Below are 57,171 nucleotides of genomic sequence, written 5' to 3'. Positions count from 1 at the left end.
GGCCCGAAGCGCTGACAGAGGTGGGAGGTCCCTCATGAATCACCCATGGATGAATCAGGCTCAGCCATCGCCTGAGGAATACGCGTTTGTCAGCAAATTGGCCAGCTCCTATCTCCAGCGGTGTCCGGTCCGCTCGATGGATGAGCGTGCCTCAACCGAAACCGCCGTTGGAGACATCCCATGGTCAAGATTCTTCATCTCGATTCGAGCGCTCGCGCAGGTGGGTCCGAGCAAACGCCCCATGGCTCGCATACGCGCCGCCTGTCCTCGCGCTTCGTCGCCGGTTGGCGAGCAGCCCGTCCGGGCGACACCGTCGTCTACCGGGACGTCGGGCAGGCTCCACCCGGGCCTGTGACGGGGCGATGGATTCATTCGGCCTTCACCGCTCCCTCGAAGCGGGAACCGTGGATGACCGATGTGCTCGCCGAGAGCGACGCGCTGGTGGATGAGCTGCTCGGCGCGGACCTCATCGTCGCGGGCGTGCCCATGTACAACTTCAACGTGCCCGCGCAGTTCAAGGCATACATCGACAACATCATCCGCGTGGGTCGCACCTTCGGGTTCGACCGCTCACGGTCCGGCGATCCCTACTGGCCCCTGCTGACCGAAGCGCGCAAGAAGCTCGTCATCCTGAGTTCGCGCGGAGACTTCGGCTATGGGCGCGGCGAGCGACTCGAAGCCATGAATCATGTCGAGCCGAGCATTCGCACCGCGTTCGGCTACATGGGCATCACGGACGTGGACTCCGTGGCGATTGAGTACGACGAGTTTGGCGGTGAGCGCCTCAAGCACTCCATCGCCCATGCGGAGGGGCAGGTGGATGTCCTCGTGGCCCGACTGCTGCGCGAGTGGGCGCCACGTCAGCAACTCCCGACGCCGGAGGCCGCTTGATGCAGTCTCCGGCCACGCCAGAGGCAGGCCGTGGAGGAGAGTCGCTTTACCGAAGGACTCAGGGGCGCGAGTCCGCGCGCCCACGGGTCCCCGTCCGAAACCTTCAACCCCATCGCAAGGACGGGGCTCGTTCCGTGGCGCCTCGCATGGCGATCCATCTCAACAGCCTCTAGGATGGCGCGAGGCATTTGAGCAGTCGTGGACGGTTCCTCGTTCTATGGCTGATGTCGGGACGCTATCCGCAGCTTCGCAGCCGACAGGGTGCGTCTCGAAGCATCCAGTGAGTAGGAGACGCCGTGTCCGGGGTAGCGCCGAACGAAGACGTCGTGAAGCTGAACGCAGACCGGCTGATGCGTGCGTCGGACGTCCTCCCTCCGATGAATTCCACAGGTCAAATCATCGAGCTGCGGACCTCCGCCGGTGGGTTGTGGATGACCGGGGCAGAGGCGGGCGCCGCAAGGGCACACCTCTCCAGGGTACGAGTTCTCGCGGCCGCGCTTGCGTTCCTATGCGCCGCCTGTTCGGGCGAGCCGCCGGAACGCCCCCCAGCCGCCGTTCCAGGCCTTGCCATGGTCCAGCAGCCCGCGGTCCCGGCGCTTCCTGTGCCCGTGTCCGCGGCGCCGGCGCCCTTCGCGCCAGCGCCCACCACGCAGGTGTCTCCTTCGTCAGCTCCCGATCCTGCGCTGCTGCTCTCTGACCCCGCGGAGCTGATCCTCCTGGAGCGGCAGGGGCTGTCTTTGGGGCAGCAGTTGGGCGCACCGGATGAGGATGCCCAGAGCCTCCTCAAGTCGCCACGATATGCGTCCTTCGTCTCGGTCATCGAACGCGACGTGACCGAGTTGTCCAGTCGGGACGGCATCGCGCTCAGCCAGTTCCCGCTCGATCCCAAGCGCGTGAACTACGTCTTCGATCCGAAGTGGCTGCGCTCGCCCGGCGCGCGCTTCCAACTGGTGGGAGTGGTCGACCGGCTCGACATGCGCTTCGCGACGCCCAAGGAGTGTGGCCAGCTCCGGCTCATCTATCGCCTCTCCTTGCAGCCGAAAGGCAGACCTGTTGTCCGTCTGCCCATGACCGTCAACGTCATCCGGCCGTTGCCCATGGGGCCAGGCGGGAGTTGCAAGGCGATCGCCCAGCAGTGGCGCGGGCTGCCGGCGAATGCCCCCGAGCGCGTCGCCGCGGTAGGGCGGATGGTGACGCAACTGCCGCCCATGAGCCGCCTCGAGACGAACTTCCAGAACCTGCACGGGCCGGGAACTCCTGATGCGGACGATCATGCGGAGTACGTCCTCAGGTCCTTCGACGTGCGGTCGGATCGCCTCGTGCCGCGGCCGCTCCTCAACACGCCTCGGGCAGACCTCAGCCCGGTGGAGCAGAAGGCGCTGGCGGACTGGATCGCGAAGAACTTCATGGCCATCGATGCTGGTCGCTCCGTCATCCCGGACAGGTTCTTGGCCATGAGGGCCATCTCAGTGAGCCCCCGCGGGCTCGCCAGGCCCGCCAATCGCGTCTTCAGCTCCCTCTTCAAGACACAGCTCGACTCGGGCGCGTTCGCGGATCTCCCCTATGCCAAGGCGAAGTTGGTTCGCTCCCCGCGAGGACTCCTGCGGCGGTTGGACGGCTTCACGTGTACGGGCTGCCATCAGAGCCGGTCCGTGGCGGGCTTCCACCTCCCCGGCGAGGAGCGCGATCCGAGCCAGACGTTCAACGCCCTCGCGGTGGGCGTCTCGCCGCACCTGCATGAGGAACTCGGCTGGCGCTCACGGATGCTCGCCAGCGTGGCGGATGGGGCGGCCTTCACGGAGCCTCGACCGTTCCCTGAACGCGCTGCCTCGGCGGGCATCTACGGCTCGCATTGCGGGCTTGGGGACCCAAGCTTCGCGGACTGGACGTGCATGGCCGGGCTCGAATGTCGCGACAGCCACCACGACGAGGTTGGGTTCTGTGCGCCCACGATCCGGACTGCCGGTGACGCCTGTGAGAACGCGCGGGTGATTGCGCGCCCAGGCGCGAGCGGAGATCAGATCGTCGCGGATTCGCCCGAGGTGTGCCAAGGGCAGCCCCCGGACGCCATTCCGTGCATCGCCAATCACTACGGGTTCCCGCGCGGATTCTGCAGCGTGGCGTGTGCCCGGCCCGGCGCGCGCTGGGGTACATCGGTGTGCACAGCAATGCTCGTCTCCAGCTACGAGCAGGTCTGCTTCCCGCTGGATGAGCCGATTGAAGAATGCGTCCGGAAGCGGGGGCTCGTGGCCGCCATGGCTTCGCGCGCCTGTTCGGTCGACGAGCCCTGTCGAGACGACTATGGCTGCAGCCGGTACCCAGGAAGCGCTCCTGGGACAGGGGCATGCGTCCCGCCATACTTCCTATTCGACTTCAGGGTCGACGGGCCGAGGCCCGACCGCTACCTGGCTGCGCAGTAATTAGGACGCTTGCCATGGCATGACCTCCCGCCAAGCCTGCGTGGGTGGGGATGTGGTGGCGTGAGAAGCACGCTCCACGGCAAGCAGGTGGACTTGCCCCGTCAGCGAGGAACACGGTCAGTTGAGTGAATCCATTCGGCGATACCCGAGGGGACCTGCATCCTCAGGCCCTTGTGAGGATGGGCGTGTTGTAGGCAGCGAGCCCAGTGGCCACATGCAGGTCAGTGGGCGATGCCGCGCCGTCCGGGCGCCAGGGGACGGCATCCCGCCTGCAATGCTCGACAGTGGCGCGGTCCCGTGTGTCACGGTGGCAGCGATCCAGCGAGTGGGGCTCCTTCATGCGAACGCATTGGTTCTTCGGGGCGTGGTTTTGCGCCCTCACCGTCTTCTCCTCGTGCCGAACCTCGCCGCCCCTGCCCGAGGCGACTGCGGCTGCCGAGCCACTCCCTGAACTCTTCGGTCCCGTGACGTGGGACTCCACGGAAGCGGAGCTGCATTCCCGCTTCCCTGAAGCCTCCATCTCCCACCGTGACGCTGATCTCCAAGGAGCCCACACCGTCGGCGTTCTCCTCTTGGAGGGCGCTCGGCTGGCCCCCTTCGGCTCCGCCCGGGTGCGCGTGATGCGGCGGAGTGGGGTACCCACGGGCGTGCTCGTCATCGAGCACATCGACAACCCGGCGGAGACGTGTCCCACGGACTCGGACGCCTTCGCGGCCTGCGCGAAGCGTCTGGAGCACGAGCGGCAAGCCCTCTTCGACTCCCTCGCGGACCCGCTGCGGCGCCGCTATGGCCCAGGGCGGTTCGATCCTCACTTTGGTTCCGATGAGGTGGAGGGGCAGGACCCTCGGCAGTTCTCCCTGTCCTGGGCGCGGCCGGGGTACACGCTGGAGCTGGGCACCGGACAGGAGCCCTCGGGTCACGCCGAGTGGACCGTTCGGCTCGTGGCCATCCGCGACCCGGAGTACCCGTTCCTGTGAGCCCGCCGGGCCGGGAAATTCGCTTCAAAATGGGGTGTCACAACTCGGAAGCCCTCGGTGTCTTCAGGTCGAAGCAATCCAACGCTGACCCCAGGAGACGTGACATGTCCTCGACCAGGATTCCCCCGAAGCAGATCACCGGCCTCTACGGCGCGGTCGTGAAGATGTTCGCCCAGCGGACGTTGGGCCAGGTCCCCAAGGCCTTCGGGGTGCTGTGGCACAACCTGCCGGTGCTCAAGGCCCAGATGGGGCTCTCGCAGAAGCTCCATCAGTGGAACGCATGCGACGAGAGCCTGAAGTCTTATGCGCACATCGCGGTGGCCTCGTTGGTGGGCTGCTCGTTCTGCCTGGACCTCAACTACTTCATGGCCCGGAACAAGGGGCTGGACATGGACAAGGCGCAGCAAGTCCCGCAGTGGCGCGAGTCCAACGTGTTCACGCTCCTGGAGCAGGAGGTCTTGGAGTATGCCGAGGCGATGAGCCAGACCCCTCCGCGAGTGACCGACGAGATGGTCTCGAGCCTTCGCGTGCAGCTCGGTGAGGCGGCGCTCATCGAACTCACCACGGTGATCGGCTTCGCCCACATGACGACCCGCACCAACACGGCGCTGGGCATCGAATCCGAGGGCTTCGCTGCCTCGTGCGGGCTGAAGCCGGTGGTCCTGCCGAGCCCACGGCTGGGAGTCGCGTCCGCGTCATGACGGCTTCGATCCACCCACCGTCATCCGGAGTCGCGGCTCCTGACGATGCGCCGATTTCAACCTCCGCGCCCGATGGCACCCCTGCACCGTCGAGCGCGGAGGGCCTCTTCGCCACCCATCGCAGCCTGCTCTTCACGGTCGCGTACGAGATGCTCGGCTCCGCGGCGGATGCCGAGGACGTCGTGCAGGAGGCCTGGCTGCGATGGGCCGACATCGGCGAGGCAGGCCGAGCGGAGGTGCGCGAGCCGCGCATCTACCTGGTCCGAATCGTCACCCGGCAGGCCCTCAACCGACTGCGCACGTTGGCCCGCCGCAAGGAGGACTACGTCGGTGAATGGCTCCCCGAGCCGCTCTTGACCAGCCCCGATGTCTCCGAGGACATCGAGCTCGCGGAGAGCGTCTCGATCGCGATGCTCACCGTGCTGGAGACGCTCACTCCGGCCGAGCGGGTGGTGTTCGTGCTCAGGGAGGTCTTCGACATGCCATACGAAGAGATCGCCCCGATGCTCGACAAGACCGCCGCCGCCGTCCGGCAGATCGCCCACCGCGCGCGCGAGCATGTGGCCGCGCGGCGGCCGCGAATGCAGGTGGACCGAGCGGAGCAACAGGCCGTCCTGGAGCGGTTCCAGACCGCCGTCCATTCGGGTGACCTGCAGAGCCTGCTCGACGTGCTCGCCCCTGACGTGGTCCTGGTCGCGGATGGCGGTGGCGTGGTGGCGGCGGCCCTGCTCCCCGTGGTCGGTGGGGCTCGCGTGGCCGGAGCGCTGACTCGCTTCTCCAAGATTGTTCCTGACGCTCAGGTGTCGACCGTATGGATCAACGGTGCGCCCGCGCTTCGGGTCGACATCGCGGGTGCGTTCGACACCGCCATCAGCGTCGTGGTCGAAGGCGGTCGGATCTCCCGCATCTATGCCATGCGCAATCCGCACAAGATGGGCCGACTCACGCAGCAGGTGGCACTGAGTCGGTAGCAGCGCGCGGAAACGCCCGAGCCTCGGAGGGGCTCGGGCGTCGTTCAGGCTTCGCCCTCCACGGGTTGGCTCAAGGCCTGGTGTCCGCGAGCGAGGCGCTTCGTCAGGTCGCGCAGCGTCTGCAGGAGCACGTACAGACCCGGGATGAAGATGAAGTTCACCGCGGTGGACACGAGCATCCCGCCGAACACCGCGGTGCCCAGCGAGTTGCGCGACGCGGCGCCGGCCCCCTGCGCGGTCATCAGTGGCACCACGCCCAGGAGGAAGGCAATCGACGTCATGAGGATGGGGCGCAGCCGAACCTCCGCGGCCTCCACCACCGCGTCCACGGCATTCTTGCCGCGCGCACGCAGTTGCTCCGCGAACTCCACGATGAGGATGGCGTTCTTGCTCGCCAATCCCACCAACATGACGAGTCCCAGTTGGCAGAACACGTCATTGGCGAACCCGCGCAGCAACTGGAGCCCCAGCGCACCCAGGATGGCCAGGGGCACGGAGAGGATGATGACCAAGGGCAGGCTGAAGCTCTCGTACTGTGCCGCGAGCACCAGGAACACGAAGAGCAGGCCCAGTCCGAACATGACGCGCGTCTCCGCGCCGCTCTGCCGCTGCTCCTGGCTGATGCCCGCCCACTCGCCGACCATTCCCTGCGGAAGGCCGCGCGCCGCGAGCTCCTCCATCGCCTCCATGGCTTGTCCCGAGGACAGGCCCGGCGCGGGCTGGCCGCTCAGGTCCACCGCGCGGAAGAGGTTGTGGTGGCGAATGACCTGTGCGGAGACCGTGGGCACCACCTTCACCAGCGACTCGAGCGGAATCATGTCCCCGCTGTCGCTGCGCACATAGAAGGCGCTGATGTCCGTCGCGCTGTCGCGGAACTGCTGCTCGGCCTGGACATAGACGCGGTAGGCGCGGCTCGCGTAGTTGAAGTCATTGACGTACTGGCTGCCGAGGTAGACCTGCATCGTGCTGTAGATCTGCTCGATGGGGACACCCAGCGCCTTGGCCTTCTGCCGGTCCACCTCCACATCCAGCAGTGGCGTGTCCGCGTTGAAGCCCGTGAAGACGCCGCGAAGTCGCGGGTCCTCATTGCCCTTCGCCATCAGCTCCTGGACCGACGAGGCCAGCGCGTCCAGCGAGTAGGTGCCCGTGGTGTCCGTGACGATGAACTGGAAGCCGCCAACACCGCCGACGCCCCGGATGGCCGGAGGCTGCAAGGGGATGACGCGCGCGCCACCGATGCGGCCGAGCGGCGCCCGCAGTCGCTCGACCAGCGCGGCCACCGACTGGTCCGCTCTCGGGCGCTCCGCCCACGGCTTCAGGGGAACGAAGATGTTGGCCATGTTGGCGCCCGTACCAAAGGCGGAGAAGCCGCCGTTGGCGAAGGTGGCGCGCACCTCCGGCTGTGCTCTCAGCACTGCCTCCACCTGCTCCATCACCTTCTCTGTCTGGGACAGTGCCGTCCCCTCCGGCCCCAACACCGACACGAGCAGGTAGCCCTGGTCCTCATCGGGGATGAAGCCCTGGGGCGTCGCGCGGATGAGCGCGACCATGGCGCCGATGCACAGGAGGAACGCCACCAGGATGATGGCGGGGCGCTTCAGCAGCCAGCGCAGGCTCCGACCGTACGTGGCCCGTATCCCATCGAGCACGCGGTCCACCTGGCGGAAGAACCCCCACTTCTCGCCGGGCGCATGCGCGAGCATCCGCGCGCTCAGGGCGGGCGTCAGGGTGAAGGCACAGAAGGTGGAGATGGCCACGGACGCGGCGATGGTCAGCGCGAACTGGCGATAGATGGCGCCCGTGGTGCCCGGAAAGAGCGCCACCGGAACGAACACCGCGACCAGCACGATGGAGATGGCAAGGATTGCGCCGGCCACTTCGTGAATGCCCTCGCGAGCGGCCCGGTCGGCGGGCAGCTTCCGCTCCACCATGATGCGCTCGATGTTCTCGATGACCACGATGGCATCGTCCACCACGAGCCCCGTGGCCAGCGTCAGTCCGAAGAGCGTGAGCGTGTTGATGGAGAATCCCATCCACCGCACGAAGGCGAAGGTGCCCACCAAGGAGACGGGGAGGGTGAGCGCCGTGATGAGCACGCTGCGCCAGCCGTGCAGGAACAGGAAGATGACGAGGATGACGAGGAGGATGGCCTCGACCAGCGTCTGCAGCACCTCGTGGACGGTCGCGCGGACGGCCAGGGTGGTGTCCGTTCCCGTCTGGAACTGCAGGCCGGGTGGGAACTGCTTGGACAGCCGCTCCAGCTCCGCGAAGACGGCGTCACGCACGTCCAGGGCATTGGCCGTGGGCAACTGGAAGACGGCCATGCCCACCGCCTGCTTTCCGCTGAAGCGCAGCAGCGTGCTGTAGTTCTCCGCGCCCATCTCCACGCGCGCGATGTCCTTCACGCGCACGCTCTGCCCATCCGACTGGCGCATGACGACGATGTCCCCGAACTCGTCGGGCTCCACCAAGCGGCCCCGGGCACGCACCGCGAGCTGATAGGGCTGCGCCTCCGCGGAGGGCGGTTGCCCCACCTGTCCCGCCGCGACCTGGAGGTTCTGCTCCTGGAGGGCGCGCGTGACGTCTTGTGGGGTGAGCTTGCGCCGAGCCAGCTCCGTGGGGTCCAACCACAGTCGCATGGAGAACTTGCGCTCACCGAAGATGCGCACGTCTCCCACGCCGCGCACGCGCTTGATGGCGTCCTTCAGGTTCACGTCCGCGTAGTTGCTGAGAAACTTTGTGTCATAGCGGTCGTCCGCGCTGAAGATCGCCACGGACAAGAGAATCTGGTTGGACGCCTTGCTGACGACGACTCCGGTCTGGTTCACCTGAGAGGGCAGGCGCGAGGATGCTCGGCTGACGCGGTTCTGCACGTCGATGGTGGCCACTTCGATGTCGCGCGTGGGCTCGAAGGTGAGGGTGATCTGGCTGCTCCCGTCATTGCCGCTGGTGGAGGAGATGGTGCGCATGCCCTCCACGCCATTGAGTTCCTGCTCCAGGGGAATCGTGACGGCGCTCTCCACCACCTCCGCGCTGGCGCCCACATAGTTGGCGATGACCGTCACCTGAGGTGGGGCCAGGTCTGGGTATTGGGCGATGGGGAGGGTGGTGAGGGCGATGGCGCCTCCCAGCGTCAGCAAGATGGAGCAGACGCTGGCGAAGACGGGCCGGCGGATGAAGAAGTCGATGAACATGGCGCGCTTGCTCTCCTGGGCTCAGTGCCGGCTTCCGGCCAAGGCGCTGTCTTGCGTGGGGGCCGGCCTCCGCGCCTCGGCGCGAGGCGCGGATGGTGGGGTCTTCAGCGTCACGTCCATGCCATCGCGCAGGGCATACAGGGACGAGACGGCCACGAGGTCTCCCGCGTCGAGTCCCCCCTCTACGACGTACGTCTGGTCTCCCAGTGGTCCGAGGGTGATGGGGCGGCGCGCCACCACGGTCTTGTCCCCGGTCTCCCGGACCACCAGCACGAAGGGCTGGCCGCTCTGGCGCACCACCGCGAGGGCCGGGACCTGCAAGGCATTGCGGACGGAATAGACCATGCGAGCACGCACCAGCTCACCGGGGCGCAGCCCCAGGGTGTTGCTGAAGGCCGCCTTCACCTCCACCAGTTGCGTGCGAGGGTCGGCCTGGGGCGCGATGAAGAACACCGTGCTGGTGAGCAGCACCTTGCCCCGCGCATCGAGCACTTCCAGTGTCGTGTCTGGTTTCATCGCACGCGCGCGGTGCGATGGCACGGCGACGCTCACCTCCAGCAGGTCCGCCTGGGCCACGCTGGTCAGCGGTGTCGAGGCGCTGACGAAGTCACCCACGCGCACCAGCACGTCTCCCACGGTGCCGGCAAAAGGCGCGCGCACCCCACGGAGTTGGAGCTGAACCTGTCGCTGCGCCACCTGTGCGGCGGAGGCGCGTGAGGCGGCCTCGGCGGCCTCCACCTGGGCCTTGGCGCTCTCCAACTCCTGCTTGCTCGCGAGTCCCTCCGCGTGGAGCGCCTCGGTCCGAGTCAGCGTGCGACGGGTCAGCTCCAGGTTCACCTGCGAGGCGCTGTGCTGCGCTTGCGCGCTCTCGAGTGTGGCGACCTCTTCTCGTGCGTCGACCTCTACCAGCAGCGCGCCTTCGGTCACCCGTTCGCCGGGGCGCACGTGGATGCGGCGCACGTACCCCGCCACCTGGGGCAGCACCGTGACGCTCTGCCGCGATATCAATGCGCCCAGGTACTCTCCGGTGTCCCGCACCGGCTGCGGGACGATGGAGACCACCTCGACCTCACGTGGCGGCCCCTTCGCCGGGGGCGCGGGTGTCCCCGAGCAACCGGCCAGCGCGACACACACCACCCCAATCCATATCGACTTCATCCGCGCCTCACGGGAACGCATCCACATCACCAATCGCACCGGGCCTCCGTCAGGAATGCGGCCAGGCGTGCCTGGACGCGCTCGAAATCACGCAGCACCAGGCTCAGCTCCGCCTGGCGAAGGGCCGCTCCGCTCTGCACCAGCTCGAGGCTCCCGCCCCGGCCCATCTCAAAGGCACGGCGAGTCAGCGCGTCGGTCCGGCTCGCGAGGTCACGCGACTCCACTGCCGTCTGGGTGAGTGCCTCGGCGACCTCCACCGCGCGCCGGGCCTGGGCCACCTCCACCGCCGCGTCGCGACGCGCACGCTCCAGCACCGCCGCCGCCTGGGTCTCCACGCCCGCCCGCTCGCGCACCAGCCCGTCGCGTCCTCCGCCCTCCCAGAGGGGCACCGACAGCACGGCCGCGACGTTCCAGGTGGAGAACCGGCCGAAGCCTGGGTCGGTGGTGAGCCCGAAGAGGGTGCTGGAGATGCCCAGCGTGGGCAGATACCCCGCGGACGCCTGACGCCGGCTGTCGCTCGCGGACTCCACCTGCGCGCGCGCTGCCACCAGGTCGGCCCGCGCGTCCAGTTGCTCCAGTGGCGCACAGTCTTGCCGGGTCTGCTCCACCAAGCCCTGGAGGTTGAACGTCGGGGCGACGCCCACGGCGTGGTCGAGGCCCAGCGTGAGGCCCAGCGCTTCGCGGGCCCGACGCAGTTGCTCGTCACCGGCGATGAGCGTGCCGCGCGCGACCGCGACGTCTTGACTCACACGCACCACGTCCAACGCGTTGCCGGTGCCAAGCTCGAAGATGCGGCGCGTGAGGACCTCTCGCTCCAGGGCCTGCTGAAGACCCACGCGGTTGATCTCCGCGGCGCGCTCGGCGGCCACGGTGGCGACCAGGGCTTGAGCCAGCCCCAACGTGAGGCGACGTTGGATGTCGCGGAGACTTGCGGTCGCGCCCACTTCCGTGGCCCGTGCCGACGACAGCCCTCGCCACGCCCCCACGTCCACCACGGTCTGCGTCAACGTCGCGGTGACGGTGCCCAGCGGCGACGTGGGCGTGCGCGTGCTCGCGCCCGTGTTCGCACTGACGGGTGTGTCAGGGTTGAGCACGTCCATGGCCACGCTGGCTTGGACGCGCGCGTTGGGCAGCAGAACCGACAGGGCTTGTCGCCACCGGCCTCTGGCGCGCTCCACCTCGGCCTCCACCCTCCGGAGGTCCGTGGAGCGCTGACGCAAGAGCGTCACTGCCTCATCCCACGTCGTCACCGAATGGGACGCGGGGGGCACGGGCGTGAGCATCGCGTCCTCCACTGTGCGCTGGGCGAGGTCCGGTGGATGCTCGGCTGAAGCATTCGCGGAGGAGGCGGGCTCGGAGGGCATCGACGTGGCGACGAGCGCGAGGAGAAGGACGGTAGGAGTGGCCATGCGCCAGAAGTGGAGAGAGGGCAGGCGCCACGGAAGGGCCGAGTGGCTTGCGCGACATGGCGACCTCCGAGTGCGGCTGAGACAGGAGGCACAGTGCCCGCGCGCGCGTCGCGTGAGCGGAGTGTTCAGCCAGTGGGGCGGGGCGCGCGGTGAACCGGCCCCAGCGTGCGGCGAACGGGCCAGGGGGGCGCACCCGCCACGGCGTCCGCGACGCGTGGGCTGAACGGCGCATCCCGTCTCGTGGTGGATGGACCCTGAGTCCCCACCGAGAGCATCAGCTGAGGTCGGGTGACGTGCCGCGCACCGCGCGACTCAGCGCAGGTTCTGGAACTTCTCTCGGTGACTGCGCGCCACGCGCAGCTCCATTCCACCGGTGAGCACCACCACGAGGTCTCTGCGTCCCTCGTTGCGCAGCTCGCGGATGCGCCGCGAGTTGACGATGGCCGAGCGGTGGATGCGCATGAAGCGCTCCGGATCCAGGCGCGACTCCAGGCTCTGCATGGTCTCGCGGTGGAGGTACGCCTTCCCGCCCGCGTGAATCTGCACGTAGTAGTCGGCGGCCTCGATGTATTCGATTTCGTCCACGTCGAGGAACACCACGCGCCCTGTGTCTCGAATGGCGAGCCGACGCACATAGGCATCGACGGGGGCGGGAGGAGCGACTGGCGCGGGAGTGTTCTCGCGCTCGCCATAGGTGGAGAGCACGGACATCAGGCGGTGGCCGAGGTCGGACATCCGCGCGAGGCGAATCTGAGCCTTGGCGCGGCCGATGGCGTCGTGGAAGCGATCGTCGCGAAACGGCTTGAGGAGATAGTCGAGCGCGTGGATGTCGAAGGCGCGCAGGGCATAGCGGTCGTATGCGGTGACGAAGATGACGGCCGGCACCTCACCCGGGTCGAGCCGGGCCAGTACCTCGAAGCCGTTGAACTCCGGCATCTGCACGTCCAGCAGGACGAGGTCCGGCCGCTGCTCGCGGATGAGGCGCACGGCCTCCTGTCCATTCCCCGCTTCGCCCACCACCGTGACGTCGGGATCCACGGCCAGCAAGAGCCGCAGGCCCTCGCGAGCCAGCGGCTCGTCATCCACCACGAGCGTCCGAATGGCGGCGGCCACGTTCATGCGCCGCGCTCCTCGGGGGACGCGGTGACGAAGGGCAGCTCCATGCGAGCCCGCACACCACCCCCCACGCGGTTCTCCATCGTGAAGGTGTGCCGCTCGCCGTGGAGCTGGAGCAGACGGGCCCGCACGTTGGCGACTCCGATGCAGCCCTCCTTGTGCTCCCAGTTCGGAGCCAGTCCGGGGCCGTCATCGAGCACCTCCAGGATCAGCCAGGCGCCTTCGCGCGAGGCGCGCAGCTCCACCCGGCCTGCTCCGGAGCGCGGGGCAAGGCCGTGCTTGATGGCGTTCTCCACCAGGGGCTGGAGGATGAGGCTGGGCACGAGCGCGCCGAGCGTCACGGGGTCGATGGCGCGGACCACCTGGAGCCGGTCCTGGAAGCGGGTCTGCTCGATGTCGAGGTAGCGCTCCAGGAAGTCGAGGTCCTCGTGAAAGGGGACGTGCTGTCGCCCCGTCGTATTGAGGGCCATGCGCAGCAACTCGCTGACGCCGGTGAGCATGCGGATGGAGCCCGCGGTGTCCTGCTTGCGCACGAGGACGGAGATGGCGTTGAGCGTGTTGAAGAGGAAGTGCGGATGGAGCTGGGCGCGCAGGGTGTCGAGCTGCGCGTGCACCAGGCGCGTCTCCAGTTGGGCCTGGGCCAGCTCTCCCTCCCGGTAGCGGCGGTGGTACTCGACCGCGTGCCCGATGGAGAGGATGCCGCCGTAGATGAGCAGGCTGATGATGCAGTACTTGGCCATCATCATCGGCAGCAGCTGGCTCAGGGAGTTCTCGAGGTACCACTTCTCGCCCGCGGCGCGAGAGGCGGTGTAGACGAGCGAGACGTAGGGGACCAGAAGGACGCCGAGGGTGCACAGGTGGACCGCGAGGCTCCGAGGCCAGACGCCGCGCTCCACGTGGAAGCGCCGCCCGAGCGCGAGGATCAGCGGTGTGGCGAGGGCCCAGAACTGCCAGGGCGGCACCTGCATCAGCAGGGCCCGCGCGAACGTATAGCTGGGGTCCTTGGCTTGGGCGAACGCCCAGGCGTGCGTCGTGGAGATGAGTCCGGGCACCGCGAAGATGAGCATCATCAGCGGCAGGCGGCGCAGCTGGGAGAGCAGCGCGGACGCGGCCGATGTGCCGGACTCCGACGGGAGGTTCGCGGCGGAGGTCAGCGGGACGGAGCGCACGGTGGGAGAGATGGATTCCACGACCCGCGGATTCTAGCCCTGAACTGGAGCCGCGCCTGGCTTCGGTGCAGCCAAGGGGCTCCAGGGTGCAGCGAACGGGTCAGCTTGCCTCCCCCATGAGGGAGCAGGCTGCGGCGAGCGCGTGCGTCACGCGCGGCGTCACAGCGGCATGTTGACCGCGACGCCCTCGCGGCCGGTTGCCCAATCGCGAATGTACGCGTTGAGCGCCCCGAAGAAGGTGATCGACACCAGGTCGGCCGCCGCGAACAGCTCGCCGAGCAGGGGGGCGACATGATTGTTATGTGTTTCGGCCGCGTCCGCGTCGACGTACTCCTCGATGATCGAATAGTGACCCGGCTTCTGCGTGACGAACCAATCGTAGCGCAGCGTCCCCGGCTCGGTCTTGACGGCGGCGGCCAGGGCTCGCGCCACCCGCACGAACTCTGCCTCGCTGTTGGTCCGTGCTTTGAACTCACAAATCACCGTCAGGCTCATCCGGGTCTCCTGCGCAGGCCGCGCATTGAGGGGCAGCGCGAGTGGTAACACCCGGCAGGTATGAAGTCGCTGGAGAATGCACGCCAGTGCTAGCGTCCGCGCATGACCCGAATCGAGAGCGCGGATCATCAGCATGGACTCGAGGCCCTCGGCCTGCGGATGGCGGCACGGGGGCTCACCTTCATGCCTCGGGCCCTCTTCGCCGAAAATGGGATCATCGTCGCGCTTCCGGGAAAGGCGCCTCATCCCGCTGCGCCCGCGCCGCGAGGCGCCGCTCCAGTTCCTCCACCGCTCGACTACAGCTCGGCCGACATCCAGGTGCTCACGCACCGGATCGCGCTCTATCACTCGGGGACGAGCTGGGAGGCGCGGAGCACGGTCCACGGTGGCCCGCACTGGATTCGAAGGGCCGGGAGTATCGAGGAGCTGGAGGTCATCGCGGACGAAGCGCTTCGCACACCGGAAGGGCATTGTCCGAACGAGCACTGGCGTGTCGCCGAGGAGTGGGCCGACGTCACGCGAGGGCCGCTGCGCCGTCCCTGAGCGTGCTCGTCGCGCGCAGCCGCGCTGATTGCGCGCGCAAGATTCCGTGGCTGGACGTGGGTGCGGGCGCTGGTGAAGCTCGTGGAATGCCCATCGACCGCCTCATGCGCATCCACAGTGCCGAGTCCCTCGAGAGAGGGGAGCGGGTCTTCAGCCCCGAGTTCAAGGCGATGAGCGAGCGGGTGCTGCGGGCCACCGAGCTGACGTCGCGCCTCAACGTCCTGCCTTTCGAGGACGACGCGGCCAAGGCCGAGCTGTTCGAGAAGATCCTGGGCAGACCGCTCCCGAAGCGGGTCACCATCTATCCGCCGTTCTACACGGACCACGGCCTGCGTCTGGAGCTGGCCGAGCGGGTGTTCATCAACCAGGGCTGCACGTTCCTCGACTACGCCGGCATTCGCCTGGGCGAGGGCGTGATGATTGGCCCGAAGGCCACGTTCATCACCGTGAGCCATCCTGTCGACCCGGGGGACCGGCGGCTGTACCTCACGGGCGCGCCCATCGAGGTCGAGGAGAACGTGTGGATTGGCGCGGGAGCGACCATCCTGCCCGGGGTCAGAATCGGACGGGACGCCGTGGTCGCGGCCGGAGCGGTCGTCGCCGACGACGTGCCTGCCGCGAGCCTGGTGACCGGCACCAAGGCCACCGTGCGCCGACGCTGGTGAGGCGCCAGCGCTTCGGGTGAGCCCTGGACTCGGAGGACGCCACCCGAAGCAGCTGTCTGGCATTGCCATGGCCCCGGTGACGATGCTGTCACCGGGGGCCCACCGCCGGCTACTTGTTCAGGACCCGAAGCTCCTTGCCGGAGCCGACCGCCGGATCTCCGAAGACATTGTCGGAGGCGGTGACGGTCCCGGTCATCCCTCCCACGACGTTCCAGCTCGAGTTGATTCCGAAGGCCACCGTCACGGGTTCATTGCCCACGTTGTACGACTGGCCCTCGTTGCAGACCTTGGTGAAGTCCTGCGAGACCTTGTACGCCGTGCGGTTGGGATAGCCGACCTGCCGGTAGTAGCCCTTGTTCGTGGTGCCCGACCCCGGGTTGCCGAACGTGGCCTGATTGAACGTGATGGAGCCCGTCACACCCGGGAGGAAGCGGAAGTGGCCATTCGCGCCATACGCCACGTCGCAGGGCCCCGGCAGGTTGAAGGTCGTGCCGTCCCCGATGCCCGAGTTGAAGGTGGCGATGTCGTATCCACCCGGCAGGTCCATGGGCACATTGACGGGCGCATACGCCTGCGGTCCCTGATCCCAGCTCGTGACGACGAACATGAAGCGCGTGGGCAGCGATTGCTCGTAGAGCAGGGTGTTGTCCGCGGACGTGGTGCCGGCGAGCATGTCCAGGTTCGGCGTGTCGATGGTCGAGGAGATCTCCCCGTTCGCCTTCGCGTTGCGGAGGGATTGGATGTACCAATCCCGCGCGATGGCCGGGAAGTACTTCAGCTCGAGCGCCCACAGATACGCTTCCTTGAGGATGTACAGCCGCGCGGACATCGTCTGCGTCGGTGCCAGCGTATTCAGATAGGTGTAGACCCCCACGCCCTGCGAGGTGTTGGTCGTCGAGTCGTTCTTGTATGAGAACGAGAAGTCGAGCGTTCCCCCCACGTAGGTCTCGCCCGAGACCCCGATGCCCAGGACCGAGGTGTCCGTGGACTTGACGAAGCCCGCATAGGCGCTGATCTCCAGGTGGACTCCGAAGCCCGAGGTCTCGCTGTTCGACACCCGGTACTGGCCGTCGCAGACCGAGCTGCCGCTCATGGCGAACTTGAGGTACTTCTGGCCGTCCATGTTGGTGTCCGTGCCGTACTTCGCGATGACCGCCGCGACGTAGTTCTTGCCCGTGTAGAACGTGCTGAGGTCCGTCCCGTCCGGAGCCGTGAAGATCTGCTGGATCTGCGCCTGGGTCATGCCGGAGGCCAGGAGCCTGTTCACGCACTCGTTGTACAGGGCGAACATCCGGGCGTTGATGGCCACCTCGGTATAGGAGTCGACCACGCCGGGGGTGCAGGCATAGCTGAAGAAGTCACCCGCCGCGGTCTCATCGGAGTCCTTCGAGGCGACGGGCCAGTGCGCCACGATCAACGGCGCCGGCTTGTAGGTGGTGTCCTGGTTGAAGGCGAGGTTCGCCGCCGTTCCGTACTGGGAGCGCAGCCAGAACAGCGACCGTCCGAAGTAGCACCCGTAGGGGCGGACCAGGTAGGGAGACCCGTCATCGAGGGGGAAGTAGGGGTGACGGTACGCCTTCGTCTGCACCTTGATGCTCTGGGCCGTGAACTTGCTGTCCTGCCAGGCGAAGTGCCCGGACGCACCGACCTTCACCGAGCCGCCGGCCCTGCCGCCCGACTTGGTTCCCCCGATGCCGGCCTGGGCCTCGACGGAGACCTGGGCGCCAATGCTCCCGGAGAAGTTGATCTCATTCAAGACCACGTCTTCCTGGGTGGTGTTCATCTCGTAATCGAACATGTTCCAGTCGGCCATGCCATCCGGGCTGGCATTGCCCCAGACCTCCGACGCGGGGAGGGGCATGGGGAACGGGTCGCAGACCGCGGTGAGCAGACGACTGCCCGTGTTCTGCTGCTTCGGCGGATGCAGGGCGGTCTGCAGGACGAAGTCGCCATACTGCAGCGAGGACATCTGGATGGGCGAGCCCGGCGAACTCGAAGAACGGACCCATGCCATCCCCAGGATGATGGGCAGGGTGGTTGAGTTTTGCGCCTTCGCCTGGGGGGTGATTCCCATCGAGAAGCACATCGAGAGCGGCCCCGTCGTGTCCTCCGCGGCGCTCGTGAAGATCTTTCCGTACTCCTTCCACGTGGGCGCGGCGACCGAGGGGCTGAGCTGCCGCAGGGGCCGGATGTCTTGAATCACGGCGAAGGAGATCGCATTGTTGTGGGTGTTGTCCGCGAACAGCGCGACGAGTCTCCCCGCGGGGTCCACGGCCAGGCTCGTGCCCAGGGCCTTGCGGCTCTTGAGTGCATTGGGCCACGGGAGGAGCATCGGGGCTGGCGCGGAGGTGGCGCTGGCGTGGCAGTCGGCATCCAACGTCCAGGAGAAGGTCGTCGTGGTGTTGTTGGACTTGTCCCACAGCGCCGCGATGAGGCAATTGACGCGAGGGCCGGTGGTGGTGGCGGTGCTGTCTCCCGGCTGGGTCAGGAGGATGGTGCGGATATCGAGGTTGGCTGCGTTGTTGGAGGTCTGGGCCGGGCTGGTGACGGGAATCTTCACGGACCAGCGCGGAACCTGGCAAACCCAGTCATTGGCGAGGGAGTTGTAGCCCAGGGTGTCCATGACCAGGTGGTAGACCACCGCTGAGTTGCTGGAGGTGTCCCAGCTTGTGTAGTTGAGGATGATCTCCGTCTCACGCAGGCCTGCGCAGGCCGACACACCATTGGAGAAGACCTTCACCGGGTTCGTGGGGCCTCCCGTCGTGGTCGCTGGCAGGGAAACCAGACACCAGTCCGTCGCGGTATGCGTGGCCCCAGGGGCGACCCGGGTCGCGCACAGGTTGCTGCCCGTGCTGTCGATCCAGAAGATGTAGACAAAGCCGCCTCGCGCGACCACGCCAATGCGCTTCGAGGTCTCGAAGTCGATATCGGACTGCGACGAGTCTTTCTGGATGGTGAAGCCGGTCCAGGGATCCAGCCGCTTCGGATTTCCCTTGGGGCGGCTGAGGTACGCGGCGGTCGAGTCGCTGAAGTATCCCTGGAGCATGTCGTCGTCGTTGACGCCGACCAGCACCATGGAGGAGCCGGTTTGGATGAGGCGGAACTCGCCGGAGTCGCCATTGACGTCGAGTGGGTCGGCGGCGGGGATGCCGATGATGCTGGTGGGGGAGGGCGGCGGCGGAGGGGTGGGGGTGGTCACGGACGGTCCCTTCTGAGGTGGAGGTGACGACAGCGCGCTGGCGTTGATGCCCAAGCTCCCGCGCGTGACGCCGTCAGAGAGACGGGTCCCACGGAGGTGTCTGGGATTGACGTCAGCCGAGACAGCGGGCGGAGAGGGAATGCGGGTGCTGGTGACTGCGGCGAACCCCTGGAGTCACTCCAGGGGAAGTCGGTATCAACCTGCTCGCGACCCATCCCGCGCGGGGACGCGACGTTTTCGTCGGATGGAGTGGAGTGGACGCCGGAGGTCGTCTGGGAACTCGAACGCGATGCAGGTGTTCATCGCGCGACTGCATTAGCAATCACAGGGCCAGCGGCGGATCCGAGCCTCGCTCAAGGGACTGCCTGGAGGTTCACACTCGCGGTCATGGGCGGCCGCGTCCCGCGAGGACGCAGGTGCGTTCCTCCGCGGTCGCGGGGCTCCACCGGCGCTCGGCCGGATGTCTGCACTCTCGTGTCTCAGCCGGGTGGCGAGGAGGATGACGGGCGGCGCGCACATGCAACAGCCTCGGGGTCTCCCATCCAACCTCTGGGGTTGTTTCGCTGCGGCCGACTTGAAGGTCAGCCGATGGGTACGCCGGGCATGTCGCGGACGACCTTCTCGAGTTCCGCGCGCGTCACCGACTCGGGCGTCCAGGCCAGCAGCGCGTTGCGGAGGCCGCGCGCGAGCGGGCTCTCCCACTGGGCGATCCGCCCCATCGACCAGGAGCGGCCGAGGATCCGCTCCGCGCGCGGGCGGCGGAGGCTCTCGTAGCGAGCCAGCGCCGCATCCGTGGGGCCCATCGTCATCAGGAGCTGCGCGAGCGCGGCGGCGTCCTCGATGGCGAGCCCCGCGCCCTGTCCCAGGTTGGGCGTCACCGCATGGGCCGCGTCACCCAGGAGCACGACACCGGTCCTCCACCATCGCGGCGCGGAGCAGTCCTCGATGTCGTTGTGGAGCATCCCCTCCAGCCGATGGACCGCGGCCAGCGCGGCGCGGGCTGGGGGACCCGAGAACTCGGCGTACGCGGCGCGGAACCCCGCGAGGTCCTTCCACGGCGGAGGCGCGCGGCGCGCCGCATTGAGCGTGGCATAGACATAGGTCCGCCCCTCGCCCAGCGGCACCACGCCCAGGCGCCTGCCCCGGCCCCACATCTCGACCACGGACTCCCCGAAGTGGCCGTCCACCACCACGCGCCAGCACGTGTAGCCGGAGTAGCGGGGGAGCACCTCCTCGCCGCAGATGAAGGTCCGCACCGTGGAGTGGATGCCATCCGCGCCGACCACGAGGTCGTAGCGGCCCGTCGCTCCATCGGAGAACTCCACGTCCACGCCGTCGGCCACGCCGAGCAGCTTCAAGACCGACACGCCGAATCTTGGCGCGGGCGAGGCGGAGCCCAGGACCCGCATGAGGTGCTGACGGTGCAGGGCGGTGGCTGGCAATGGCAGTCCTGACACCGCGTAGGCGGTCTCCTGCAGCACGCGCCCGTGGGCATCCGTGATGCGCGCGGTGTCCACGGGATGCCCGGCCGCGAGGATGTCTTCATGCAACGCGAGGCCCTTCATCACAGCCATCACGTTGGGCCCGAGCACGATGCCCGCCCCCTCGTCAGCCGGCTGGGGCTTCCGCTCGATGATATCGGCCGTCACCCCTCGGCGAGCCAGGGCGGCTCCCAGCGCGAGCCCGCCAATCCCTCCACCCACGATCAGCACCTTCACGATGATCTCCTCGAACCCAGTCCCATCAACAGGGCTGACAGCCCCAATCGGAGGCCCTCGCGAGCCTCGGCCAGCGTCGCGTTCGTCAGGGGGGAGAGCAGGCGGAGGACGGCCGAGTGATACAGGGCAAAGACCAGCTCCGCCGCCAGCGCTCGCTCCAGCGTCGCGCGCAGCTCGCCCTTCGCCTTCGCCTCATCCACCAGTTGCGCCAGCGCCCCCAGGAGCCGCGCCAGCGCGGGACGCTGGGCCTCCTCGGCGGCTCCCGTGAGCCACGGCAGCTCCTTCACCACCACCCGCGCCAGGTCGGGCTGCGAGGCGTAGTGAGACAGCAGCGGCGTGAACAGGTGCATGCACCGAGTCACGAACGGCCCCGCGCGCAACGAGGACACCGCCTCCTCCACCAGGGGCATCGCCTCCGTGCGCCACACCTCGTGCAGCAGCGCCTCCTTCGTCTCGCCGTAGACCAACACCGTGCCCGTCGCGACGCCGGCCTCCTCCGCGATGGCGCGGACCGTCGTCCCTTCGTAACCGCGCTCCGCGAACAGCCGCTTCGCCGCGGCGCGGATGCGCTCCCACTTCTCGTTCTTGGCCTGTTCTCGTCGGGACATATTGAACGCGTTCAAAATTGAACGTGTTCATAATTCTCGGACGGGTCCGCGTCAATCCCATCGCCCACCGCGCGGCATGGAGCGGGCAGGCGCCTCATGGCGCCCGTCCTCCTCCCTCGTGCCGGGGGCGCGGACAGCTCGCGGTGCCGGTCTCGGTGGGTTGGGAAGCGCCCCGGCCCTGGCTTGCCTGGGCGCTCCTCTCGGGGCGCGGCCGCGGGCTTCGGGCGCCTATCCCTCGTCTTGTCCTACGTGGCGCGGGGCCTGAGACAGGGCCCGCGCTCGAGTCCGTCGCGCCATCACTTCCCCACGCCTGAGCGAAGGCCCGCGAGAGTTCCTGCTTGGCTTCTACTCAGAGAAGGCAAACCGAATGGGGTCACCCGACAACTTGGACTTTATCTGCCTGCATGCCCTTCTGGCCTTGAACCGCCTCGAACGTCACACGCTGCCCCTCCTTCAGGCTCTTGAAGCCAGTCCCCTCGATGGCTCTGAAATGGACGAAGAGGTCCGAGCCGCTCTCGGGCGTGATGAAGCCGTAGCCCTTCTCCTCATTGAACCACTTCACCGTTCCGTTCTGTCGCTCAGCCATGCGCCTTCCTGTTCACCGGATTGTCCGTGTTCGTCACCCTCGGGAAGCCGTGGCCTCCCGAGGCACGGACTGTGGCGGGACGCAGGAGAAGTTTCACGGACCGGGTAGCGCTGGAGCGGCAAACTGTTTCATTGCGGAGGCACCTGACGCGAAGAGCTGCCCGCTGCGATTGAGAATCGGACAGGACCTGTCGCGCCAGGTGGGTGGGAGTCAATCGTTCAGGACTGCTCTCGCTCGCTGGCTTCGGCTGAGTCAACTCGGCTGCGCGCCTCCCTCACGAAAAGGAAGGCGCGCATCAGGACCCGTGGAATCAGTACACGACGACGGAGGCGTAGACGCTGGTGCCGTTCGTATAGGCCACCAAGGCGCCGCCGTTCGACGGGAGCGCTGCGACCGCTGGCGAGGCGCCGGGCCCCACCGTCCTGGCATCCGTGGCGAGGATCATCGTGGCCCCCACGAGCATCCGATCCAACTGGATATCGCCCGTCCCCCGCTGGGACGCGATGTAGCCATTGCCGAGCGCATCCGCGTCAATGGTCCGGAGCGGCCCGGGCCCGATGTCCGTGGGCAACCCCGGAACCTGGGTGCTTGTCCCCGGCGCGGACATCGGGATGACGTCCACGTTGTCGTCCCCAAAGGTGCCCGTGACGTAGATGAAGCCATTGGAGCCCGTCCAGTCCGAGTAGTACGCCTGTCCCGGTGGGGAACTCTCCGCGCCGAAGGTGGTCCCCTGGTCGCTGCTGCGGTGGATACGGAAGGAGGGGTCGTCGCTCACCGAGAAGACGTCTCCGCTGATCTTGTCCACGAGGACGTCGAAGAAGGCATTGTTCTGGGTGACGTCCGTCACGCTGAAGTCGCTCGCGCCTCGCGTGAAGTTCCGCAGAATGCGCACCCCCGTGGTGTTTCCTCGAGAGACCGCGATGTAGAGGGCGTCGCCTCTGGAATCCAGGCTGACGGTGGGGTTGGCCGCCGTGCTGAGGACTCGCGGCGCCTCCCAGGTCGCCCCCGCGTCGACGGTCCGGGTGAATAGGACCGAGCCTGCGCTCGTGGCCGCGACGTAGGCGATTCCCGTGGGGCCGCCTTCAATCGCGACCTCCGCGGCATTGGTGATGCCCAGGGGCGTGGGCCCCACCCAGGTGTGTCCGCGGTCCACGCTCACGCTGGCATAGACCGCGCCACCGCACTTCATGACGACGTAGAAGCGCCCCAGTGCATCCACGGCTGTCTTGCGCCCCGTGTTCGTGGTGGCGGTGGTGCAGTTCAGCGCCCCGCTGACGAGGGTGGGGGGCACATTCGAGAAGGCGTCCAGCTGGCACGTCGCGTCGCAGCCATCTCCAGGGGTCGTGCCGCCATCGTCGCATTGCTCGCCCTTCACGCTGTCGACCAGGCCGTCGCCGCACACCTCCACGCCCTGGCAGTCCGCTCGGCAGCCATCGCCCGCGACGCGGTTGCCGTCGTCACACACCTCACCTGGATCGAGGTAGCTGTCACCGCAGGCAGGCGGCCCCCGGACGGTGATGCTGACCGTGGCGGTATTGGAGGTCAGCGCGCCGTCATTGGCGGTGAAGGTGAACTGGTCCGCCCCATGGAAGTCCGCAGCCGGTGTGTAGAGCAATTGGGCGCCGGTTCCGGACAGGGTTCCGTGCGCGGGCGTCGTTGCCGTGAACGTGAGCGCAGCTCCCTCCACATCCGTGGCCACCAACGTGATGGGCGTCGACGTGTTGTAGCTCACCGTCACCGAGGCCGAGGCCGCCACGGGAGCGTCGTTGACGGGGCTCACCGTGACCGAGACGGTGGCCGTTGCCTGCTTCTTTCCGTCGGAGACCGTGACTTGGAATGAGTCCTCTCCGGCGAAGTTCGCGTTTGGGGTGTACGTCACCGTTGCTGCCGTGCCCGAGAGCGTGAGCGTGCCATGGCCGGGCGTGGCGTAGGAGTAGGTGAGGGCGTCGCCATCCGGGTCCGAAGCGGAGAGCGTGATGTTCACCGGCGTGTCCTCGGGGGTGGTCACGTGGACGTTCGCGATCGTCGGCGCTGAGTTGTTGTCGCAAACGCTCGGAGAGCCCGTGCAGGTGTAGCCCGGCTCCACCTGACAGACGCTGTTGCAGCCATCCCCAGAGGCCTGATTGGCGTCATCACAGGTCTCGAGCCCGCCCAGCAGTCCATCCCCACAGAAGGGCCGTAGCGAGGTCTCCACCGCATCCACCAGGTAGAGCGCGAGCACCGAGCCTCTCAGTCGCACGTAGCGATACGGCCCGTTCCCCGGGTAGGTCGCCACCGCGACGTGGGTCCCCAGGCCCAGCTCCACCAGGTGCAACGGACTGGAGCAGAGGAGGGTTCCATCCGCCTTCAGGAAGTCCACCGTGGCCACCAGCGCCAACGACAGTCCCTGGTAGTAGACGCGGAGGTTGCCGGTGCCTTCCTCCCCTTGGCCCAGGTCCAGCACCAGCGCCGTGTTGAGCAATCCCAGCAGCGTCGCTGCCTGACCGTCCGGCGCGCCCAGCGCCGCGTTCGCGTTGAGCACCGTCGCCGTGGTGCCCGACGACACCGCGTCCGCGTAGGGGTCCCAGGTCAGCGCGACCTGCGGACGCTCCTGCGTCAAGGCCTGGTCGTCTTGTCGCGAGACTCCATCCCGCGGAGGTCGCGCCTTCTCCGCCGGAGACTCCACACCACACGCGGCCATCGACAACGCCAGCATCACGCCCAGCCCCCACGACCACGGCACACCAGGACGGCTTCGCATTGAGTGTCTTCCCCCCGAGGCGCAGGACGGTGTCCGGGATGGACCGTCCCCCTCGCGGAATGAGTGACACCTTTCCTTGTTCCCGACGGCTTGGGGCGCAACTCGCGGATGGCCAGCGTCGTTTGGTCGCTAGACGACAGGCCTTCGAGTCCGATGGACCCTCGTCGAGGGCTCTCGTCCTTCCCGGGTTGCTCAATCCGTGACGTTTGCCACGCGTGGCGCGTAATGCCGCACGACGAGCCGAGGGAGCGCGTCGGGGGCCTTCCAGAACGCCTGGTCCAACGCATACATCCGGTCCCGCTCGGCGTCTGTCACCATTCCCGGCAGTTCGGACAGCGATACCATCTCCTCTGTCTCACCATAGGGGGCAATGACACTCAGCATGTCTTGGAGGCACTGGCGGGTGGCCTGGGCGCCAATCCTGCCCAGCGCCTCGATGGCGAGGTGGCAGGTCGCTTCGCCCCAGTTGCAGAAGAACTGCATGAAGCCTCCGTTGTTGATGTCGGCCTCCATTCGCCACAGCGCGACCAGCTCGCGTTCGTCGGGTGGCAGGGCCTCGAGGTCGCGGTGGGCGTGCTGCAGTTGCGCGAGGGCGTGCTCGTAGAGCGCGTCCTGTTCGATGGCCCAGAGGCTGAGCATGCCGTCGGGGGCGGGAGTCCAGAGCGCTGGCCAGTTCACGCCCCGGCCATCTTCGGTGAGGACCCATTCGCGCCGCTGCTCGGGCGTGGCCTTGTCGACGCGAATGAGGGCGCTGAGCGGGGTGGCTCGCACTCGGCCATCCGCCAGATGCAGCAGGATGTGTTTCTCGTCGAAGCGCACGTCGATGATGCGGTTGTCGTCCGGCGCCATCCGGTGGGGGCTCATGTCGGAACTCCCTATACGCCGGACTGCGCCCCGTCGCGGTGGCCCTCTGGCCGGAGAAAAGAATGGGTCCCTGAATCCTTTGGGGCGCGACGTGACTTCTCCTGGGGCAAGGAGGACGTCATGAAGCGAAATGTCGGGAATGTGGAGCGGCTGTTCAGGGCCCTGGGCGGGCTGGCGCTGGTAACGTGTGCGGTCATGACACCGCTACCGCTGGCAGTCCGGCTCGTGGCCTTCGGAGGGATGGGGGCGTACCTGCTCTTCACGTCCCTGGCGGGGAGCTGCCTCGGTTACGCGCTGATGGGCCGCTCCACGTGCCCCATCGAGCCAGGGCGCTGATGGGGACCGGGCACGGAGCATTGCTCGCCGCGGCGGCCAGGGGGGATGACGAGGCCCTGGCCGTGCTGGTGCGCACGTACCACGACCGGGTGTACCGGTTTGGCCTGCGTGTGTGCCGGGATGGCGATGACGCGGACGATGCGGTGCAGGAGGCCTTCACGAAGCTCGCGAAGCGCCCCGAGGTGCAGCGCGATGCCGGCGTCCTCTCCTGGCTGATGAGCGTGGTGCGCCATGCGTGTCTGCGCATGGTCCGCCCCTTCGTCCGGGGCCGCCCGTCGCTGGGCGCGCGGCTCGAGGAGGTCGCGGGCCTGGAGCCCCATGCGCCCGATGCACAGCAGGCGCTGGAGCGATGGGAGCTGATCCAGTCCGTCCACGCGGCCATCGCGAGCCTCGCGCCCGCCTATCGCGAGGTCCTCATCCTGCGAGACCTCGAGGGGCTGTCGGGCGAAGAGGTCTGTCGTGCCTTGGGGCTGGAGCTGGCCGCCATGAAGACCCGGCTGCACCGTGCACGGGCCCAGCTGCGCGAGGAGTTGCTTCGCCGCGGAGCCTGGCGTGAGCACGGCGCGCCGATGAATTGATGTCCGCGAACAGGCGCCGCCGAAGGTGAGCAGGTGAGGGGCTTACTCGAGCCGGAGGCTCCCCACGCACTTCCACTGCGCGGCGTCCGACTCCATCATGTGCTCCAGCATTCGGGGGCTGCTGCGAGTGTGTCCATCCATGGGGATGACGGGCTGCCCACCGCCTTCAAGCTTCGCCGCTTCGCCGTAGCTCCGGAGGACGAGCTGCGAGCAGAAGAAGTCCTTCTTGTCCTGTTCGCTGTAGGCCTTCTGGTCGCCGTTCCAGAACTTGTCGGTGTCGGACTTTCCCTGCCCCTTGAGGACGGAGAGCGCGGCGCCTGCCGTCGCGTAGTCGCCGTAGCCTTCCACGATGCCGTTCTGGCGCATGGCCGTGTGATGCTCGGCCATGTGCACGGCGTTCTGGGCGACCGTCTCGTTGTTGAAGCGGTAGACGTGCCAGGTGCAGCCCTTCTCCACTTCTGCCTTGGACAGGCCCGTGCCCGTTGCTTCCAGCAGGTGGCCATCTCCCTTGTAGATGGCGGCGTGCACGGTCTCGCTGTTCCCCTTCGAGCCGCTCGTCCCCTGGAGTGACTGTCCGAACTTGATGACCTTGTGCGTGCTGCTCTGCACGCCGACCTTGAGCAGCACGTCGCCGGGCTTCAGGTCCGCGAGCGTCAAGGCGGGGCGGCTCGAGGAGACCTCCGCGGCGCTCGTCGTCGCGGCGACGGTGGTCTGGGGGGACGCCGGCCGGGAGTAACCCAGGGAATTGTGCCGGGTGGGAATGGTCACATGCGGCTGCGGCGGGGTTGTGCTGGGAGGCGGCGTGGTCGTCGAGAACCCGGAGGTCTGGTGCGAGTTCCCCGGAGGGCCTCCCTGTACCGGGGTCTGCGGCTGCACCGGATGCGTTTCCTGCACTTGGGGGGTGGCCGAATGCTGTGGCGTGACGTGGGTCGTCGTCTGCGGCCTGGGCCCGCCAATTCGAGGTCCATTTCCCATGAGGTCTCTCCCGTGCGGTCTGGGGGGGCGCAATCTCCCGGGCGACGCGTCAGCCATCCGAGGGTCACTCCAACAAGCGCCCCGTCACGTTCGGACCCTAGGGCAACAGGCTCGACTTGGGCAATTGGCGTCGCGGACGAAGCCGGCCTTGAAGCCGGCTCCGTCCGCACGAGGCACTAGCGACCGGCACGCCGGGTGGCTGGATTGCGAGCGAGGAAGTCGCGGATGAGCTCGGCCATCTGCGGACCGTGCGTCTCGAGCGCGAAGTGGCCCGTGTCCAGCATGTGGATCTCGGCCTTGGGGTTGTCACGCAGGTAAGGGGCGGCACCCGCTGCGACGAAGATTTCGTCGTTCTTGCCCCACATCACGAGCGTGGGCGGGCGCTGGCTGCGGAAGTACTCCTGCCACTGCGGGTACAGGGGGATGTTGGTGCGGTAGTCGTAGAAGAGATCCAACTGGATGTCGGCGTTGCCCGGTCGATCCAACAGCGCCTGGTCGTGTGTCCACGCGTCAGGGCTCAGCAGGGACGTGTCGGGCACTCCGTTGGTGTACTGCCACTTCGTGGCCTTCGAGGACGTGAGCCAGCGCAGCGCCTCGCGGTTGGCCGTGCTCGGGTCGCCCCAGAACTTCCGGAGGGGATCCCAGAACCCGGTGAGGCCTTCGTCGTAGGCGTTGCCGTTCTGCACGACGAGCGCGGTGACTCGCTCGGGGTGGCGGGTCGCGAGGCGGAAGCCGACGGGCGCGCCGTAGTCCATGACGTAGAGCGCGTAGCGCTGCAAGCCGAGCTGCTCCGTCATCTTCCCCACGATGTCCGCGTAGCGGTCGAAGGTGTAGGCGAAGGTTCCGCGCTCTGGCGCCGCGCTCTGTCCGAAGCCCGGGTAGTCCGGCGCCACGACGTGGTAGCGGTCGGCGAGGGCCGGGATGAGGTTGCGGAACATGTGGCTGGACGTGGGGAAGCCATGGAGCAGCAGCAGCACGGGCGCATTCTTCGGCCCCGCCTCCCGGTAGAACACCTCCACTCCGTCGATGCTCACGGTGCGGTAGCGCACCTGCGAATCCGCCCGTTGCTTCTCGGCGGTGTTCTGGGGGGCGGCGGCCTGCGCGGGGGAGAAGGGCGCGAGTGCGAGCACGGCTGCGGCCAGCAGGCCGAAGGCGCGATGCGTGGGAAGAACATTCTGCGTGGGTGACATGTTCAGCTCCGAGGTGCAGCGGGTTGTACCGAGCGTTCGGTACATAATGGGGCCATTTTCGCGCCGCAATTCGTCGTGCTCGGCGCCGCTTGAGGGCCGGGAGCCGGGGCGTTAACCTGTACCGAAAGGTACAGAGAGGTCACCCATGCCAGCTCCACTCATGTCCCGTGAGGAGATCGTCGCGCGGCTGCTCGAGATCTTCCGAGAGCGCGGGTACGACGGCGCGAGCCTGACGGACGTGTCGGCCGCGACCGGCCTCGGCAAGTCGAGCCTGTACCACTACTTCCCGGGCGGAAAGCACGACATGGGCGCGGCCGTGCTCGAGCAGGCGGGGGCGTGGCTCGAGCGCGACATCGTGAACGCGCTGACCGCGGAGCGGCCTCCCCTCCGTCGTCTCGATGCGATGTTCGCGGCCCTGCGCTCCTTCTACGGTGGCGGCACGCGGCCCTGCATCCTCGCGGCGCTCGTGACAGGGAGCGCGCGCAAGGCGTTCCAGACCGAGCTGACCCAGTCCTTCCGACGGTGGATGCAGGCGCTTGCCGCCATGTTGACGGAGGCCGGCGTCGGCGCGGCCACCGCGCGCGAACTCTCCGAAGACCTCGTGGTTTCAGTGCAGGGCGCGCTCATCGTTTCGCGTGGCACCGACAACCCGGACCTCTTCGGCGACACGATGCGGCGCCAACATGCACGTCTGAAGGCAGCCCTGGAGGCCGCGCAGCGCTGAGCCGCTGATTCGAGTGCACCGCTGGCATTGTGGGCCTCGTCCAGGGCAGCCAGGCGACCCGATTCCAATCGTCGGGGAGTAGAGTCTGCGGCCCTATGGTGCAAAGCCCCGCTGGACTCCCTGCTGCACGTGCCTCGTCGCTTCGGTTGACCCGGGCGACCGCCACCGCCTTGTCGGCGATCCTTTTTGTCCTGGGCTGCGCCATGCCCGCCCTCGTTCTGTTCAACACCGGGACGGGGAAGGAGGACTCGATGTGGGGCGCGACCTTGCTCCTCCTCGGCTGGATGGGCGCGTTCGTGATGCTGTGGGGTTGGTTCGCGAATCCCCTGCTGCTTCTCACGCTCATCTTGCTGCTGCTGGGCAAGTACCGCGGGGCCTTCTGGGTCGGCGTCGTGGCGGTGCTCGTCGGCCTCTCCAGCTTGTCCTGGTACCTGCACTCCATCCCCGCGGACGAGGCCGGTAGCGCGGACCGGCAATTGGAGTTGCTGTATCCGACGCTCGGCTTCTTCTTCTGGATGGGCAGTCTGTTGGTGGGACCCGTCAGTGCGCCCATCCTCGCGAAGAGAGAGGCCGACGCGAAAACCGTAGGCCTTCAAGAATCGCAGGCAGAGACTCAGTCTGCGTGACAGGGGGCCCCGCATCATGGTTGCAGTGTGTCTGATGCAGGGCGCGGGGAAGCCGGTTGCAAGGCTTCAGCCGGTGCTGCCTGCATCTGCCTGGGTTCCGGCGTCTACGGGTGTACAGCTTGCGTCGCCAGCGTCAGGGTTTGCTTGGTGCGTGCCCGCGTCCGTCACATCGCAGTCCGGCGGCAGCTCGTAGCAACGGTGCGTCCCATCCTCGCAAGGCATTCCGTAGCAGGCCATGAGCGTGAGGGCCGCTGCGCTCGCGCCCGCGATCGTCCAGAGGGATGCCACCCATGACTTCGACATGCGTGCAGGGGCACTCTCGAGCGGGTGCTGGCAGTGCAGACATGCGGTGGCGGAGGGCGGGTTGAAGCCTTGGCACGACGGGCAGTCGGACAGGTTGGGCATGTGGCCATCCTTCTCGGAGGGGGACGCGGAGTGGGGCGCCACACAGCAATCCCTGTGCCGGCGGCAAGTGCCTGGAGTCCCATGTCTCGCTGCTCACCGCGATGTGCACCCGATTGCGGGGCAGGACGCAGATGTCACAGCTGCCGGTATCCCGGACGCTTCCGATAGGCTGCTGTCCATGTCGAACCGGCGCATGGACGTGAGTTCAACGGACTACCACCCGGCCTATGTGGTCTGGGAGCTGACGCTCGCGTGTGATCAGCCCTGTACGCACTGCGGCTCTCGGGCCGGTACCGCTCGCGCTGGGGAGCTGAGCACGCAGGAAGCCCTCGGAGTGGTGGCGCAGCTTGCGGCCATGCGCGCCCGCGAGGTGGTGCTCATTGGGGGCGAGGCGTACCTGCATCCAGGGTTCCTCGACATCATCCAGGCCCTGAAGGCCGCGGGGATCCGGCCCGGCCTGACGACAGGCGGCCGGAGCGTGACGGCGGAGCTTGCCTTGGAGATGGCTCGCGCGGGGCTCTATGCGGCGTCGGTGAGCGTGGATGGGTTGGAGCCCACCCACGACATCATGCGTGCGGCGAGGGGGAGCTTCGCCTCCGCCACGGACGCACTGGGGTATCTGAAGGCTGCCGGGGTGCGCACTGCCGCCAACACCAATCTCAACCGCCTCAACCAGGGCGACCTGGAGGGGCTGTACGAGCACCTGAAGACGCAAGGCATTGGCGCGTGGCAGGTCCAGATTACGGCGCCGCTCGGGCGCGCGGCGGATCGTCCGGACTTGTTGTTGCAGCCGTGGGACCTGATGGACTTGATGCCACGCATCGCACGGCTGAAGGAGCGGGCGCGCCAGGACCGCATCACGGTGATGCCAGGGAACAACCTGGGCTATTTCGGCCCGGAGGAGGCGCTCCTGCGCTCGTTGCACGCAGGCGGGCGAGACCACTGGCGGGGCTGTCAGGCGGGCCGGTACGTGATGGGCATCGAGTCCAATGGCGCCGTGAAGGGGTGCCCCTCCCTGCAGACGGCTCACTACGTGGGAGGCAACCTGCGCGAGCAATCGCTCGAGCGCATCTGGAACGACACGCCCGAACTCGCATTCTCGCGGATGCGGACGGTGGATGACCTCTGGGGCTTCTGCCGCACCTGTCCCTTCGCGGAGAGCTGCATGGCTGGGTGCAGCTTCACGGCCCATGCCCTGTTCGGGCGGCCGGGAAACAACCCCTACTGCCATTATCGCGCGAAGGCACAGGCGACGGCGGGCAAGCGCGAGCGGCTCGTCCCCAAGGCGCCAGCCCCAGGCAGGCCGTTTGACCATGGCCTGTATGAAATCATCGAGGAGCCCATCGACGCGCCGGATCCCAAGCCAGAACTCAAGCGCGAGTACGTGAAGACGAAGCGGTGGCCGAAGCCCGCCTGACTCACTTCGCGAGGGCGGGCTTCCGCCAACGAGTCAGCGCTCGATGTGGATATGGGGACCGCCCCAGACCTGCTGGCCCGCCGGGCGCGTCCGCTCGTCGCGCACGGTGTAGCCCTGCGCCCGAGCGTCGGCCATGAAGGCATCGAGGCGCGCTTGAGACACGCCGCGGGAGCGCACGTCGATGGCTCGCCCCTGGTAGTGCTTCGAGTGGGTGTTGTGCCGTCCGCCCGTGGTCGAAGTGACGGTGAGCCCGTGCTGCTCCGCCAGACGGGCCATGGCCTGGTACGGCCGGCCCGTTGTGGAAGCCGTGCTCACGGAGGGCGTCTTGTTCTTCGTGAAGCTCGAGACGCCGTTGAGGGCGTCGAAGGTCTTTCGCCCTGCCACGCCATCCACCGGAAGTCCCGCGGCGCGCTGGTAGCTGCGAAGCGCCTTCTCCGTCGCGGGACCGAACTTGCCGTCCGTCTTGCCAGGATTGAAGCCCGAGGAGCGCAGGCGATCCTGCAGCGACCGGACCGACGCCTCGTTCGTCGCGCCCTTGCGGAGCGAGCCGCTCGTGTAGCCGAGGACGCTCGCGCGATCAGCGGCTCGCGCCGCGGCCATGGTGTTCTTCGACGAAAAGCTGCTCTCGGCGGAGTAGCCCTTCACGCTCGCCCGGTCCGCCGCGCGAGCCGCGGCCATGGAGCCCGACTTCGTGCTGGCTTTCGAGGTCCTGCTGTCGGCGGAGTAGCCCTTTACGCTCGCCCGGTCCGCCGCGCGACCGGCTGCCATGCTCCCGCTCTTGCTGGCCGATGAGCCCGTGCGTCCTTTGCCGGCGGAAGAACCCGTGCTGCCTCTGCTGCTCGACGAACCCGCGCCACCAACGGCCATGAAGTGCTCCGGGGGAATGAGGGCGTCCGGGGAAGGGGGAGAGCATCCCGTCCGTAAGTTGGATTCTCTGAATGGCGAGGAAAATGTTTCCTCTCATTATTTCCAGTCCGACCTGCGGACGAGGGCACTGGGCGGTGTCCCGGGTGAGTCACCTGGGTGTGGCCTGCCGCGCAGCGCTGGGCCAGACGGTGCTGCCTTCAGGCGCGAAGTGTGTCGAGGCGTGAACAGAATGCGCCCGGCATGGGGCGCGGTGACACGCCCGCTCGAACCAGCGCGAAGGCTTTGCTCCGGCTCAGAACGCGGCGCCGACCGCGATCTTCGGGTAGAGGCCGAACAGCACATGCCCGGATGGATGTTCGACGCCAGCCTGAACGAGGAACTGCCTCATGGCATCGTATTGCGACACGACGACACCTTCCACACCCATGCCAAGCGACAAGGCAGCATGGTTCCAGAAGAGAAAGGAGTAGCCCACGTCGACGTTCGAGAGCAGCGAGAGGAATGTCTTCTTGTCCCTGTTCATCGAGCCATCGTCCCGCCTCAGGAGCGCGGCCGTCACACCCATCTGTGCTCCGACGTAGAGGCCCGCAGGTGCGTTTTGGTGGGGATGGTAGCGGACTCCCACCTGCAGCCCTGGGCTGATTCTCTTCACCGAGCCAGCCCAAGCCCAGTCATCCGAGCCCGCCGGAGCTATTGGCTCCGAGCCAGCCGAAAGTGATGGTGTGACAGTGAGCATCCATGCTGGGGAGAGCGCCTGTGCATACTCGAACTGAACGGCCGCACCGAAAGCGAGAGACAGCAGATTCGTCGTCAGCAGCCGGTCCGCGTTGTTCGGCGGAGACGACCCGTTGGCCTCAGGCCCCTTCGCCGTGATGGAGGCAAAGCTCGCCGGTACCAGGGACTCCTCCTCGATGAGGAGTGATTGCTCGGCCTGGACGTTGAACTCGAGAGCGACCGGGCCGTCCGGGACCTTGCGGATCAGGACATAGCGTCCTGGGCGGAGCGCGACCTTCACCTCCCGCTCCCCCGCGGGCAGCTCGAGCACGCTCAGGCCCTCTGATGCCTGCACCACCTGCAGCGGCCCCCGACGCTGGCGCAACACCACGACGCTTCCACCCGTCGCCACGCGGGTGAGCGACAGGTCGTCGCGGCCCCGCAGGTTCAGGTCGAAGCTCGGGTGCTGCGGCTGGTCCGCGAACACCGCCGTGTCTCGAATCGTGAGCTGCTTCGCATAGGTGAAGGCCTCGAGCATCGACACCTCCCCATCTCCGGCGACGTCGGCGGCACCTCGCAGTCCCGCGACGAAGTGGTGGGTGAAGAACGAACCCTCCACGGCCGCCGCCTCATGGGCATTCTCCAAGCCGGAGCTGGAGGCGATGAGCACCGAGCCCTCGCTCTGGACGTGGAGCGGATCCGCGAGTTCGAACGGCGCGTCCGCGTGGAGGCCCTTCGTCTGCGTCCAGCCACCGCCACGACACGCGTCAATGATGCCCAGGCGCACCGTGGCGTCGGGGCTCTCGATGCGCTGCTTCAGCGCGGCCAGCTCGAGGGGTTCTCCGTGGGGGTACAGGGCCTGCTGGTCCGCATGGCCTGAATAGTAGAAGAGCAGCAGCGTCGGCCCGGGCGTCGCGCGCAGGCGCCGAAGCTTCTGGTCGAGCGCGGCCAGGATGGCCTCGGGCGCCGGGTCGAGCAACAGCTCGACATCTCCGGGTTGGAACTCGCCCACCTGGATGAGGACGTCCGCCATCTGCCGAGCGTCCACGTGCGCATAGCGCAGGGCGGTCCGGCCGAGCACCGCTGAGTTGGAGCCCACCACCACCGCCATCCGCTTCGGCGCGGGCGGAATGACAGACGCCGGCTGGGCCCAGGCGAGGGCGGCGCCCAGCCACGAGACCAGGAGGAGGACACGACACATGCTCGTCAGTCCATTCATCGAAGGGTGCTCTTTCGGAAGCGAAGCTCGGTGGTCCAGAGCGTCGCGGTCGTGGACGCCTCCGAGAGATGTTCAACGGCCTGAGGCTCGGGCAACGCCTCTTCGCTGAAGAGGAGGCGAATGCGCTCCTCGCCCTCGGTGGCGTCCACTCGCAAGCTCATGGGCACGGCCATTTCCTGACCAGGCGAGACGGGACCCTCATAGAGCACAGTCCATGCTTCAGGTCCTTCCGGCGCCTGCACCGCCACGGTGATGTGATGGTGCTCCCCCGCGACGACCTGGAGCTGGAGTCGGTCATCCGGCGCCAGGGGGGCCTGGCCATCCCAGAGGAAGACCTGCTCGCCACGCTTGATGTAGACGGCGACAGCGGGGGCGCCCTTGGTCGCCACGAAGGTCGGTGCCGCTTCGCTCAAGTGGCCTGGGATGATCACGTACAGCCCCGCAACCAGCGCGGCGGTGGCAAGCAGGGGCCACGCCCAGCGGGTCCACGCGACCCGCTCGTCCGCCCTGCGGTCGGTGTCGAGCGCTCGTGCCCACGCGGGCACGGGCTCTGATTGTTTCACCCGGCTCAGATAGGCGCGGCACCCGGTGCAGGTCTCGAGGTGCTGTTCCAGAGAAGGGCTCCGCAGTCCAAGCGCCGCGCGATCCAGCTCGAGAAAGGAGGGATGTCCGGGGGGGGCGGTCATGTTCAGAGGGTCCTCCTCAACTGCTCTACCTGTTCGTCGAGTCTCTGGAGGAGCCGCCGCACCGTTCGCTCGGACACCTGGAGCACGTCGGCAATCTCCTGTTGGGTCAGGCCATCCAGTCGGTTCATCAACGCCACCTCCAGCACATCAGGGGGCAGGTGCATTGCCAGTGATTGGAGCTCCTGGCGCTGCTGGAGCATGGCTTCCGTGGAGCGCCTGTCGGGGACTTCTGTCAGGGATGCGGACTCGCGCATGGGCGCGCTCCGGCGCTGGCGGAGCCTGTCCACCGCGAGGTTCGTGCTGGTCCGGTAGATCCACGCGGTCGCCTGGCGCGGGTCATGGGTCTGAAGCCTCGATTTCCACAACCGGATGAAGGTCTCTTGCGCCACGTCCTGTGCCTCGTCGGAGTCGCCCAGCATCCGGCGGCACTTCTCCCGGATGAACGGGAAGTAGCGCAGGTAGGCGCTCTGAATGTCGGTGGCCACGGCTCGGGGGTGCTCCAGATGGATGCGCGGGAAGGAAACGACTGGGCCCCAGAAAAGCGGACAGGAAATCGTGCGAGGGCAATCTGGCCGAGACCGTGGCCGGATGCGAGGCCTCACACCGTTCCCCCTTCCGACCTGCCGGGAGCGTCCCCGCCAATCCCGGGGGCCCCGCCGTCCATTTCGCTTCGCGCCGGGAACAGGGGAGTGCATGTCTCGACTGTCGTCTCACCCGACTGGGAAACTGGTCGCGCTCTGGATATTCCTGGCGGCAGCGCCCGCCCTGGCGCAAGGCGCGCCCCCCGAGGAGCTTCGGGTCCTTGAACTCGACGTCCAGTCCGCTGACGGGGGACTGCGTGTCCAGGGCGCTGTCCCTGCGCGCGGGTTCACCGGCGATGGGGACAGCTCCGAACTCGTTCCGCCCACGCGGCTCACCGACTCCCCGGCCACCGTTCCCAAGGGACTCGAGAACACGACGGCCGTCGTCACCCTCGAGCTGCTGATCGACGAGCAGGGCGGGGTGTCCGAAGTGAAGGTGGCGGAGAGCGCGGACTCGCGCTTCACGGACGCGGCCGTCCAGGCCGCCTGGGGGTTGCGCTTCACTCCTGCGACCTTGCGCGATGCGCCCGTGGCGGCGCGGATCCGCTTCGCCTACGTCTTCACGCCTCCGGCCGTGGAGGAGCATGCGACGACGCAGGTCTCGGGCTTCGTCAGGGCCAAGGGCACGCGTCGCCCCCTCGCGGACGCAGCTCTCACCGTCGACGGGCAGACGCAAGCCATCTTCCCCGATGCCGAAGGCCACTTCGTGCTGTCCCTCCCGGCTGGCTCCCATTCCATCCAGGTGCACGCCCCTGGCTACGAACCCGCCACCTTCGAGGAGTCCCTCACCGAGGGGCAGCAGCTCCAGGTCATCTATCGCCTCGAGCCCCTGCGGGTGAACCCTTACGAGACGGTCGTGAGAGACGAACGCCCTCGCGCCGAGGTGACGCGCATCAGCCTCCATGAGCAGGAGATTCGCGAGGTGCCTGGGACGCAAGGCGATCCCTTCCGCGTCGTCATGCTGATGCCAGGGGTTGGAAGTCTCGCGTCGGGCCTCGGCTATCCCGTCGTTCGAGGAGGTCAGCCCGCGTCCACCGGCTTCTACGTCGATGGGGTCCGCATCCCCATGCTGTATCACCTGCTGCTGGGGCCAGCCGTCATCCAGCCCGAGTTCATCGAGACCCTCGACTTCTTTCCGGGCGCGCCGCCCGTTCAGTACGGCCGCCTGCTCGGAAGTGTCGTCGAGGGCCGCATCTCCCGGCCGCGCGAGGACAGGATCCACGCAGCGGTCACCCTGGATGTCATCAACAGTGGCGTCTTCCTGGAGGTTCCTCTTCCCTCCACGGGAACCTCCGTCAGCGTGGCGGGCCGGATGAGCTACTCCGGGCTGCTCGGCTCGCTCGTGGTCAACGCCCTGTCGACCGATGACGCGCCGCGGATCCGCTCGGAGTTCTGGGACTATCAGGCCCGCATCGACCAGAAGGTGGGAAAGGGCACGCTGCGCCTGCTGGCACTCGGCAGCTCCGATGCCCTGGCGGAGCACTCCCCCGAAGCGTTGTTCGAGAGCCCAGATGGCCTGCTTCGAGGGGTGGCTTCGAACGGCGTGAGCCTCGTCACCCGCTTCCACCGGGTGGATCTTCGTGGCACCCACCCGCTCGCGGAGGGAAACCTGGAGCTGGGCCTCACCGCGGGCGTGGACGACCAGGGTTTTGGCACCGAGCGAGGGCCTCCGCGCGTCGTGCTGGGGGAGTTCCGGCTCCAGGAGAAGAGCCTCTCGGGACGGCTCCGTTGGACTCGCGCCTGGGGCCAGACGCTTCAGCTCACCGTGGGCGGTGACCTGGAGCACCGCCGGGCGACCGTTGTCGCCACCGGCGATGGCGCACCCGCTGGCTCCCAGTACTTCTCCGATGACGATCCCCTCACGCGTCCCAGCTCAAAGGCAAACATGGGCGGAGCCTTCGTCGAGCTGCAATGGCGCCCCTCGCCTCGTTGGCTCGTCGTCGCCGGGGGCCGTGCGGATTCCTATCACCTGTTCCAGGTCAGTACCCACACGACACTCGAGCCCCGGTTGACGGTGCGTCACGCCTTGACCCAGACGCTCGTGGTCAAGGGCGGGGCGGGCCTCTTCCACCAAGCGCCCACCGTCCTCCTTCAACTCCCGGCGATGGACACGAATGGCCTTCGCTATGGCTTGCAGGAGGGAATCCAGCTTGACGTGGGCGCCGAGTGGAAACCCCATGAAGCCTGGGATCTGAGCGCCGACGCCTTCTACAATCCCTTGCTCCGAACGGTGGAGTTCGACATCCAGCAACTCCTCGAGGGGCGCCGCCGAGGCGGCCTCGCTGGCTCTGACCCAGCCGCGTCAGGCGAAGCCTACGGTCTGGAATTGCAGGTCCGCCACCCGCTCGGCAACGACTGGTTTGGCTGGGCGTCCTACAGCTTCCTCCAGAGCCGACGACGGCTGCGCATCCAGCGCTTCGATGACCAGAATCAACGCGCGGACACGGTCCTGGCGACCGTGCCCTTCGCCTTCGAGCAGGAGCACGTCTTCAACGCGGCCGTCAGTCGCAAGCTCGGCCATGGCTTCACGGTCGGGGCGGTCTTGCACTTCAACACCGGCCGGCCCGAAACGGGCGACCTCACCCCTCCGCCCATGCGCCCCTCCGAGGATTCGAGGGGCAATCCCAGATGGGTGCGCCAGGACAGGGACCAGGCCGCGCGCCTTCCTTCCTTCTGGCGCGTGGACCTGCGCGCATCCAAGGCCTGGGCCATGGATGACTTCATGCTCGAGCTCTCGCTGGATCTGCTCAATGCCTCCGTCCAGAAGGAGGTCGTCTTCTTCGAGTACTCCACCACATCCTCCGCGCTTCGCCGAACGGGGCAGGGGGTGCCCGTCGTTCTTCCCATGCTCGGCCTGAAAGGGACTTACTGACATGCGCACCTTCCTTTGGCCTGGGCTCGTCCTGACAGCCCTGTGCAGCACAGGCTGTGAGCCTTTCGAGGACTCGCCACTCTTCCTCTACAGCATGGCCCTCCGGGGAGACGGCTCGCCCTTCAGTCAGACAGACCTCGTGTTGGAGGGCGGGCTGAGCGTCGATCCGCAGGGCCGCTTCCGGGACGTGATGAACTACACGCCCTATGGAGCCGTGACCACGCAAGCCAATGGGGCCTTCGCGCTGGAGATCCTCGCGGGCGACCTCGTGCAGCACATGGACACAAGGTACCTCAGCCCCCGTCCGACGTATCGCGAGCGCTTCCGGGTCGCGACACCGCTCGAGAACGACCGGGGGGCCTTCCTCTCGTTCACGTCGAGCAACGGGGGCGACACCGAGCTTCCTGTGATGCGCATCTGGGACGCGCAGCTTGCGATGGAAGAGGGGCCCACCGGCCCCATGCTGACCTTTGCCCCGCCCCCACCCACACCGCAGGTGCCCATGGGCGTGGTGGCGAACGACGAGCCGGAACCACCACAATCTGGAGCCCCCAGTCGCGACCGACAGTCTCCGCTGATTCCCGTCTCCACGTGGCAGCTCCACGGGGGAGGGGGACTGCTCTGGGACGAGCCCGAGGTCACTTCTCCTCGGGTCTTGTTCCCGTGGCTCATCGAGGACGAGGCCTCTCCGCAGGCGCAGGTGCGGATGGTGAGCGCGGGCGCCTGGCGGCGGGCGCCACTGGTGAGCCACGAAGCCTGGCTCGTCTTCCGGCTCGAGTGGCGCAGCGAGCGGCTCTCCCTTCCGGCAGGAACGCTGCGGCCCCTGAGCCGGGGCGCCCGGTGCTATCCGACGCTCGACGGGCCGTGTCCCTTCACGGATGGAGTGTTTCTGCGACGGGAGGTCTCCGAGCTGTGGCCTGACAACGATCCCGCGACCCATCCCCTGAAGCTCGGCGTCGACCTCGGCGCGCCCGCGCTCATCTCACGCGTGGTCATCCGCAATCTGGAGACTTTCGGGACGAAGCTCGTCGTCGAGGGCAGCGAGGACGGATTGCAGTGGGACGAACTCGCTCAACGGACTCTCGCCTTCCAGCACGGAATGCAGGGGAATGGCCGCACTTTTCGGACCGCGAGCGACGCAGACAATCCCTGGGACCCGCCCATCCAGAGATACGGCCAGAACTTCCTCGACATTCCTCTGTCTGGACCCCGCTCGGTCCGCTTCGTCCGACTGGCGCTGCAGGGAGGGAATGGAAAAGGGGCGGCGCCCACTTCACTCGCGGAACTCTCGCTCTTCGAGTGATACCGCGCGCCGCTGGGGTGTCGTGACACCAGGCTCGTTGAGTCGTCGCGACTTCGCAAATCAATCCGCGGTGCGACAACTCTTCAGCGCACCCTAGCGCCGCGCGAGCCGTGCTTCGAAGCCGTCGAGACACACGCGCAGGCCCAGCTCGAACAGCTCATCGAAGTCCAGGTCGAAGCCCGTTCGCAGGTCGATGAGCACCTTCGCGAAGTGCGGGAAGCGCCCCGATGTCGCGAAGCGGAGATAGCTGGGCTCGGTCCGCCGCATGAACTCCTCGTCGTTCATGCCCGTCTGGGCAAGGGCGTCGGCCTCGGACTCGAGGTTGACCGCGATGCCCTGCACGAACGCGTGGAGCAGCACATGGATGCGCACCATCTCCTGCGCCGGGAGTCGCGTCTCCAGGAGCGCGCGCATCACCCAGTCCGCGAAGGCGAGCGCCCCCGGTTGTGGCTGGGGGCGCGTGAGGCTCACCACGCGCGCAAGCCAGGGGTGGCGCTTGAAGATCCGCCACTCCAACCGGGCCGCCAGTTCCAGCTGCGCGCGCCAGCCCGGCGGAGGCTCCCGTGGCAACGGCTCCTCCGAGAACGCCGCCTCCGCCATCATCACGAGCAGCACGTCCTTGCTGGCGACGTATCGGTAGAGGGACATCACCGGCAGGCCCAGCTTCGACGCGACCCCACGAATCGAAAGGGCTGGCAGGCCTTCGTCATCCGCCATGGCGATCGCCGCGCGCACGATTCGCTCGCGCGTGGACTCCGCCGTGCCACGCGCCGCACCCTGCCGCGAGGAGCCGCCCGCGACAACAGTGCCCACACGCGGCATAGCCCTCACGATGCCCTCCTGCGCGAGCACCCTCATGGCATGTGCCGCCGTCGCGAGCGCAACCTTCCACTGCCGAGCAAGTTCCCGGGTGGACGGCAACCGGTCGCCAGGCTGGAGTGCGCCGGTGCGGAGCTGCCTCTTCACGTCTTCGACGATGCGTCGGTAGGGGGCCATTCCCATGAGATGTGTACTAGTACAGTTCGCGGAAGCGCCGCACGTCCCGGAGGGCGTGCCCGCCTGAGCTAGGACACCGGGCAACATCGCCGTGGGCTTTATTGTGGTGACGGGGGCGCGCGTGCACCGTACGCATCATGGCACGACCCGATGTCCTCATCGTTGGAGCAGGAATCGCAGGCCCGTCACTCGCGGGGTGGCTCGCGAGCCAGGGCTGGCGGATCACCGGCGTCGAACGCGCCCACTCGCTGCGCACCGGCGGTCAGGCCGTGGACTTCCGAGGCCCCGTGCACCGGAGCGTCCTCGAGCGCATGGGGCTGTGGGAGGCGATCCATGAACGGCGAACAAGGTTGGGGGCGCAGGCCCTCATCGATGGCAATGGCCGGACGTTGGTGGAGCTGCCCGCGATGCTGATGAGCGGAGACGTCGAGATTCAGCGTGGAGACCTCTGCCAGCTGCTCTTCGAGCGCACGCGAGCGGTGGTGGAGTATCGCTTCGGGGACGCACCCACCGCGCTGCGCGAGATACCCGGCGGAGTGGAGGTGGAGTTCGAGCAGCACGCCTCGCAACGCTTCGACCTGGTGGTCGGCGCGGATGGGCTTCGCTCGACTGTGCGCTCGTTGCGCTTCGGTGCGGCCCATGACTGTCTGATGCATCATGGCTACCGCATCGTGGGCTGTACCCTGCCGAACGCGCTGGGGCTGAGGCAGCGCGGCGTCGTCTACAGCGAGCCGGGACGCGGGGTCAGTGTCACCAGTGCGCAGGATGTGGAGCAGGTCCGCGCGCTGTTTGTCTTCACGGGTGCTCCCCTCGGCCCCCATGCGCGTTCCCCGGCCGTGGCGCGCGAAGCGGTCTCCACGGCCTTCGCGGGCGCGGGGTGGAAGACGCGGCAGCTCGTGGACGGGCTCCGTGACGCGGAGGACGTCTACTTCGACGCCCTCGGCTCCGTGCGGCTTGCGCGGTACTCCCAGGGCCGCGTGGTCCTGCTCGGAGACGCGGCCTGGGGCGGCACGCTCGGAGGGCAGGGCACGCCTCTCGCGATGGTGGGCGCGTATGTGCTCGCGGGTGAGCTGCTCGCGAGCCCGGATGCCCACGCCGACGCCTTCTCGCGCTTCGAGGCCCGGCTGCGGCCCTATGCGACACCGGCTCAAGGCGGCGCGAGGCGCGTGGGTGGCTTCTTCGCCCCGCGCACTCGGTCCGGGCTGTTCCTGCGGAACCAGTTCTACCGATTGCTCACCTCGAAGCCGCTCGAGCACGTGTTCGAAAAGCTCGTCACCCATGCGGCCAATGCGTTCGCGCTCCCCGAGTATGGCGGGGCTTTCGCCGCCCCTTCGAACCCATGAGGGGAGACGGGCACCCGTCCACCTCCTCGGGACGCCTGCGCGGTGGCCCTCGCTGGCGCAGGTCCGTCCTCATCATCAGGGGCCCGAGGAATCCAAGCCGATCATCAGCGCTCGCGCCGGGCCGGCGGCTCAGCGAAGGCGCCGTTCGCTCTCCGCGATGGGCAGGTCATTGGCACTCATGTCGCGGCGACGCATGAGTCCTTCGTCGTTGAACTCCCAATGCTCGTTGCCGTGCGTGCGGAACCACTGTCCCGTCGCGTCGTGCCATTCGTACTCGAAGCGCACGGAGATGCGGTTCCCGGTGAAGGCCCACAGCTCCTTCATCAAGCGGTAGTCCAGCTCTCGCTCCCACTTGCGGCGCAGGAAGTTTCGGATGGCCTCTCGTCCCCGGAAGAACTCCGTGCGGTTCCGCCACTCGGAATCTTCCGAGTAGGCGAGTGCCACCCGGTCCGGGTCTCGACTGTTCCAGGCATCCTCGGCGGCCTGGACCTTGGCGCGCGCGGTCTCCTGCGTGAACGGAGGACGAAGTGTAACGGACATGTCCTGCTCCTGTGGATTCGGGAAGGCGTGCTTCCGGGTTCGTCGGGTGGGTTTGCACAGGCCGTGCCCTGCGGAGCTTGAGCGCTGTCCCTCTGGGGGACGGTGTCCTCCATCTCCGCGTCACCACGAGTTCTCGTGGTCAATCGTCGCCAGATTGAGTAGGGGTGCGCCATGTTCGCTGACGCGCTTCAGTCCATCTCCCTGGCCATGGCTCAGGTCCGTTCGGTGGACGTGCTGCTCGCGCGCATCGCGCATGGGTTGGCGGCGCAGCCGGACGTGGCGCTCTCGCGCATCTGGCTCATCGCCCCCGGCGACATCTGCGGCACCTGTCCCATGCGCGCCGAATGTCCGGACACCTCCCGATGCTTGCACCTGGCCGCCAGCGCGGGCGGCTCTCGGAAGCGTGCGGAGGAGTGGACGGGCCTCGACGGAGCTTTCCGGCGGTTCCCTCTCGGCGTCCGCAAGGTGGGGCAGGTGGGGGCGACGGGAGAGCCCGTGCTCCTCCAGTGGACGGGGAAGGATGAGGGCTGGCTCGTGCGCCGCGATTGGGCGGAGCGCGAGGGCATCCTCAGCTTCGCGGCCCAGCCGCTCATCTTCCGAGGCGAGGTGCTGGGGGTCCTGGCGGTGTTCAGCCGGCGCAAGCTGGGCCGCGCGGAGTTCTCCTGGCTGCGCGCTTTCGCCGACCATGCCGCGGTGGCGCTCACCAACGCGCGCGCGTTCGAGGAAGTGGCGAGCTTGCGTGCCCAGCTCGAGTTGGAGCGGGACTACCTGCGCGAAGAGGTGAAGGAAGCGCTCTCGTTCGGCGAAATCGTCGGCCGGAGCGAGGCGCTTCGGCGCGTGCTCCTGCAGCTCCAACCCGTGGCGGCGACCACCGCCAGCGTGCTGGTGCTCGGAGAGTCGGGGGTGGGCAAGGAACTCATCGCCCGGGCCCTTCATGAGCAGAGCCCTCGGCGCGAGCGTCCGCTGATTCGCGTCAACTGCGCCTCCATCCCTCGCGAACTCTTCGAGAGTGAGTTCTTCGGCCACGTGCGAGGCGCCTTCACCGGAGCCCTCAAGGACCGCGCGGGCCGCTTCCAGGCCGCGGACGGTGGGACGCTTTTCCTGGACGAAGTGGGTGAGATTCCCCTCGATGTCCAGAGCAAGCTGCTCCGCGTCCTCCAGGAAGGGACCTTCGAGCGCGTGGGCGAGGACGTCACCCGCAAGGTGGACGTGCGCATCGTCGCGGCCACCCACCGCGACTTGAAGACCGAGGTGGCCCGGGGCCGCTTCCGCGAGGACCTCTTCTACCGGCTCAGCGTCTTCCCCATCGAGGTCCCGCCCCTGCGTGATCGGCTCGAGGATGTTCCGCTGCTCGCGGAGCATCTGCTCGGACGCGTCTGCGCGAAGCTCAACCTCGCGCCGCCCAAGATGACCCAGGCCCAGATGCAGGCACTCCAGCGCTACGACTGGCCGGGCAATGTCCGCGAGCTGGAGAACGTCCTGTCTCGCGCCGTCATCCTCTCCCGAGGCGGGCGGTTGCGGTTGGATCTCGCCTTGCCGGACGCCCGTGGGACCTCGTCGCGAGACGTTCGGCCCCGAGATTCCGGTGCCACCTCCTCGTTCATCACCGAGAAGGAATGGCGCCGCAGGGAGAAGGAGAACCTGAAGGCCGCCCTGGCCGCCGCGGGAGGCAAGGTGTACGGGCCGGGTGGCGCCGCCGAGCTTCTGGGGCTGGCGCCGACGACGCTCGCCTCCCGGCTCAAGGCCCTGGGCATCCAGGTTCGTTGAGGCTCCGGCGCACGGTCAATGTCATGACAACGGATTTTCGTGGCCAACGAGTTCTCGTGATGAGGTGCCATGCCCCAGCGGGAGACGGGCATCGTCACACCCCGGCCCCATGAAGGCGGAAACATCTCACCCAATTGCGGCGTGGTGATTGACCGAGCCTCCAAGCTGCGAGCCCTGCATCGAAGGGGCGTCGCACACGGAGAGCGACGGCAGCCAATCAGGGGCCGACGAGTCCAGGCAGGTCACGGTCTTCGTGTCAGTGTTACAAACACGGCCGATGCCCGATGCCGACCCATCCCTCGTTGCTCTGTTCGCGCAAGCCTTCGCCAATCCCGGGCTGGTGAGGCAGCACGGCCGGCGCCTCCTGCGACCGCTCGATATGCCCTGGGAGGTCTTCGAGGCCACGCTCACACGCTTCGTCGAGGTCACCGTCGCCGAGGACCCGAGCGAGGAGACGCGACGTCGCCTCCGAAGCCTGCTTGCGGAACTTCACGTGCGCCCCTCGCTTCTCTCGCAGGCGCTCATGCATGGCCTCGGTGTTCACGACAGGCGTGCGTCGGTCCTGCGCTGCATCCACGAGGCTTTTCCCCCCACCCCGCTCGTGGGGCGCCCCTTGGGTGAGGCGGTGCTGGAGGACGAGCGGGCCTTTCGGGTGGTGCTCGAGGCTGAAGTCGAGGCCGCGAGAGCGAGCGCGGAGACTCGCGACTGGAGGAAGCTCCCGGATGGCGAGCTCGAGCGCGCGTTCGAGAAGAACTCGGTCTATCTCTGGCTCGATGCCAGCGCGTGGTCGTTCTACGTGCCAGCCTTCCTCTCGCATGCGCTCCACCACCCGGCGGGACAGTGCGAGTTCTTCACGCTGCTGACGTTCCTGGAGCTCTCGCCAACCGATGCGATGAGTCGATGGACCCACGACCAACGACACGCCATCGCCCGGTTCCTCGCATTCGTATCCGATGACCAGCCCTGGAGCCGCTTGCTCCTTGAGCACCGGGACTCCCTCGTCGCCTGGCGAACGCTCCTGTCATGACGCCTGTGTCGGGCGGCTATCCGTGCGTCGCCCGGGAAGTGGCGAAGAGCGTCTTGACGAAGTCGAGGAACACTCGGACCCGGGAGGGGAGATGCCGGCTGGGTGGGTGCAGCAGGTGGATGGGGCGCTCCTCACAGACGTAGGGGTCGAGCACGGTGACGAGCGCACCGGTAGCCAGCTCGCGCGTCACCATGAAGTCCATCATCCACGTGATGCCAAGCCCCATCACCGCGGCGTCGCGCAGGGTGGCTCCCTGGCTGACATGGAACGCTCCGCGCGGCACGACGCGCGTGATGCCCTCGGCGCCCTTGAAGCGCCACTCACCCACGACGCCCTGGCGCAGGAAGCCGAGACACTGGTGGCGCGACAGGTCCTCGGGTGTGGCCGGTGTCCCGTGCTGCTTCAGGTAGGCCGGCGCTGCCACGGCCACCAGCCGGGTCGTGGCCAGGCCGCGCGCCACCAGCCGCGAATCTGTCAGCGGTCCCATGCGGATGAGCACGTCGGCACCCTCGGTGATGGGGTCCACCACCTCGTCCCGCATCGTCAGATGAACCTCGACACCCGGATAGGCCTGAAGGAAGCGAGGCAGGGCCGGGGTGAGCACGAGCTGCCCGATGACCTGCGGTACCTCCACGCGTACGAGCCCCGTGGGGCGGTTGCGGGAGCGGGCGAGTGACTCCTTGGCTTCACCCAACTCCGCCAGGATGCGCTGGCAGCGCGCATAGAAGTCGCGCCCGTCATCCGTGATGCGGAGCACACGTGTCGTTCGTTGGAAGAGGCGCACCCCCAGCTCTTCCTCCAAGCGGGCGATGCGGCGGCTGACGGCGGAGGCGGTGATGCGGAGCCTTCGCGCCGCTTGCGTGAAGTCTCCGTCCTCCACGGCTCGGACGAAGGCGTCGATGTTGGAGAGTGAGGGCAGTGACATACGAGGTCGGATTGATGCGTGGGCCGCATCGATGATGTGTTCGAGGCTCACTCGCACTCTACCCGCGCACGCGGCACATCTCTCCCCGTGGTTCATGTGAGCCCACGAAAGTGAGCTCGTTTCGAGAGAGGCGTGCGTCATGACAAGGCTGCAGTCGATGGACTCAGGAGGCGTGAGCGATTCCGTGAAGGCCTCGCTCGCGACGTTGCTGTTGACGAGCGCTCACCACGCCTACGGTGGTCTCCTTTACGGAACGCCATGGCGGCTGCATGTGGTGGGGATCGCCGCCGTCACCGCCGGAGTTCTGCTCGCCTCGCAGAGGGGGCTGCGAGTGCGTCGAGCGGAAAGGCGCGGCGAGCTGGCCTTCGCCGTTCTTGCGCTGACCACGCTCGCGGTTCCGGTTGGGATGATTGGCGCGTTCGAGGGGCTCTACAACCACGTGCTGAAGAATGTCCTCTACTTCGGCGGCGCGCCCACGGCCTTGCTGTCGCAACTCTTCCCGCCCCCCACCTACGAACTGCCGAACGACTTCCTCTTCGAGCTGAGCGGAGTGCTCCAGGCCGTGCCCGCGGGGTTCGCGCTCCTGGCGCTCGTTCGCGGTTTCCGTGAGCGATGGACGAGCGGCCCAGGGCGGGCGAACCGCAACGTGGCAGAGGTGCCGTGACATGGTCGCGCGCAAGGGTGCCATCGTCATCATGGGGGCTACGGCCAGGTAGGGCAGGCGAATCGCGGGACGCGCCCAGGCTCGAGCCGCGGTTCTTGCCACCTCGCTGGGCCACGGCGTCCGGGGGCATCGCTTCGACGCGGATACGGAGTCTCCCGCGTCGCTCCTCGCGGACACCGTCGTGGTGGTGATGTGTGTGGATGCGAAGGACGCCTGCTTTGCCGAGTGCTGTCTCCGAGCAGGCGTGGCCTTCGTGGACGTGAGCGCGAAGCAAGCTCTGCTCGATGCATTCGAGGGATTCGACGCGCTGGCACGAGCTTCGGGCAGCACCGCGATGCTCGGCGTGGGCGTGGCGCCAGGAATGACGAACCTGCTGGGTGTCTGGGCCGCGTCGGGGAGGGAGTCGACCGCGGCGCGCGTATCGATGGTCTCTGCAAGACGCGAACAGGGCCGCACGAGTACGGGGGCTTATCCGACATCCATCTGTCCTCTTCACGTCGCGGCCCATTATTCTCCGGGAGGATTGATTCGCTGGCACTGATTGCCCCGCGGTTTCTCGCGCTCGCGGAGCGCGAAAGCCCGCGGGTATGAGAAGGCGTCCCCGGTTCGTACTTCTCCTCCAGCCCCTGCTGATGCGTACACCGCCCCTTCAATCTCCACATGGGCGCGGTGACCGGAAATCCACGACGATTGCTGGCCCCGTCCTGGAGTGGCTGTCTGGGCTGCAATATTCGTCAGGGCGCGGATGGGCTCCCTGCCTGCCGCGTCACGTGGCTTGCTTGAAGGTGCGACCGCACGGAACGACCCTGAAGGTGGATGTTTGCGATTGGCTGTTCGCTTGCCCTCGACCACGCCTTGCGGTTCGCGTGTCGCATGCGCAATTCCGCCTCCCCAAGTGGATGACTGGGGAGGGAAAATGAATCGATTTCTTGTGTTGGGATTGATGGTGTCGAGCACTGCCCTGGCGGCGCCGGTAGACCTGTATCGGCTGTACAGCGGGGGCGCGTCAGACCATTTCTACACGACGAACATGGACGAGGCGTTCTATGCGGCGTCTCATCTGGGCTATGTGTATGAGGGGGTGGCTGGGAAATGCCTCTCGACGCAGGAGCCGGGGACGACGCCTCTGTATCGTCTGTATCAAGGGGGGGTGGGCGACCATTTCTATACGACCTCCTGGCAGGAGCGGGATATGGCGGTCGTAAGGCTTGGGTACGGCTACGAGGGAATCGAATGCTATGTCTTCGCCGGTCAATCCTCGGGCACGTGTCCCTTGTACCGACTCTGGAGCGGCAGCGATCACTTCTACACGCTGTCGTGGGGGGAGGCGCTCAACAGCGGTTACTCCTATGAAGGCGTCGCGGGGTATCTCTACGCCCCGGCCTTTGGGGCGTGTCCAGGGTAGCGGGCGGCATCGGCCGCAGTGCCTCCACCGTCATGGCGTATCTGCCGACACCCGTCGCGTGCTTTCGACTCGATGGGTGCATTGCGGGGAGGGGATTGAGCCGCTCACGCGGACAGGCTGACGGCGCTGCTGCCCATTCGAACTTGGCTGGCGCAACGTAGCTGCTTGCCGGGTGCACGCACTGCTGGAAGTCGAAGACTTTGATGTCGTCGAAGCGCTTCACCTTCGCGTCATCAACGCTCTCAAAGGACTCTCCCAGTTTCCCTTCGCGCGTGCTGAACCCACTCTCCATGGCCGAGTCAGGGGAGGGGAGGGCCGCGATTCCCCTCCGCCCCAGATTCTGCGCTGCCTACTTCGCCGTGCCGCCGGATTGGCGGACGACTGCGCTCGAGCCCGGCACACGCCCTTCCGTCGGCAGTGGCTCCAATCGGCCCCCGAGGTGTCGCGCCAGGAAGGCCTCCACGCGCGCGTGGTAGTCCAGGTTGTTCTCAGGCTGATAGAAGCCGTGGCCTTCGTTGGGATAGAGCACGTACGTCACGTCACGCCCGGCCTTCTCCAGCGCGGACACCATCTGCTCGGACTCCGCCTGCTTCACCCGCGGGTCGTTCGCTCCCTGCGCCACGAACATGGGGATGCGAATCTGGTCCACGGAGAAGACGGGCGAGGTGGCGCGCAGCCGCTCCTGCTCGGCCGGGTCGTCCACGTCGCCCACGCGCTGGGCGTACGAGCCTCGGATGACCTGCCACTGCGGCGGGAAGGACTTCAGGAACGTGAAGAGGTTGGAGATGCCAAAGGCATCCACCGCGCAGCGGTACAGCGTGGGGCTGAACGCCGCGCCCGCGAGCGCCGCGTAGCCTCCGTAGGAGCTGCCCATGATGGCGACCCGCGAGGCATCCACCTGGCCCTCCTTCACCGCCCACGCCACCGCGTCCTCCAGGTCGTCGTTCATCGCGCGGCCCCACTGGCGGTTGCCCGCGTTGAGGAAGGCCTTTCCCAGCCCCGCGGAAGCGCGGAAGTTGACCTGGAGCACTGCGTAGCCCCGGTTCGCCAGCCACTGCACCTCCGGGCTGAAGCGCCACGTGTCCCGCGTCCACGGGCCGCCGTGCACCAGCAGCACCGTGGGCAGCGGGCCCTGCGGCGCATCCACCGGCCGAGTCAGGTAGCCCGTCAGCGTCAGGCCGTCGCGGGACTTCAGCTGGAAGGGTTTCATCCGCGCCAGCGGCGTCTGTTCCAGCGAGGGCTGGTTGGAGAAGAGCAGCTCGGCGCGGTGGGTGGACCGGTCGTAGGTGTAGTAGCGCAAGGGCGCGGCGTCCTGCTCGAAGGCCACCACCCACCGGCGGTCCGCGCGGTCGCGGCTGACCAGGGAGAAGTCTCCGTCGGCCATGCGGCCCAGCACCTCGAAGTCCTCGCGCAGGCTTGGGTCCAGCACCTTCCACCGCACGTGTCCGTCGGTGTTGAAGGCCACGGCTTGGACCACCTTGCGCTCGGGGTGGAAGAGGACGTCGAACACGTCCGAGCCCGCGTCCTCCGCGAGCACCTTCTCCGCGCCCGTGCGCAGCACCTTCTCCACCACCCGCGAGGTGTTGGAGCCGTGCGGACTCTTCAGGTACACCTTCGCGCCGTCGCGCGAGAAGCCGACGAACCCCATGTACTGCGGGAAGACGTTCTCGCGCAGGGGCACCTCCAGCAGCGTCCGCCACGGGGTGCGCGCGGAGTCCCGGACGCGCAGCACCGTGGTGCCGTCCGGCTTCTGCGCCAGCGCTCCGCGCACGTTCAGCTGCGAGTCCGCCGTCCAGTTCATCACGTCGCCCGGGTCCTGCGTGTCGAGCGTGATGGCGCCAGTGTCGAGCGACACGCGGTAGATGTCCGAGCCCGTGCGCTCCCGGAGGTTCATCGTCACCAGGAGCTCTCGCGGCGCGGTGGGCGAGGATTCCAGCATCCGGGCGCGGATGCCCTGGAAGGGCGTCAGGTCGCGCACCACGCCCGTCGACAGGTCGGCGGCGTAGACATGCGTGTTCTCGTCGCCGTCGGAGTCCTGCGGGTAGAGGAGGGTGCGCGAGTCCTGCGACCACTCGTAATACCGGACGCCTCGCTTCGGCTCCTTCGTGACGGCGCGGGTGTCGTCCTGGCCTTGCAGCGTTCGCACCCAGACCTGCATGACGCCCTTCGCATCGGGCGCGACCCAGGCCAGCTTCTCTCCGTCTGGAGACAGCGCGGGCGCATCCCGGACGCGGTTGCCGAACAACAGCGTCCGGGGAATCACGGGCGGCGGTTCCGCTAGCGCGGGCACGGCCCACAGCATCAACACCATCACTCCACGGCGCAGCAACATCGGATCTCCCAGTGGCGTCGTCCCTCGGGACGAGAAAGCAGCGACACGCCCCGTGAACACCCGTAGGGGCTGCTTATTTCTCACTCCCTGCTACACCCGGATGACGCGCTTCGGGCCATACACCTCACGCATCTCGGGCGCGTCTTTCCCGCCACACCCTCGTAGCCCCGCGCTTCTTGAAGGGCGTCTCCCGGGGAGCGCACCCCTGCGTGGCGGACTCGCCAGCCGCGACTGGCTCGGGACTCCGCGCGTCAAGAGCGCTCGTTCGAAGCCTTCATCCACATCGCGATGACGGGCCTCATGCTGCGTCGCCTCGCGCAGCCGTACAATGAGGGCCTCATTCGCCGCCGAGACCTGAGCGCCAATGACATTCAAATCGCGGGGAGTGAGCGCCGCCTTCGCTGTTCCGCCCGAGGGACCCCGGGGTTGAGTCCCTCCTCCTCGCGGATTGACCCCGCATCAGCTGCCTTCATAAGGTTCGCGCTCACCTCTGGAAGGATCATCGGGATGCATCACCCGTTTGTTGCCGCGCTCCTGTGTGTGCTCGTCGCCGTTCCGGCTGTCGCACCGGCTGCTGATGCGGAGCTGACCACCCGCCTCGATGCCCAAATGGAGCGTAACCGCGCTCGCTACGGTATCGCCGGACAGGCCGTGCTGATCCGCCACAACGGCGAACTCGTCTATCAGGGAGCCGGCGGCGAGCGGGACATCGCCCGTCACACGCCGGTCTCCGCCGAGACCGTGTTCGACGCCTATTCGTTGGCCAAGCTGCTGGCGGGCACCTTGGTGCTGCAGCTCGTCGAGCAGGGACACGTCGAGCTGGATGCACCGGCCAGCCGCTACCTGCCGAACCTGCCCGAGGCGTGGCGGGCAATCAGCGTGCGCCACTTCTTCAATCACAGCTCCGGTGTTCCGGAGTACTTCGAGAATCACGCGGGCGCCGTGGTGTCGAAGGGCCACGTCGGTTTCCCGCCCACGCTGGACGCCGTGTTCGCGAGCCTGTCCGACACCCCGATGCAGTTCGCCACCGGCAGCAGCAACCGTTACACGCAGACCAACTTCCTGGTGCTGACCGCACTGCTGCAAGCGCATTACCGCCAGCCCTACGCGGCCATCGTGCGCCAGCGCATCCTGCAGCCCCTGCGTCTGCGAAGTACCTGGCTGGGGCCATCTGGTATTCCGGCCGCACGTCTGGCCCCTGCTTACATTGGGAAGGACGGCGCCCTGCAACGGGAAGACGATATCGCCTGGCCTGCCTATGCGCAGGGCCACGCGGGCCTGCACACCACCGTCGGCGATCTCGATCGCTTCCTGCAAGCGCTGGTCGCCGGCAAGCTGGTGCGCCGCGCGACGCTCCAGACACTGCTACAGCCGCAGCCGCTCAGCACGGGACGCGACAGTGGGTTTGTCAGTGGGTGGGAGATGGGGCAAAGCGGCGCCTACCGACAGATAAGCCACGATGGAGGCACTCGCGTTCGCGCGCGCCTGTTGTTCAAGGAGACGCTGGCCGGGGATGTCTGGACGTTTGTCTATTTCACCAACGGCAGCGCGCGCAATATCTGGTCGCGCACGCTGGTGGACAGCACCATGGCGCAGGTCGCGCCGCAGTTGTTTCCGCGCGAGACGCTGTCCGAACGCTTGATCACCCATGCCCTCGCCGACGATGGCAGCGACGATACGGCGCTGAGGACTTGGCTGCGCGACAGCAGTGGAATCGCGGAGGCGGACCTGGAGCGAGAGATCAACGGTGCCGGCTATGCCATCCGTGAGAATCTCGGCAATCGCCCGGCGCTGCGAGTGTTCACCCTCAATACCCAGCTCCATCCGCAATCGGCCAATGCCTGGGACAGCTTGGCTGAGTGTCACGCCGCGCTGGGCGATGCGGAAACCGCAGCCGCGCTGTACGCGAAGTCGCGGCAACTGGCCGCTGAGCCTTCCCGGGTTCCAAGGACACCTGAGAAGAGGTGACCGCAGGATGCCCACGACGATGCCGAGACGCGAGCGCAGGAAGTCCACGCCGGAGTTCAAAGCCCGGGCGGTGAACTCCGTCTGCATCCGCCCGAGGACCGATGCGTGAGGCTCAGGTGCCCGTGAGTCCCCATTCGTGTCGGCTCCAGGGCGAGAACAGGGCACGCGGGAAGCTGTGCCTGGAAGGCTTCACCTCCGGCGTTCGGGCATTCGCCAGGATATCGAATGCGAACTTGCGCACCCGGGGCGACGGGAGCACACCCTGCTCGCGTCCCTCGTCGCGCGCCAGGTGGAACTCCAGGCTCTCATCCACGAGATAGTGCATTTGGAAGAAGGTGTAGCTCGAGTAGCGGCTTGCGTCGTTGAACGTCTCCAGCACGGCAACAGAGGCGTTCATCAACAAGGAGAGGTCCTCGGGCGTGCCGCGCTTCGCGAGGGCGTGGAGGGCTTCTGCCGCCGCGAGCGGCACATCGCCCCAGGCGCTCTCGTCCGTGAGGGCCTGCTCTACGCACGGCTGACCGGCTTCGCGGTCCACTTCGCACAGCCAGCGCAGGGCCTCGGCGCGAAGCCATGCTTCGGGAGCCCCCCGGGCCAGCCGCACGAGCTCGGGCAGTTGCTCGCGTCTTCCTGCGCGGATTAGGGCCGCTGCGGCGCGAACGCGCAGGCCCGGATGCGTCGACCGCGTCAGTGCCTCCACTCGCTCTCGGGCTTCGTCGCCCACGCCTCCGAGCCCAAGCAGCGCTTCGAGCGCGAAGCACGCGGCGACGTCGTCGGTTCCTTGCAGGACCTCGAGGAAGAAGGGGCGCTCTTCGGGCCTGGGAGCCAGCGCCACCTCCTGGAGCAGTTCGAGCACGAGCGCTGGAAGCTCCGCCGCGCCCAGTGACTCCCACGCCCACTGAATGGCGGCCGGCCGGTCCACCAGGAAGAGCGCCGCGAGCAAGGCGCGGCGGGGATGGTCGGCCATGTTCGGATGGCGGAGCAGGCGGAGGAGCAGGGGCCTCTCCTCGGTCCACTCGGCCAGCAGTCTGGCGGCGAACGGGAAGGTCGTGTCGCGCTTCACCGCGATGTTGCCGCGGAGGGAGGTGAAGAGCTGCTGGTGCACCGCCGCGTGGCTCAGGCGCTCGCGCAGGTCGTCCGCGTGGAAGTGGGCGCGCAGTTCGGGCAGCGGCAGGCGCAGGGCCTCCGCCGCCTGCTGGTACAGCTCGGGGCGCAGCCGCGCCCATCGGACGAAGGCTTCGGAGGGAAGGCCGTTGCGCAGGTTGTACAGCAGCTCCTGGGAGACCTCCTCGTGGGCGAGGCGCGCAAGGACGTCCCAGGATCCCGGTTGCTCCCAGGTGGCCACGGCCGCGTAGCGCTCGAGGTACGAGTCCGGGTCCTCGCGTCGAATCGCCTCCCGATCCTCGGCGAGCCAGCGCGCGTACAGGAGGTCGCGGAGTCGTGTGTGCAGGGGGATTGTGCGCGAGTGGGCGAGCACCTCGACGCGCTGTCTCGCCGTGGCGCGCGCGAGGGCCTGCTCGGCGATGATGCAGGACTCCTCCGTGCGAGCCAGGCAGAGGAGCCTGTCCAGGTCCGGAGGGCTTCCCCAGTCGCGCTTGGCGAGGGCCTCGTCGAGAAGTCCCGCGAACTCGCGCGGGGACAGCTCAATCCCCACGGAAAGCGCCCCCTGCAGGGAGTGGCTCCTGGCGACGATTCCCTCCCGGTCATCGAGGAGGAGGTCGCGCAAGGCGTCACGCTGCCCCGGGCCCGCGAAGCGCGCCAGCAGGTCGATGCAGCGCTCCCGCGTCGGGTCTCTCCCGGGCTTCTGGTGATGCGCTCGGAGGTACAGCGCCCACTTCAGGTAGTGCTCGTTGGCGGAAGTGCTCTCGTGGGGATGCGGTCCTTCGAGTGGAATCGACTGGAGGACCGACAGCAACTGCGCGCAGAGACTCTCGCGCGAGGACCACTTCAGCTTCAGGTACGGGAACAAAGCGGACGCCGAGTTGGGATCGGCTGGCGAGACCGACTGCGAGGATGCAGCTTGGGTCAGACGTTATCCGAGGCGCGATGCCAGCTCAATCCAGCTGTCGCTCCTGCCAGGGCTGGCCGTTCCAGGTCCGCGGGACGTGATGGGTGACGCTCCCAGCGCGCGCGTCCCTGTCGAGGACGGGACTGTCCCTCTCGTTCAGGTTCTTTCAGCCCTGGCCATTCGTCGCGTGCCGACGCCGCGACCTCCACCGGTCTGGCGCACCGTCGAAGCGATTCCTCCCAAGTTCGTTCTCGCGCGACCCCTCCAGCACGGGGGCACGCCGATGCCTCACGGTAAGCGCACGCCGCGGTCGTCCATGTGCGCCCTCCATCGTGTGAGCAAGCTCGCCGGGCGGACGTCGCTCAAGTCATCGAGGAACTCGGCGTCGAGGATGCGGTCGGTCCGGAAATGGCGAAAGCGCTTGCGCTGCTCGCACCACGCCGCGATCAGACGCACCGCATCCGTGTAGCCGATCATCACCGGCCAGATCGTGCGGCGCGTCTGCTTCCCGGCCTCGTCCTCGTACCGGATGCGGAGCTTACGTCCGGCGCGGATCCAACGCCGGACCTGCGCGACGTCGATCCCATCAGGACGCTGGGCGAGCGGGACCGGTGCACCGACGGTTGGCTCGGTGACGAAGACGCGGAGGTGCGCGGGGACGGACGCCGAAATCTTCGCCAGCAGGTCGCGCGCGGCCGCGGCCAGCGCTCGATCTCCCCGCTCGGCGACCCATTGCGCGCCGAGGACCGCCGCTTCGAGCTCGTCGGGGGTGAGCATGAGGGGCGGCATGTCGAACTCGCGGTCGATGATGTAGCCGACCCCAGCTTCGCCCCGGATCGGTACGTGCTGCGCCACCAACGCGGCGATGTCGCGATAGATAGACCGCTTGGTGACCTCGAACTCGTCGGCGAGCTTCGTGGCGGTGACGGGCCCCCGCGAGCGCCGCAGCGTCTGGATGATTCGGAACAGCCGGTCGGCGCGTCGCATGCTGACATCATGCTGTCAGCAGCCCCTGTGTACAACGCTCGGCATGAACCTCTACTCCGTTCGACTCATCGTTCGCGACATCAAGAAGCTCGTGGCCTTCTACGAGGCCGTCACGGCGTTGCCGGCGAGGTGGCTCAACGACGACTTCGCCGAGATCCCCACCCCCGCGTGCACGCTCGCCATCGGCAGCGAGCGCACCGTGAAGCTGTTCGCCGAAGGCGCCGCGAGGGCGGCCGACAACCATACGGCGATCATCGAGTTCCTCGTCGAAGACGTCGACGCAGCGTTCGCCAGGCTCGGCGGAGTCGTCACCGAACTCGTGCAGTCGCCGACGACCATGCCGTGGGGCAATCGCTCTCTGCTCATTCGCGATCCCGAAGGGAACCTCATCAACCTCTTCGCTCCGGTCACCGACGCGGCGAAGCAGCGGTTCCGCCGACCCTGAATCCGCCGCCTTCCCGGCGACTTCAGTCCCTCGAGCTTGCGGTTCGGCGCAAAGCTGGGCCTGCTCATCCGAACAACTCCAGCGTACTCACCTGAGAGCAACGGGATGGCGGAGTCCTTCGTGAAGAGCTTCAAGCGCGCCTACATCCACCTGACTCGCCTGGACAGTGCGGAGGCCGTCCTTCGACAGTTGCCCACGTGGTTCGACGACTACAATCACGTGCACCCTCACAAGGGCCTGAGGACGCGTTCCCCCATCGAGTACCGACGAGCAGCCCCACCCCTCTGACCGTGTCCGATTTGACGGGGGCAACTCCAAGCGCTCTCTACTCTGCGAGGGAGACTCCTTTGTAACTCAGAGACTTGCGCACGAAGGCCCCGCGATTTTCATCGCGAGGCCTGTGTTGAAAAGAAGGTCCTGCGACGTTGCATAGACTTTCAATCGGCTCCCCGAGAGAAACTCTGCGCGAACTCGTTCTCGGTGCCTCTCTAAAGAGTGCGACGGAAAACATGAGAGACATCTTGGGGTTAGACGAAGTCAGGAAATTTCGGGGTCCGACTGGGTGACCGCGAACTTCCATACGGTTGGCTACTTCACTTGGCTCCTGCTGGGCGGAGGCAGTTGGGACCGTCGCCAGGCCTCGCCGCTCGTCGCGGGAACTTCGGCGCCAATGTCCCATCCAGCGCTGCGCCGGCCATGCCGGCGGCATCCAGCCGTCTGAACTGTCCGAAGCCCTGCCTATCCTTCAGCGATAGGCAGGGCCTTGCCGTCGGGTCAAAACCGCTGTGTCGACGTACCCTCTGACCTACTCCCCCTGTGTCAGGGAAGTTGTCGCCTCGGCTGAGGTGCC

General features: G+C 67.4%; 48 protein-coding genes (1 of these 48 only partly in view). 23 read left to right on the top strand and 25 right to left on the bottom strand.

Annotated elements, in window-relative coordinates; genetic code table 11:
- A protein-coding gene (gene gcvA / locus JGU66_00240) for a transcriptional regulator GcvA (protein ID MBJ6759167.1) crosses the window boundary here: on the bottom strand, window positions 1-36 show its 5' end (the start). Its footprint begins 915 nt before the window's first position; only the first 36 of its 951 coding nucleotides appear in the window; its start codon is at window positions 34-36; its stop codon lies off the left edge, out of view.
- 144 nt (window positions 37-180) lie between these two features.
- On the opposite strand from gcvA, the gene JGU66_00235 reads away from it, so the two are divergent.
- The 5 genes from JGU66_00235 to JGU66_00215 all read left to right on the top strand — a co-directional run bounded on the left by JGU66_00235 (window position 181) and on the right by JGU66_00215 (window position 5,960).
- Complete coding sequence (locus JGU66_00235; protein ID MBJ6759166.1) at window positions 181-891, top strand: NAD(P)H-dependent oxidoreductase; 711 nt, start codon at window positions 181-183, stop codon at window positions 889-891.
- A gap of 569 nt (window positions 892-1,460) precedes the next feature.
- Window positions 1,461-3,311 (top strand): hypothetical protein, encoded by a 1,851-nt coding sequence (locus JGU66_00230; GenBank protein ID MBJ6759165.1) that lies wholly within the window; start codon window positions 1,461-1,463, stop codon window positions 3,309-3,311.
- Window positions 3,312-3,649: 338 nt separating this feature from the next.
- A complete protein-coding gene (locus JGU66_00225; protein MBJ6759164.1) occupies window positions 3,650-4,288 on the top strand; it encodes a hypothetical protein in 639 nt (212 codons plus the stop codon).
- Between the two features lie 104 nt (window positions 4,289-4,392).
- Window positions 4,393-4,989, top strand: a complete 597-nt coding sequence (locus JGU66_00220) for a carboxymuconolactone decarboxylase family protein (protein MBJ6759163.1) — start codon at window positions 4,393-4,395, stop codon at window positions 4,987-4,989.
- Window positions 4,986-5,960, top strand: coding sequence for an RNA polymerase sigma-70 factor (locus tag JGU66_00215; protein MBJ6759162.1), 975 nt, complete (start codon window positions 4,986-4,988; stop codon window positions 5,958-5,960). Before JGU66_00220 ends, JGU66_00215 begins: the two co-directional genes overlap by 4 nt.
- A gap of 44 nt (window positions 5,961-6,004) precedes the next feature.
- On the opposite strand, the gene JGU66_00210 is transcribed toward JGU66_00215, so the two are convergent.
- The 6 genes from JGU66_00210 to JGU66_00185 form a co-directional block, all read right to left on the bottom strand.
- Window positions 6,005-9,154, bottom strand: a complete 3,150-nt coding sequence (locus JGU66_00210) for a multidrug efflux RND transporter permease subunit (GenBank protein ID MBJ6759161.1) — start codon at window positions 9,152-9,154, stop codon at window positions 6,005-6,007.
- 21 nt (window positions 9,155-9,175) lie between these two features.
- A complete protein-coding gene (locus JGU66_00205) occupies window positions 9,176-10,312 on the bottom strand; it encodes an efflux RND transporter periplasmic adaptor subunit (GenBank protein ID MBJ6759160.1) in 1,137 nt (378 codons plus the stop codon).
- A 26-nt stretch (window positions 10,313-10,338) separates the two neighbouring features.
- Entirely contained in the window at window positions 10,339-11,721 is a 1,383-nt protein-coding gene (locus JGU66_00200) for a TolC family protein (protein ID MBJ6759159.1), read from the bottom strand.
- 312 nt (window positions 11,722-12,033) lie between these two features.
- Window positions 12,034-12,840, bottom strand: a complete 807-nt coding sequence (locus JGU66_00195) for a response regulator transcription factor (GenBank protein ID MBJ6759158.1) — start codon at window positions 12,838-12,840, stop codon at window positions 12,034-12,036.
- A complete protein-coding gene (locus tag JGU66_00190; protein MBJ6759157.1) occupies window positions 12,837-14,027 on the bottom strand; it encodes a histidine kinase in 1,191 nt (396 codons plus the stop codon). Before JGU66_00190 ends, JGU66_00195 begins: the two co-directional genes overlap by 4 nt.
- Window positions 14,028-14,165: 138 nt before the next feature.
- Window positions 14,166-14,501: an antibiotic biosynthesis monooxygenase gene (locus tag JGU66_00185; protein ID MBJ6759156.1), complete on the bottom strand. Its 336-nt coding sequence runs from the start codon at window positions 14,499-14,501 to the stop codon at window positions 14,166-14,168.
- A gap of 102 nt (window positions 14,502-14,603) precedes the next feature.
- Here JGU66_00185 and JGU66_00180 point away from each other — a divergent pair, with 102 nt between their 5' ends.
- The gene (locus JGU66_00180) at window positions 14,604-15,044 is read left to right on the top strand and encodes a hypothetical protein (GenBank protein ID MBJ6759155.1); all 441 of its coding nucleotides are present in this window, start codon (window positions 14,604-14,606) and stop codon (window positions 15,042-15,044) included.
- A gap of 86 nt (window positions 15,045-15,130) precedes the next feature.
- Window positions 15,131-15,709: a sugar O-acetyltransferase gene (locus JGU66_00175; GenBank protein MBJ6759154.1), complete on the top strand. Its 579-nt coding sequence runs from the start codon at window positions 15,131-15,133 to the stop codon at window positions 15,707-15,709.
- Window positions 15,710-15,818: 109 nt separating this feature from the next.
- Here the strand turns inward: JGU66_00175 and JGU66_00170 are convergent, their stop codons facing one another.
- The 6 genes from JGU66_00170 to JGU66_00145 form a co-directional block, all read right to left on the bottom strand.
- Window positions 15,819-18,908, bottom strand: coding sequence for a hypothetical protein (locus JGU66_00170; GenBank protein MBJ6759153.1), 3,090 nt, complete (start codon window positions 18,906-18,908; stop codon window positions 15,819-15,821).
- Window positions 18,909-19,489: 581 nt separating this feature from the next.
- Window positions 19,490-20,626, bottom strand: coding sequence for an FAD-dependent monooxygenase (locus tag JGU66_00165; protein ID MBJ6759152.1), 1,137 nt, complete (start codon window positions 20,624-20,626; stop codon window positions 19,490-19,492).
- Window positions 20,623-21,234, bottom strand: a complete 612-nt coding sequence (locus JGU66_00160; protein MBJ6759151.1) for a TetR/AcrR family transcriptional regulator — start codon at window positions 21,232-21,234, stop codon at window positions 20,623-20,625. The genes JGU66_00165 and JGU66_00160 overlap by 4 nt, the downstream gene beginning before the upstream one ends.
- Before the next feature lie 373 nt (window positions 21,235-21,607).
- Window positions 21,608-21,820: a cold-shock protein gene (locus tag JGU66_00155; protein MBJ6759150.1), complete on the bottom strand. Its 213-nt coding sequence runs from the start codon at window positions 21,818-21,820 to the stop codon at window positions 21,608-21,610.
- A 310-nt stretch (window positions 21,821-22,130) separates the two neighbouring features.
- Complete coding sequence (locus JGU66_00150; GenBank protein ID MBJ6759149.1) at window positions 22,131-24,560, bottom strand: tandem-95 repeat protein; 2,430 nt, start codon at window positions 24,558-24,560, stop codon at window positions 22,131-22,133.
- A 192-nt stretch (window positions 24,561-24,752) separates the two neighbouring features.
- On the bottom strand, window positions 24,753-25,409 hold the full coding sequence (locus tag JGU66_00145) for a DUF4375 domain-containing protein (GenBank protein MBJ6759148.1): 657 nt from the start codon (window positions 25,407-25,409) through the stop codon (window positions 24,753-24,755).
- 135 nt (window positions 25,410-25,544) lie between these two features.
- Here JGU66_00145 and JGU66_00140 point away from each other — a divergent pair, with 135 nt between their 5' ends.
- Together JGU66_00140 and JGU66_00135 are read left to right on the top strand one after the other, a co-directional pair.
- On the top strand, window positions 25,545-25,760 hold the full coding sequence (locus JGU66_00140; protein ID MBJ6759147.1) for a DUF2892 domain-containing protein: 216 nt from the start codon (window positions 25,545-25,547) through the stop codon (window positions 25,758-25,760).
- Window positions 25,760-26,338, top strand: coding sequence for a sigma-70 family RNA polymerase sigma factor (locus JGU66_00135; protein ID MBJ6759146.1), 579 nt, complete (start codon window positions 25,760-25,762; stop codon window positions 26,336-26,338). Before JGU66_00140 ends, JGU66_00135 begins: the two co-directional genes overlap by 1 nt.
- 42 nt (window positions 26,339-26,380) lie before the next feature.
- Here the strand turns inward: JGU66_00135 and JGU66_00130 are convergent, their stop codons facing one another.
- On the bottom strand, window positions 26,381-26,995 hold the full coding sequence (locus JGU66_00130; protein ID MBJ6759145.1) for a hypothetical protein: 615 nt from the start codon (window positions 26,993-26,995) through the stop codon (window positions 26,381-26,383).
- Window positions 26,996-27,489: 494 nt separating this feature from the next.
- Complete coding sequence (locus JGU66_00125; GenBank protein MBJ6759144.1) at window positions 27,490-28,503, bottom strand: alpha/beta fold hydrolase; 1,014 nt, start codon at window positions 28,501-28,503, stop codon at window positions 27,490-27,492.
- Window positions 28,504-28,648: 145 nt separating this feature from the next.
- On the opposite strand from JGU66_00125, the gene JGU66_00120 reads away from it, so the two are divergent.
- The 3 genes from JGU66_00120 to JGU66_00110 all read left to right on the top strand — a co-directional run bounded on the left by JGU66_00120 (window position 28,649) and on the right by JGU66_00110 (window position 31,675).
- Window positions 28,649-29,227, top strand: coding sequence for a TetR/AcrR family transcriptional regulator (locus JGU66_00120; GenBank protein MBJ6759143.1), 579 nt, complete (start codon window positions 28,649-28,651; stop codon window positions 29,225-29,227).
- Between the two features lie 203 nt (window positions 29,228-29,430).
- Window positions 29,431-29,853, top strand: coding sequence for a hypothetical protein (locus JGU66_00115; protein ID MBJ6759142.1), 423 nt, complete (start codon window positions 29,431-29,433; stop codon window positions 29,851-29,853).
- A 583-nt stretch (window positions 29,854-30,436) separates the two neighbouring features.
- Window positions 30,437-31,675 carry a radical SAM protein gene (locus tag JGU66_00110; GenBank protein ID MBJ6759141.1) on the top strand — a complete coding sequence of 413 codons (1,239 nt, stop codon included), beginning with the start codon at window positions 30,437-30,439 and terminating at the stop codon, window positions 31,673-31,675.
- Window positions 31,676-31,708: 33 nt separating this feature from the next.
- Here JGU66_00110 and JGU66_00105 read toward each other — a convergent pair whose 3' ends face one another.
- The 4 genes from JGU66_00105 to JGU66_00090 all read right to left on the bottom strand — a co-directional run bounded on the left by JGU66_00105 (window position 31,709) and on the right by JGU66_00090 (window position 35,646).
- The gene (locus JGU66_00105) at window positions 31,709-32,443 is read right to left on the bottom strand and encodes a peptidoglycan-binding protein (protein MBJ6759140.1); all 735 of its coding nucleotides are present in this window, start codon (window positions 32,441-32,443) and stop codon (window positions 31,709-31,711) included.
- A gap of 391 nt (window positions 32,444-32,834) precedes the next feature.
- On the bottom strand, window positions 32,835-34,475 hold the full coding sequence (locus JGU66_00100; protein ID MBJ6759139.1) for a caspase family protein: 1,641 nt from the start codon (window positions 34,473-34,475) through the stop codon (window positions 32,835-32,837).
- Complete coding sequence (locus JGU66_00095; protein ID MBJ6759138.1) at window positions 34,472-35,161, bottom strand: hypothetical protein; 690 nt, start codon at window positions 35,159-35,161, stop codon at window positions 34,472-34,474. The genes JGU66_00100 and JGU66_00095 overlap by 4 nt, the downstream gene beginning before the upstream one ends.
- Window positions 35,162-35,163: 2 nt before the next feature.
- A complete protein-coding gene (locus tag JGU66_00090) occupies window positions 35,164-35,646 on the bottom strand; it encodes an RNA polymerase sigma factor (protein MBJ6759137.1) in 483 nt (160 codons plus the stop codon).
- A gap of 208 nt (window positions 35,647-35,854) precedes the next feature.
- On the opposite strand from JGU66_00090, the gene JGU66_00085 reads away from it, so the two are divergent.
- Both JGU66_00085 and JGU66_00080 read left to right on the top strand, forming a co-directional pair.
- Window positions 35,855-38,614, top strand: coding sequence for a TonB-dependent receptor (locus JGU66_00085; protein MBJ6759136.1), 2,760 nt, complete (start codon window positions 35,855-35,857; stop codon window positions 38,612-38,614).
- A gap of 1 nt (window position 38,615) precedes the next feature.
- Complete coding sequence (locus JGU66_00080) at window positions 38,616-39,917, top strand: discoidin domain-containing protein (GenBank protein ID MBJ6759135.1); 1,302 nt, start codon at window positions 38,616-38,618, stop codon at window positions 39,915-39,917.
- 93 nt (window positions 39,918-40,010) lie between these two features.
- On the opposite strand, the gene JGU66_00075 is transcribed toward JGU66_00080, so the two are convergent.
- On the bottom strand, window positions 40,011-40,919 hold the full coding sequence (locus JGU66_00075) for a TetR/AcrR family transcriptional regulator C-terminal domain-containing protein (protein MBJ6759134.1): 909 nt from the start codon (window positions 40,917-40,919) through the stop codon (window positions 40,011-40,013).
- 131 nt (window positions 40,920-41,050) lie between these two features.
- Between JGU66_00075 and JGU66_00070 the strand changes: the two genes are divergently transcribed.
- Entirely contained in the window at window positions 41,051-42,256 is a 1,206-nt protein-coding gene (locus JGU66_00070) for an FAD-dependent monooxygenase (GenBank protein ID MBJ6759133.1), read from the top strand.
- Between the two features lie 129 nt (window positions 42,257-42,385).
- On the opposite strand, the gene JGU66_00065 is transcribed toward JGU66_00070, so the two are convergent.
- Window positions 42,386-42,796 carry a nuclear transport factor 2 family protein gene (locus tag JGU66_00065; protein MBJ6759132.1) on the bottom strand — a complete coding sequence of 137 codons (411 nt, stop codon included), beginning with the start codon at window positions 42,794-42,796 and terminating at the stop codon, window positions 42,386-42,388.
- A 171-nt stretch (window positions 42,797-42,967) separates the two neighbouring features.
- Here JGU66_00065 and JGU66_00060 point away from each other — a divergent pair, with 171 nt between their 5' ends.
- Together JGU66_00060 and JGU66_00055 are read left to right on the top strand one after the other, a co-directional pair.
- The gene (locus JGU66_00060) at window positions 42,968-44,563 is read left to right on the top strand and encodes a sigma 54-interacting transcriptional regulator (protein ID MBJ6759131.1); all 1,596 of its coding nucleotides are present in this window, start codon (window positions 42,968-42,970) and stop codon (window positions 44,561-44,563) included.
- 148 nt (window positions 44,564-44,711) lie between these two features.
- A complete protein-coding gene (locus JGU66_00055) occupies window positions 44,712-45,590 on the top strand; it encodes a hypothetical protein (GenBank protein MBJ6759130.1) in 879 nt (292 codons plus the stop codon).
- A gap of 16 nt (window positions 45,591-45,606) precedes the next feature.
- On the opposite strand, the gene JGU66_00050 is transcribed toward JGU66_00055, so the two are convergent.
- The gene (locus JGU66_00050) at window positions 45,607-46,515 is read right to left on the bottom strand and encodes a LysR family transcriptional regulator (protein ID MBJ6759129.1); all 909 of its coding nucleotides are present in this window, start codon (window positions 46,513-46,515) and stop codon (window positions 45,607-45,609) included.
- 172 nt (window positions 46,516-46,687) lie between these two features.
- Between JGU66_00050 and JGU66_00045 the strand changes: the two genes are divergently transcribed.
- The 3 genes from JGU66_00045 to JGU66_00035 all read left to right on the top strand — a co-directional run bounded on the left by JGU66_00045 (window position 46,688) and on the right by JGU66_00035 (window position 48,584).
- Window positions 46,688-47,179 (top strand): hypothetical protein, encoded by a 492-nt coding sequence (locus tag JGU66_00045; GenBank protein MBJ6759128.1) that lies wholly within the window; start codon window positions 46,688-46,690, stop codon window positions 47,177-47,179.
- Between the two features lie 244 nt (window positions 47,180-47,423).
- The gene (locus tag JGU66_00040) at window positions 47,424-47,720 is read left to right on the top strand and encodes a hypothetical protein (protein ID MBJ6759127.1); all 297 of its coding nucleotides are present in this window, start codon (window positions 47,424-47,426) and stop codon (window positions 47,718-47,720) included.
- Window positions 47,721-48,095: 375 nt separating this feature from the next.
- The gene (locus tag JGU66_00035; GenBank protein ID MBJ6759126.1) at window positions 48,096-48,584 is read left to right on the top strand and encodes a hypothetical protein; all 489 of its coding nucleotides are present in this window, start codon (window positions 48,096-48,098) and stop codon (window positions 48,582-48,584) included.
- Window positions 48,585-48,933: 349 nt separating this feature from the next.
- Here JGU66_00035 and JGU66_00030 read toward each other — a convergent pair whose 3' ends face one another.
- On the bottom strand, window positions 48,934-50,916 hold the full coding sequence (locus JGU66_00030; GenBank protein MBJ6759125.1) for a S9 family peptidase: 1,983 nt from the start codon (window positions 50,914-50,916) through the stop codon (window positions 48,934-48,936).
- A 507-nt stretch (window positions 50,917-51,423) separates the two neighbouring features.
- On the opposite strand from JGU66_00030, the gene JGU66_00025 reads away from it, so the two are divergent.
- Window positions 51,424-52,884: a class A beta-lactamase-related serine hydrolase gene (locus JGU66_00025; protein ID MBJ6759124.1), complete on the top strand. Its 1,461-nt coding sequence runs from the start codon at window positions 51,424-51,426 to the stop codon at window positions 52,882-52,884.
- Between the two features lie 112 nt (window positions 52,885-52,996).
- Here the strand turns inward: JGU66_00025 and JGU66_00020 are convergent, their stop codons facing one another.
- Window positions 52,997-54,850: a HEAT repeat domain-containing protein gene (locus JGU66_00020; GenBank protein ID MBJ6759123.1), complete on the bottom strand. Its 1,854-nt coding sequence runs from the start codon at window positions 54,848-54,850 to the stop codon at window positions 52,997-52,999.
- A gap of 327 nt (window positions 54,851-55,177) precedes the next feature.
- A complete protein-coding gene (locus tag JGU66_00015; protein ID MBJ6759122.1) occupies window positions 55,178-55,876 on the bottom strand; it encodes a YafY family transcriptional regulator in 699 nt (232 codons plus the stop codon).
- A gap of 43 nt (window positions 55,877-55,919) precedes the next feature.
- Between JGU66_00015 and JGU66_00010 the strand changes: the two genes are divergently transcribed.
- Together JGU66_00010 and JGU66_00005 are read left to right on the top strand one after the other, a co-directional pair.
- Entirely contained in the window at window positions 55,920-56,321 is a 402-nt protein-coding gene (locus JGU66_00010; protein ID MBJ6759121.1) for a VOC family protein, read from the top strand.
- 105 nt (window positions 56,322-56,426) lie between these two features.
- The gene (locus tag JGU66_00005) at window positions 56,427-56,609 is read left to right on the top strand and encodes a transposase (GenBank protein ID MBJ6759120.1); all 183 of its coding nucleotides are present in this window, start codon (window positions 56,427-56,429) and stop codon (window positions 56,607-56,609) included.
- Window positions 56,610-57,171: the final 562 nt, after the last annotated feature.

The sequence above is a fragment of the Myxococcaceae bacterium JPH2 genome, assembly GCA_016458225.1.
Classification (GTDB): domain Bacteria; phylum Myxococcota; class Myxococcia; order Myxococcales; family Myxococcaceae; genus Citreicoccus.
Note: the sequence above shows the minus strand (reverse complement) of the source record. Positions and strands in the feature narration are given on the sequence as shown.

What these genes read in the sequence shown, in the direction of transcription:
- JGU66_00205 (MBJ6759160.1), bottom strand. Translation starts at nt 10,312, where the DNA reads ATGAAGTCGATATGGATTGGGGTGGTGTGTGTCGCGCTGGCCGGTTGC.
- JGU66_00070 (MBJ6759133.1), top strand. Translation starts at nt 41,051, where the DNA reads ATGGCACGACCCGATGTCCTCATCGTTGGAGCAGGAATCGCAGGCCCG.
- JGU66_00160 (MBJ6759151.1), bottom strand. Translation starts at nt 21,234, where the DNA reads ATGTCCCGACGAGAACAGGCCAAGAACGAGAAGTGGGAGCGCATCCGC.
- JGU66_00185 (MBJ6759156.1), bottom strand. Translation starts at nt 14,501, where the DNA reads ATGAGCCTGACGGTGATTTGTGAGTTCAAAGCACGGACCAACAGCGAG.
- JGU66_00095 (MBJ6759138.1), bottom strand. Translation starts at nt 35,161, where the DNA reads ATGACCGCCCCCCCCGGACATCCCTCCTTTCTCGAGCTGGATCGCGCG.
- JGU66_00060 (MBJ6759131.1), top strand. Translation starts at nt 42,968, where the DNA reads ATGTTCGCTGACGCGCTTCAGTCCATCTCCCTGGCCATGGCTCAGGTC.
- JGU66_00005 (MBJ6759120.1), top strand. Translation starts at nt 56,427, where the DNA reads ATGGCGGAGTCCTTCGTGAAGAGCTTCAAGCGCGCCTACATCCACCTG.
- JGU66_00235 (MBJ6759166.1), top strand. Translation starts at nt 181, where the DNA reads ATGGTCAAGATTCTTCATCTCGATTCGAGCGCTCGCGCAGGTGGGTCC.
- JGU66_00150 (MBJ6759149.1), bottom strand. Translation starts at nt 24,560, where the DNA reads ATGCGAAGCCGTCCTGGTGTGCCGTGGTCGTGGGGGCTGGGCGTGATG.
- JGU66_00115 (MBJ6759142.1), top strand. Translation starts at nt 29,431, where the DNA reads ATGCCCGCCCTCGTTCTGTTCAACACCGGGACGGGGAAGGAGGACTCG.
- JGU66_00025 (MBJ6759124.1), top strand. Translation starts at nt 51,424, where the DNA reads ATGCATCACCCGTTTGTTGCCGCGCTCCTGTGTGTGCTCGTCGCCGTT.
- JGU66_00015 (MBJ6759122.1), bottom strand. Translation starts at nt 55,876, where the DNA reads ATGCGACGCGCCGACCGGCTGTTCCGAATCATCCAGACGCTGCGGCGC.
- JGU66_00110 (MBJ6759141.1), top strand. Translation starts at nt 30,437, where the DNA reads ATGTCGAACCGGCGCATGGACGTGAGTTCAACGGACTACCACCCGGCC.
- JGU66_00085 (MBJ6759136.1), top strand. Translation starts at nt 35,855, where the DNA reads ATGTCTCGACTGTCGTCTCACCCGACTGGGAAACTGGTCGCGCTCTGG.
- JGU66_00225 (MBJ6759164.1), top strand. Translation starts at nt 3,650, where the DNA reads ATGCGAACGCATTGGTTCTTCGGGGCGTGGTTTTGCGCCCTCACCGTC.
- JGU66_00135 (MBJ6759146.1), top strand. Translation starts at nt 25,760, where the DNA reads ATGGGGACCGGGCACGGAGCATTGCTCGCCGCGGCGGCCAGGGGGGAT.
- JGU66_00050 (MBJ6759129.1), bottom strand. Translation starts at nt 46,515, where the DNA reads ATGTCACTGCCCTCACTCTCCAACATCGACGCCTTCGTCCGAGCCGTG.
- JGU66_00120 (MBJ6759143.1), top strand. Translation starts at nt 28,649, where the DNA reads ATGCCAGCTCCACTCATGTCCCGTGAGGAGATCGTCGCGCGGCTGCTC.
- JGU66_00105 (MBJ6759140.1), bottom strand. Translation starts at nt 32,443, where the DNA reads ATGGCAGCCGGTCGCGCGGCGGACCGGGCGAGCGTAAAGGGCTACTCC.
- JGU66_00065 (MBJ6759132.1), bottom strand. Translation starts at nt 42,796, where the DNA reads ATGTCCGTTACACTTCGTCCTCCGTTCACGCAGGAGACCGCGCGCGCC.
- JGU66_00125 (MBJ6759144.1), bottom strand. Translation starts at nt 28,503, where the DNA reads ATGTCACCCACGCAGAATGTTCTTCCCACGCATCGCGCCTTCGGCCTG.
- JGU66_00215 (MBJ6759162.1), top strand. Translation starts at nt 4,986, where the DNA reads ATGACGGCTTCGATCCACCCACCGTCATCCGGAGTCGCGGCTCCTGAC.
- JGU66_00210 (MBJ6759161.1), bottom strand. Translation starts at nt 9,154, where the DNA reads ATGTTCATCGACTTCTTCATCCGCCGGCCCGTCTTCGCCAGCGTCTGC.
- JGU66_00220 (MBJ6759163.1), top strand. Translation starts at nt 4,393, where the DNA reads ATGTCCTCGACCAGGATTCCCCCGAAGCAGATCACCGGCCTCTACGGC.
- JGU66_00175 (MBJ6759154.1), top strand. Translation starts at nt 15,131, where the DNA reads ATGCCCATCGACCGCCTCATGCGCATCCACAGTGCCGAGTCCCTCGAG.
- JGU66_00180 (MBJ6759155.1), top strand. Translation starts at nt 14,604, where the DNA reads ATGACCCGAATCGAGAGCGCGGATCATCAGCATGGACTCGAGGCCCTC.
- JGU66_00100 (MBJ6759139.1), bottom strand. Translation starts at nt 34,475, where the DNA reads ATGAATGGACTGACGAGCATGTGTCGTGTCCTCCTCCTGGTCTCGTGG.
- JGU66_00030 (MBJ6759125.1), bottom strand. Translation starts at nt 50,916, where the DNA reads ATGTTGCTGCGCCGTGGAGTGATGGTGTTGATGCTGTGGGCCGTGCCC.
- JGU66_00200 (MBJ6759159.1), bottom strand. Translation starts at nt 11,721, where the DNA reads ATGGCCACTCCTACCGTCCTTCTCCTCGCGCTCGTCGCCACGTCGATG.
- JGU66_00155 (MBJ6759150.1), bottom strand. Translation starts at nt 21,820, where the DNA reads ATGGCTGAGCGACAGAACGGAACGGTGAAGTGGTTCAATGAGGAGAAG.
- JGU66_00140 (MBJ6759147.1), top strand. Translation starts at nt 25,545, where the DNA reads ATGAAGCGAAATGTCGGGAATGTGGAGCGGCTGTTCAGGGCCCTGGGC.
- JGU66_00230 (MBJ6759165.1), top strand. Translation starts at nt 1,461, where the DNA reads ATGGTCCAGCAGCCCGCGGTCCCGGCGCTTCCTGTGCCCGTGTCCGCG.
- JGU66_00080 (MBJ6759135.1), top strand. Translation starts at nt 38,616, where the DNA reads ATGCGCACCTTCCTTTGGCCTGGGCTCGTCCTGACAGCCCTGTGCAGC.
- JGU66_00075 (MBJ6759134.1), bottom strand. Translation starts at nt 40,919, where the DNA reads ATGGGAATGGCCCCCTACCGACGCATCGTCGAAGACGTGAAGAGGCAG.
- JGU66_00145 (MBJ6759148.1), bottom strand. Translation starts at nt 25,409, where the DNA reads ATGGCGCCGGACGACAACCGCATCATCGACGTGCGCTTCGACGAGAAA.
- JGU66_00195 (MBJ6759158.1), bottom strand. Translation starts at nt 12,840, where the DNA reads ATGAACGTGGCCGCCGCCATTCGGACGCTCGTGGTGGATGACGAGCCG.
- JGU66_00010 (MBJ6759121.1), top strand. Translation starts at nt 55,920, where the DNA reads ATGAACCTCTACTCCGTTCGACTCATCGTTCGCGACATCAAGAAGCTC.
- JGU66_00035 (MBJ6759126.1), top strand. Translation starts at nt 48,096, where the DNA reads ATGAATCGATTTCTTGTGTTGGGATTGATGGTGTCGAGCACTGCCCTG.